Source organism: Actinopolymorpha sp. B9G3, from assembly GCF_040120725.1.
GTDB lineage: Bacteria > Actinomycetota > Actinomycetes > Propionibacteriales > Actinopolymorphaceae > Thermasporomyces.
Genome location: NZ_JBEEAB010000010.1, coordinates 1 through 55,432, shown reverse-complemented (window position 1 = coordinate 55,432; position 55,432 = coordinate 1). Strand labels below are relative to the sequence as shown.

The 55,432-nt window shown below is 66.1% G+C and carries 48 protein-coding genes, 31 tRNA genes and 2 pseudogenes (1 of these 81 cut by a window edge); 21 read left to right on the top strand and 60 right to left on the bottom strand.

Going from position 1 to position 55,432, the window contains the following annotated elements:
• Nucleotides 1-186, bottom strand: partial view of a polysaccharide pyruvyl transferase family protein gene (locus ABNF93_RS18520; protein WP_349329322.1) — the 5' end (the start) only. 1,290 nt of this gene lie to the left of the window's left edge; the window shows 186 of its 1,476 coding nt (coding positions 1-186); its start codon is at nt 184-186; its stop codon lies beyond the left edge, outside the window.
• Between the two features lie 1,287 nt (nt 187-1,473).
• Between ABNF93_RS18520 and ABNF93_RS18515 the strand changes: the two genes are divergently transcribed.
• Complete coding sequence (locus ABNF93_RS18515; RefSeq protein WP_349329321.1) at nt 1,474-1,797, top strand: hypothetical protein; 324 nt, start codon at nt 1,474-1,476, stop codon at nt 1,795-1,797.
• A gap of 112 nt (nt 1,798-1,909) precedes the next feature.
• Here ABNF93_RS18515 and ABNF93_RS18510 read toward each other — a convergent pair whose 3' ends face one another.
• The gene (locus ABNF93_RS18510; RefSeq protein WP_349329498.1) at nt 1,910-2,287 is read right to left on the bottom strand and encodes an NUDIX hydrolase; all 378 of its coding nucleotides are present in this window, start codon (nt 2,285-2,287) and stop codon (nt 1,910-1,912) included.
• Nucleotides 2,288-2,467: 180 nt separating this feature from the next.
• Here ABNF93_RS18510 and ABNF93_RS18505 point away from each other — a divergent pair, with 180 nt between their 5' ends.
• Nucleotides 2,468-2,971, top strand: coding sequence for an NUDIX hydrolase (locus tag ABNF93_RS18505; RefSeq protein ID WP_349329320.1), 504 nt, complete (start codon nt 2,468-2,470; stop codon nt 2,969-2,971).
• 193 nt (nt 2,972-3,164) lie between these two features.
• Here ABNF93_RS18505 and ABNF93_RS18500 read toward each other — a convergent pair whose 3' ends face one another.
• Entirely contained in the window at nt 3,165-4,052 is an 888-nt protein-coding gene (locus ABNF93_RS18500) for a phosphotransferase (RefSeq protein WP_349329319.1), read from the bottom strand.
• Here ABNF93_RS18500 and istA point away from each other — a divergent pair.
• The 3 genes and pseudogenes from istA (at nt 3,952) to ABNF93_RS18485 (ending at nt 7,369) form a co-directional block, all read left to right on the top strand.
• A pseudogene (gene istA / locus ABNF93_RS18495) lies at nt 3,952-5,211 on the top strand (IS21 family transposase). The gene ABNF93_RS18500 and the pseudogene istA overlap by 101 nt on opposite strands.
• Entirely contained in the window at nt 5,208-6,038 is an 831-nt protein-coding gene (gene istB, locus ABNF93_RS18490) for an IS21-like element helper ATPase IstB (protein WP_349329318.1), read from the top strand. Before istA ends, istB begins: the two are co-directional and overlap by 4 nt.
• Before the next feature lie 440 nt (nt 6,039-6,478).
• Nucleotides 6,479-7,369, top strand: coding sequence for a class I SAM-dependent methyltransferase (locus ABNF93_RS18485; protein ID WP_349329317.1), 891 nt, complete (start codon nt 6,479-6,481; stop codon nt 7,367-7,369).
• A 92-nt stretch (nt 7,370-7,461) separates the two neighbouring features.
• Here the strand turns inward: ABNF93_RS18485 and ABNF93_RS18480 are convergent, their stop codons facing one another.
• From ABNF93_RS18480 to ABNF93_RS18470, 3 genes are all read right to left on the bottom strand, one after another.
• A complete protein-coding gene (locus tag ABNF93_RS18480; protein ID WP_349329316.1) occupies nt 7,462-8,655 on the bottom strand; it encodes a hypothetical protein in 1,194 nt (397 codons plus the stop codon).
• A 466-nt stretch (nt 8,656-9,121) separates the two neighbouring features.
• Nucleotides 9,122-9,496 (bottom strand): hypothetical protein, encoded by a 375-nt coding sequence (locus tag ABNF93_RS18475; RefSeq protein WP_349329315.1) that lies wholly within the window; start codon nt 9,494-9,496, stop codon nt 9,122-9,124.
• 515 nt (nt 9,497-10,011) lie between these two features.
• Nucleotides 10,012-10,779, bottom strand: a complete 768-nt coding sequence (locus ABNF93_RS18470) for a phytanoyl-CoA dioxygenase family protein (protein WP_349329314.1) — start codon at nt 10,777-10,779, stop codon at nt 10,012-10,014.
• Between the two features lie 607 nt (nt 10,780-11,386).
• Here ABNF93_RS18470 and ABNF93_RS18465 point away from each other — a divergent pair.
• The gene (locus tag ABNF93_RS18465; RefSeq protein ID WP_349329313.1) at nt 11,387-12,643 is read left to right on the top strand and encodes an MFS transporter; all 1,257 of its coding nucleotides are present in this window, start codon (nt 11,387-11,389) and stop codon (nt 12,641-12,643) included.
• A gap of 351 nt (nt 12,644-12,994) precedes the next feature.
• On the opposite strand, the gene ABNF93_RS18460 is transcribed toward ABNF93_RS18465, so the two are convergent.
• On the bottom strand, nt 12,995-14,488 hold the full coding sequence (locus ABNF93_RS18460) for an MDR family MFS transporter (RefSeq protein ID WP_349329312.1): 1,494 nt from the start codon (nt 14,486-14,488) through the stop codon (nt 12,995-12,997).
• A 430-nt stretch (nt 14,489-14,918) separates the two neighbouring features.
• Here ABNF93_RS18460 and ABNF93_RS18455 point away from each other — a divergent pair, with 430 nt between their 5' ends.
• The 4 genes from ABNF93_RS18455 to ABNF93_RS18440 all read left to right on the top strand — a co-directional run bounded on the left by ABNF93_RS18455 (nt 14,919) and on the right by ABNF93_RS18440 (nt 18,322).
• Nucleotides 14,919-15,464, top strand: a complete 546-nt coding sequence (locus tag ABNF93_RS18455; RefSeq protein WP_349329497.1) for a DinB family protein — start codon at nt 14,919-14,921, stop codon at nt 15,462-15,464.
• 37 nt (nt 15,465-15,501) lie between these two features.
• Nucleotides 15,502-16,044, top strand: a complete 543-nt coding sequence (locus ABNF93_RS18450; protein ID WP_349329311.1) for an NUDIX hydrolase — start codon at nt 15,502-15,504, stop codon at nt 16,042-16,044.
• 700 nt (nt 16,045-16,744) lie between these two features.
• On the top strand, nt 16,745-17,458 hold the full coding sequence (locus tag ABNF93_RS18445; RefSeq protein WP_349329310.1) for a tyrosine-protein phosphatase: 714 nt from the start codon (nt 16,745-16,747) through the stop codon (nt 17,456-17,458).
• A 306-nt stretch (nt 17,459-17,764) separates the two neighbouring features.
• Nucleotides 17,765-18,322: a hypothetical protein gene (locus tag ABNF93_RS18440; protein WP_349329309.1), complete on the top strand. Its 558-nt coding sequence runs from the start codon at nt 17,765-17,767 to the stop codon at nt 18,320-18,322.
• A gap of 272 nt (nt 18,323-18,594) precedes the next feature.
• Here ABNF93_RS18440 and ABNF93_RS18435 read toward each other — a convergent pair whose 3' ends face one another.
• The 35 genes from ABNF93_RS18435 to ABNF93_RS18265 all read right to left on the bottom strand — a co-directional run bounded on the left by ABNF93_RS18435 (nt 18,595) and on the right by ABNF93_RS18265 (nt 24,884).
• Nucleotides 18,595-18,732 carry a hypothetical protein gene (locus tag ABNF93_RS18435; RefSeq protein ID WP_349329308.1) on the bottom strand — a complete coding sequence of 46 codons (138 nt, stop codon included), beginning with the start codon at nt 18,730-18,732 and terminating at the stop codon, nt 18,595-18,597.
• Between the two features lie 51 nt (nt 18,733-18,783).
• Nucleotides 18,784-18,856: transfer RNA gene (locus tag ABNF93_RS18430), tRNA-Cys, on the bottom strand.
• 50 nt (nt 18,857-18,906) lie between these two features.
• Nucleotides 18,907-18,979: transfer RNA gene (locus ABNF93_RS18425), tRNA-Arg, on the bottom strand.
• Between the two features lie 100 nt (nt 18,980-19,079).
• A tRNA-His gene (locus ABNF93_RS18420) sits at nt 19,080-19,155 on the bottom strand.
• Between the two features lie 2 nt (nt 19,156-19,157).
• A tRNA-Val gene (locus ABNF93_RS18415) sits at nt 19,158-19,230 on the bottom strand.
• A 4-nt stretch (nt 19,231-19,234) separates the two neighbouring features.
• Nucleotides 19,235-19,308, bottom strand: a tRNA-Ile gene (locus tag ABNF93_RS18410).
• Between the two features lie 5 nt (nt 19,309-19,313).
• Nucleotides 19,314-19,397: transfer RNA gene (locus tag ABNF93_RS18405), tRNA-OTHER, on the bottom strand.
• A gap of 7 nt (nt 19,398-19,404) precedes the next feature.
• A tRNA-Asn gene (locus tag ABNF93_RS18400) sits at nt 19,405-19,475 on the bottom strand.
• Between the two features lie 5 nt (nt 19,476-19,480).
• Nucleotides 19,481-19,556: transfer RNA gene (locus ABNF93_RS18395), tRNA-Glu, on the bottom strand.
• A gap of 7 nt (nt 19,557-19,563) precedes the next feature.
• Nucleotides 19,564-19,635: transfer RNA gene (locus ABNF93_RS18390), tRNA-Val, on the bottom strand.
• A 1-nt stretch (nt 19,636) separates the two neighbouring features.
• Nucleotides 19,637-19,710, bottom strand: a tRNA-Met gene (locus tag ABNF93_RS18385).
• Between the two features lies 1 nt (nt 19,711).
• A tRNA-Lys gene (locus tag ABNF93_RS18380) sits at nt 19,712-19,783 on the bottom strand.
• A gap of 43 nt (nt 19,784-19,826) precedes the next feature.
• Nucleotides 19,827-19,899, bottom strand: a tRNA-Arg gene (locus ABNF93_RS18375).
• Between the two features lie 10 nt (nt 19,900-19,909).
• Nucleotides 19,910-19,981 (bottom strand) — tRNA-Arg (locus tag ABNF93_RS18370).
• Nucleotides 19,982-19,989: 8 nt separating this feature from the next.
• Nucleotides 19,990-20,060 (bottom strand) — tRNA-Lys (locus ABNF93_RS18365).
• 1 nt (nt 20,061) lies between these two features.
• A tRNA-Ser gene (locus tag ABNF93_RS18360) sits at nt 20,062-20,154 on the bottom strand.
• 23 nt (nt 20,155-20,177) lie between these two features.
• Nucleotides 20,178-20,250, bottom strand: a tRNA-Arg gene (locus tag ABNF93_RS18355).
• Between the two features lie 4 nt (nt 20,251-20,254).
• Nucleotides 20,255-20,329 (bottom strand) — tRNA-Ile (locus ABNF93_RS18350).
• Nucleotides 20,330-20,335: 6 nt separating this feature from the next.
• Nucleotides 20,336-20,421: transfer RNA gene (locus tag ABNF93_RS18345), tRNA-Ser, on the bottom strand.
• Between the two features lie 78 nt (nt 20,422-20,499).
• A tRNA-Asp gene (locus ABNF93_RS18340) sits at nt 20,500-20,573 on the bottom strand.
• A gap of 5 nt (nt 20,574-20,578) precedes the next feature.
• Nucleotides 20,579-20,652: transfer RNA gene (locus ABNF93_RS18335), tRNA-Leu, on the bottom strand.
• A gap of 77 nt (nt 20,653-20,729) precedes the next feature.
• Nucleotides 20,730-20,801, bottom strand: a tRNA-Thr gene (locus ABNF93_RS18330).
• 3 nt (nt 20,802-20,804) lie between these two features.
• Nucleotides 20,805-20,882 (bottom strand) — tRNA-Thr (locus ABNF93_RS18325).
• A gap of 6 nt (nt 20,883-20,888) precedes the next feature.
• Nucleotides 20,889-20,962: transfer RNA gene (locus tag ABNF93_RS18320), tRNA-Leu, on the bottom strand.
• A gap of 17 nt (nt 20,963-20,979) precedes the next feature.
• A tRNA-Gln gene (locus tag ABNF93_RS18315) sits at nt 20,980-21,055 on the bottom strand.
• A gap of 47 nt (nt 21,056-21,102) precedes the next feature.
• Entirely contained in the window at nt 21,103-21,546 is a 444-nt protein-coding gene (locus ABNF93_RS18310; protein WP_349329307.1) for an HNH endonuclease, read from the bottom strand.
• Between the two features lie 61 nt (nt 21,547-21,607).
• A tRNA-Leu gene (locus ABNF93_RS18305) sits at nt 21,608-21,681 on the bottom strand.
• Nucleotides 21,682-21,753: 72 nt separating this feature from the next.
• Nucleotides 21,754-21,825, bottom strand: a tRNA-Gly gene (locus ABNF93_RS18300).
• 11 nt (nt 21,826-21,836) lie between these two features.
• Nucleotides 21,837-21,908 (bottom strand) — tRNA-Glu (locus ABNF93_RS18295).
• Between the two features lie 42 nt (nt 21,909-21,950).
• A tRNA-Phe gene (locus ABNF93_RS18290) sits at nt 21,951-22,023 on the bottom strand.
• 49 nt (nt 22,024-22,072) lie between these two features.
• A tRNA-Pro gene (locus ABNF93_RS18285) sits at nt 22,073-22,145 on the bottom strand.
• A gap of 108 nt (nt 22,146-22,253) precedes the next feature.
• Nucleotides 22,254-22,327, bottom strand: a tRNA-Trp gene (locus ABNF93_RS18280).
• Between the two features lie 79 nt (nt 22,328-22,406).
• On the bottom strand, nt 22,407-22,535 hold the full coding sequence (locus ABNF93_RS18275) for a hypothetical protein (protein ID WP_349329306.1): 129 nt from the start codon (nt 22,533-22,535) through the stop codon (nt 22,407-22,409).
• A 592-nt stretch (nt 22,536-23,127) separates the two neighbouring features.
• Complete coding sequence (locus ABNF93_RS18270) at nt 23,128-24,618, bottom strand: TROVE domain-containing protein (protein WP_349329305.1); 1,491 nt, start codon at nt 24,616-24,618, stop codon at nt 23,128-23,130.
• Between the two features lie 188 nt (nt 24,619-24,806).
• Nucleotides 24,807-24,884 (bottom strand) — tRNA-OTHER (locus tag ABNF93_RS18265).
• Nucleotides 24,885-25,030: 146 nt separating this feature from the next.
• Here ABNF93_RS18265 and ABNF93_RS18260 point away from each other — a divergent pair.
• Complete coding sequence (locus tag ABNF93_RS18260) at nt 25,031-25,258, top strand: hypothetical protein (protein ID WP_349329304.1); 228 nt, start codon at nt 25,031-25,033, stop codon at nt 25,256-25,258.
• Between the two features lie 420 nt (nt 25,259-25,678).
• Nucleotides 25,679-26,470, top strand: a complete 792-nt coding sequence (locus ABNF93_RS18255) for a nucleotidyltransferase domain-containing protein (protein ID WP_349329303.1) — start codon at nt 25,679-25,681, stop codon at nt 26,468-26,470.
• Nucleotides 26,471-27,090: 620 nt separating this feature from the next.
• On the opposite strand, the gene ABNF93_RS18250 is transcribed toward ABNF93_RS18255, so the two are convergent.
• Nucleotides 27,091-31,875: a DUF5724 domain-containing protein gene (locus ABNF93_RS18250; protein WP_349329302.1), complete on the bottom strand. Its 4,785-nt coding sequence runs from the start codon at nt 31,873-31,875 to the stop codon at nt 27,091-27,093.
• Between the two features lie 2 nt (nt 31,876-31,877).
• The gene (locus ABNF93_RS18245) at nt 31,878-32,279 is read right to left on the bottom strand and encodes a hypothetical protein (protein WP_349329301.1); all 402 of its coding nucleotides are present in this window, start codon (nt 32,277-32,279) and stop codon (nt 31,878-31,880) included.
• A gap of 531 nt (nt 32,280-32,810) precedes the next feature.
• Between ABNF93_RS18245 and ABNF93_RS18240 the strand changes: the two genes are divergently transcribed.
• Entirely contained in the window at nt 32,811-34,103 is a 1,293-nt protein-coding gene (locus tag ABNF93_RS18240) for an alkaline phosphatase family protein (protein ID WP_349329300.1), read from the top strand.
• A 604-nt stretch (nt 34,104-34,707) separates the two neighbouring features.
• Nucleotides 34,708-35,508 carry a helix-turn-helix domain-containing protein gene (locus ABNF93_RS18235; protein ID WP_349329299.1) on the top strand — a complete coding sequence of 267 codons (801 nt, stop codon included), beginning with the start codon at nt 34,708-34,710 and terminating at the stop codon, nt 35,506-35,508.
• A 97-nt stretch (nt 35,509-35,605) separates the two neighbouring features.
• On the opposite strand, the gene ABNF93_RS18230 is transcribed toward ABNF93_RS18235, so the two are convergent.
• Entirely contained in the window at nt 35,606-36,304 is a 699-nt protein-coding gene (locus ABNF93_RS18230; RefSeq protein WP_349329298.1) for a sulfotransferase family protein, read from the bottom strand.
• 789 nt (nt 36,305-37,093) lie between these two features.
• On the opposite strand from ABNF93_RS18230, the gene ABNF93_RS34955 reads away from it, so the two are divergent.
• Complete coding sequence (locus tag ABNF93_RS34955) at nt 37,094-37,393, top strand: helix-turn-helix domain-containing protein (RefSeq protein ID WP_502877595.1); 300 nt, start codon at nt 37,094-37,096, stop codon at nt 37,391-37,393.
• Here ABNF93_RS34955 and ABNF93_RS18225 read toward each other — a convergent pair.
• Complete coding sequence (locus ABNF93_RS18225) at nt 37,288-38,055, bottom strand: aminoglycoside adenylyltransferase domain-containing protein (protein WP_349329297.1); 768 nt, start codon at nt 38,053-38,055, stop codon at nt 37,288-37,290. The genes ABNF93_RS34955 and ABNF93_RS18225 overlap by 106 nt on opposite strands.
• An 862-nt stretch (nt 38,056-38,917) precedes the next feature.
• On the opposite strand from ABNF93_RS18225, the gene ABNF93_RS18220 reads away from it, so the two are divergent.
• Nucleotides 38,918-39,079 carry a mycothiol transferase gene (locus ABNF93_RS18220; protein ID WP_349329296.1) on the top strand — a complete coding sequence of 54 codons (162 nt, stop codon included), beginning with the start codon at nt 38,918-38,920 and terminating at the stop codon, nt 39,077-39,079.
• A gap of 234 nt (nt 39,080-39,313) precedes the next feature.
• On the opposite strand, the gene ABNF93_RS18215 is transcribed toward ABNF93_RS18220, so the two are convergent.
• From ABNF93_RS18215 to ABNF93_RS34950, 4 genes are all read right to left on the bottom strand, one after another.
• Nucleotides 39,314-40,132, bottom strand: a complete 819-nt coding sequence (locus tag ABNF93_RS18215) for an LLM class flavin-dependent oxidoreductase (RefSeq protein WP_349329295.1) — start codon at nt 40,130-40,132, stop codon at nt 39,314-39,316.
• Between the two features lie 275 nt (nt 40,133-40,407).
• Nucleotides 40,408-41,010 carry a hypothetical protein gene (locus ABNF93_RS18210; protein WP_349329294.1) on the bottom strand — a complete coding sequence of 201 codons (603 nt, stop codon included), beginning with the start codon at nt 41,008-41,010 and terminating at the stop codon, nt 40,408-40,410.
• Nucleotides 40,991-41,341: a hypothetical protein gene (locus ABNF93_RS18205; RefSeq protein ID WP_349329293.1), complete on the bottom strand. Its 351-nt coding sequence runs from the start codon at nt 41,339-41,341 to the stop codon at nt 40,991-40,993. Before ABNF93_RS18205 ends, ABNF93_RS18210 begins: the two co-directional genes overlap by 20 nt.
• Nucleotides 41,338-41,487, bottom strand: coding sequence for a YciI family protein (locus ABNF93_RS34950; protein WP_502877594.1), 150 nt, complete (start codon nt 41,485-41,487; stop codon nt 41,338-41,340). The genes ABNF93_RS18205 and ABNF93_RS34950 overlap by 4 nt, the downstream gene beginning before the upstream one ends.
• Nucleotides 41,488-42,111: 624 nt before the next feature.
• On the opposite strand from ABNF93_RS34950, the gene ABNF93_RS18195 reads away from it, so the two are divergent.
• The 3 genes from ABNF93_RS18195 to ABNF93_RS18185 all read left to right on the top strand — a co-directional run bounded on the left by ABNF93_RS18195 (nt 42,112) and on the right by ABNF93_RS18185 (nt 44,786).
• Entirely contained in the window at nt 42,112-42,675 is a 564-nt protein-coding gene (locus ABNF93_RS18195; RefSeq protein WP_349329292.1) for a dihydrofolate reductase family protein, read from the top strand.
• A gap of 694 nt (nt 42,676-43,369) precedes the next feature.
• Nucleotides 43,370-43,942, top strand: coding sequence for a P-loop NTPase family protein (locus ABNF93_RS18190; RefSeq protein ID WP_349329291.1), 573 nt, complete (start codon nt 43,370-43,372; stop codon nt 43,940-43,942).
• On the top strand, nt 43,923-44,786 hold the full coding sequence (locus ABNF93_RS18185) for a phosphotransferase family protein (protein ID WP_349329290.1): 864 nt from the start codon (nt 43,923-43,925) through the stop codon (nt 44,784-44,786). The genes ABNF93_RS18190 and ABNF93_RS18185 overlap by 20 nt, the downstream gene beginning before the upstream one ends.
• A 144-nt stretch (nt 44,787-44,930) precedes the next feature.
• Here ABNF93_RS18185 and ABNF93_RS18180 read toward each other — a convergent pair whose 3' ends face one another.
• Both ABNF93_RS18180 and ABNF93_RS18175 read right to left on the bottom strand, forming a co-directional pair.
• On the bottom strand, nt 44,931-45,719 hold the full coding sequence (locus ABNF93_RS18180) for a phosphotransferase (RefSeq protein WP_349329289.1): 789 nt from the start codon (nt 45,717-45,719) through the stop codon (nt 44,931-44,933).
• A 378-nt stretch (nt 45,720-46,097) separates the two neighbouring features.
• Entirely contained in the window at nt 46,098-46,931 is an 834-nt protein-coding gene (locus tag ABNF93_RS18175; RefSeq protein WP_349329288.1) for a dienelactone hydrolase family protein, read from the bottom strand.
• A 495-nt stretch (nt 46,932-47,426) separates the two neighbouring features.
• On the opposite strand from ABNF93_RS18175, the gene ABNF93_RS18170 reads away from it, so the two are divergent.
• A complete protein-coding gene (locus ABNF93_RS18170; RefSeq protein ID WP_349329287.1) occupies nt 47,427-48,194 on the top strand; it encodes a VOC family protein in 768 nt (255 codons plus the stop codon).
• 258 nt (nt 48,195-48,452) lie between these two features.
• On the opposite strand, the gene ABNF93_RS18165 is transcribed toward ABNF93_RS18170, so the two are convergent.
• From ABNF93_RS18165 to ABNF93_RS18155, 3 genes are all read right to left on the bottom strand, one after another.
• Nucleotides 48,453-49,031, bottom strand: a complete 579-nt coding sequence (locus tag ABNF93_RS18165; RefSeq protein WP_349329286.1) for a YdcF family protein — start codon at nt 49,029-49,031, stop codon at nt 48,453-48,455.
• A gap of 272 nt (nt 49,032-49,303) precedes the next feature.
• Nucleotides 49,304-49,876 carry a mycothiol transferase gene (locus tag ABNF93_RS18160; RefSeq protein ID WP_349329285.1) on the bottom strand — a complete coding sequence of 191 codons (573 nt, stop codon included), beginning with the start codon at nt 49,874-49,876 and terminating at the stop codon, nt 49,304-49,306.
• Nucleotides 49,877-50,481: 605 nt separating this feature from the next.
• Nucleotides 50,482-51,108: a helix-turn-helix domain-containing protein gene (locus tag ABNF93_RS18155; RefSeq protein WP_349329284.1), complete on the bottom strand. Its 627-nt coding sequence runs from the start codon at nt 51,106-51,108 to the stop codon at nt 50,482-50,484.
• 671 nt (nt 51,109-51,779) lie between these two features.
• Here ABNF93_RS18155 and ABNF93_RS18150 point away from each other — a divergent pair.
• On the top strand, nt 51,780-52,295 hold the full coding sequence (locus ABNF93_RS18150; RefSeq protein WP_349329283.1) for an isochorismatase family protein: 516 nt from the start codon (nt 51,780-51,782) through the stop codon (nt 52,293-52,295).
• Between the two features lie 44 nt (nt 52,296-52,339).
• On the opposite strand, the gene ABNF93_RS18145 is transcribed toward ABNF93_RS18150, so the two are convergent.
• From ABNF93_RS18145 to ABNF93_RS18125, 5 genes and pseudogenes are all read right to left on the bottom strand, one after another.
• Nucleotides 52,340-52,615, bottom strand: a complete 276-nt coding sequence (locus ABNF93_RS18145; protein ID WP_349329282.1) for a DUF1905 domain-containing protein — start codon at nt 52,613-52,615, stop codon at nt 52,340-52,342.
• On the bottom strand, nt 52,612-52,989 hold the full coding sequence (locus ABNF93_RS18140; protein ID WP_349329281.1) for a VOC family protein: 378 nt from the start codon (nt 52,987-52,989) through the stop codon (nt 52,612-52,614). Before ABNF93_RS18140 ends, ABNF93_RS18145 begins: the two co-directional genes overlap by 4 nt.
• A 24-nt stretch (nt 52,990-53,013) precedes the next feature.
• Entirely contained in the window at nt 53,014-53,790 is a 777-nt protein-coding gene (locus ABNF93_RS18135) for an ArsR/SmtB family transcription factor (protein WP_349329280.1), read from the bottom strand.
• A gap of 381 nt (nt 53,791-54,171) precedes the next feature.
• Entirely contained in the window at nt 54,172-54,765 is a 594-nt protein-coding gene (locus ABNF93_RS18130; RefSeq protein WP_349329279.1) for a class I SAM-dependent methyltransferase, read from the bottom strand.
• A 218-nt stretch (nt 54,766-54,983) separates the two neighbouring features.
• Nucleotides 54,984-55,432, bottom strand: a pseudogene (locus tag ABNF93_RS18125) (hypothetical protein); the annotation flags it as partial.

The following is a 55,432-nucleotide window of genomic DNA, read 5'->3' as shown; positions in this document are numbered from 1 at the left end:
GGCCGAGCAGTTGGTACGGATGCCGTTAGACGTCACCTCGGTGTCCGGAGTCATCAGCAGTCTATGGGCAGCATCACTGAACAGCAGATTGCCCGTGTTCGTCCCGATCAGGTCCTGATGCACGAACTCAGCCGGGCTAGCAATACGAAACGGGCTCTTCCCCGAACGGATGAGAATCTGCTTCACAACATTCCCCAGGTGGGCAAGGCCGACACGGGTCGGACCGGGATCGGACGCGCGAGGAAAAGGGCAAAGAGGGACAACTCGGAAAGACCGGCACGTGCCCCTCAGTCTCTGCTCGCAACCTTAGATAAGCTGTCAAGCCTCGCCTAAGCCCCAAGCCGAGAGCTAGATACAGCGTGCAAACGGAGAGTCGCACGCCGTAAGTGGTGGCCAGGATGGGAGCCCTGGTTGGCGAAGCTGCTATCCGGTCGGACTCTGCGTTTCCGCTGTTCTCGCCGACAATACGCAGAACGATAGCGACTTCCCCTCTTTATGGACCGCGCCGACGATGTGAACCTGAGTACAGTCCGGAGGACCCACGTCACACGGTCCCGTCATGTTCATCAGATACCGCATCGTCATCGGCAGGTAGGCCGCAAAGCACAAGTCCACTGCGCTCGTTCCACAATGACTCTTCCCGGCAAATGCATCCTGCACAGGCCCGCAGCAAACCGGCACGCTGTGGCCACCGGACATCTACTTCCGCGAACTCCACTCACCCTCACGACCCGGCACCACCGAGAACACCAACGGGCTGTTACGCCAGTACTTCGCCCTTGCCGGGAACGCAATGCTGCGTCAGAGCTGATCGCGGACTCCACGAACCGCGCGCTGATTGCTCATGGATGCGAACACCTCGGCCGCACCTGTTGCGAGGCGATGGACAGGCAGCGGACTCCGTCGAGAGACTCGCCAACTCAAGCACAGGCCCAGGGGAGAAGACCGCGCTGTGCCGCCGCCATCCACTTCTCGTGCAGTTGCCCGGCGGGCATCTCGAACGTTCTGACATGGCTCCCGACGGATCGGAGTCCCGAAGCCGGTACTGCAACCGTAAGCTCTCTGAGATCGTCTACGGCCGAACGGGCAGAACGTCCGCGCTCCTCGTATGAACAGCGGCCCGCAGCCGGATACCGCCGGACACAACGGAACAAGAGTACGAGCAGCCATCGGACCGATCCGCTTTGGGCTCCGGACCCCAGTTCCGGCGCCACTAGATCCACCGTCGCCGAGAAGAGTCATCGACCCGGCCGAGCCGGCAACAAGCGACGTCATCCTGCCGGCGGAGAAACCTGCCCGCCGCTGAACGGACGAATCGCAAGGCGAAGTGTCCGCCTGACGGCATTGAACCCGTACACCCCGGGCTCTCCTCTTACTCCGATCGACCCGTCGATGAGCTCGCCACGATATCGGCGTGTCCGGCGTAGCAGAGACGCCTTGCTCGTCGTCATGGTCCCGTGGTACCGTGGGACCATGACGGCGGATGAGGATGTACCCACGGTTGAGCGGGTTCAACTTGGAGTCCGCATGGAGCGGAACCTGGTCAAGGTCCTGAAGGGCCTTGCCGAGTTCGAGAACATGACGCTCGGGCAGTTGCTCGAGAAAATCGTTCTGCACTCGTTCGAGCCGGTGCCCGGCGAGGAGGGCGAGCAGGCGTGGAGCGCGCTCGGTAAGCGCTCCCTTGCCGCCGTCGCCGACCTCAAACGCGTATACGGCCTCGACTACGACATGCATGCCTTCCGCCGCTTCCGCGAGACGGAGCAGGACCTCGTCGAGCACGTGACGAGCGACGGCTAGCCACACTTGGACCCGCGTTCAGTGACGGTCGCCACCCTCCGCGTACGACGAGGTCCATCAGCGCGGCACAACGGCCCCGCGACTTCAACGTTCAGGGGTGACAAGGCGTCCGCTACCGTATGCGGCCGCCGACCGACACCGGGTCGACATGGCCCGTCCTTGGTCGCGCGCGGTCCAGCTCCAGCCCGACGTCGACAAGACCAGCGCGCACCAAGCCAGGCACGTCCGTCACCGACATCCATGCGGCCAGGTCGGTCGATCCGTCTACCTCGTGGCGCAGTTCGCCTCCCACGATCCGGGCGCGGTAGTAGACGCCTACGGTGTGCAGTTCCGCACCGCCGGAGACCCGCGACGCCACCGGCCAAGATCGGGAGTCGACGCCCAGAAGCCGCTCGACTTCAACCTGGTAGCCGGTCTCCTCCTCCACCTCGCGGACGACTGCGTAGTAGGGGTCCTCGGCGTGCTCGACCCGCCGCCCGGCAGCGTCCAGTGCCGGTCGATGCCGTCAGGAGCGACGAACCGAGTCAACAGAACCTGGTCGTCCCGCAGGCAGATCGCGTAGGCGGCGATCCTCCGTCGATGCTCGGTCATCGTCCCGGAATCCTCCGTCCCCGCGCTGGCCTTGGTGTCGACCACGAACCGGCCCGTTTCTGATCGCGATAATCAAAGCATGACCGACACTCGAGAGTCGCTGGTCGTGCCCAACGTGTACGGCTTGGTGCGCCAGCGTGACGCGGCCCCCGCCGTACTCATCCAGAAGCGATGGAAGCCACGCAGCGACCCCGGCAACCTCGGACGTTGGGAGTTGCCCGGGGGCAAGTGGCACGCGTGGGAGCCGGTCATGGACTGCCTACGCCGCGAGGTCGAGGAGGAGACCGGGGTCGGCGACATCACCGTCGGCCAGTCGGTGGCCGAGCATGAGTTGCATGGCCAGCTTGTGCAGGTGTCGCGGCCGGACCTGTGCGTCCAGATGATCGACGGAGGGTATCCCTCGATGCTGATGGTCTTCCTGGCCATCGGGACCGGCGAGCCTCAGTCCCGTGGTGACGACACCCGCGACGCACAGTGGATGCCGACGGACAAGCTCCGGCAGCGGCTGGAGCACGATGCCGAGGCCTTCACACCGCTGACATATGCGGGCCTGCGGGAGGCGTTCGCGCGCGGACTCCTATGACGGAGTGGCGTCCAACAAAATCGTCGTTCCCGGCAGACGGTCATCCGACGATGTGGAGAGAACGCCATCATGTTCGACGTCAGCACCTACACCGACCCTTGCCTCGGACGCTGTACGACGGGTGGTCAATGACATCAACCAAGCCCATTACCTACGGATCGCGCCGCGCGGCCGAAGCAGTGGTGGGCTGACTCTAGGGAGAGTTGGACGATGCGAGGCGCTCCAGGTACCACCTGACCTGCTCTGCAAACCACGGGTCATCGCGCCGGAAGGGTTTGATGGCCCACCAGAGCATTGACGACCACCCGAGAAGAATCGTCTCCAGCCTCTCAAGTGCCGGCGGGTCCCCGGTGGGAAGACCGAGCGACCGTCGCGCCTCGGCAAGGAGCGGAACCAACCGAGGGGTCCCCTCCTTGCCCGAGAGCATCTGCGCGTAGGCGGCATCCCAGGCCCAGTTGGCGATCCGTGGAAGCGGGTCGATGAGCAGGAGTGGGCCTCCTGGAACCTCGGACACCGCGTTGTCGAAGTGCACGTCGCCGTGGCACCGAACGCGAGGAGATTGCTCGTCCACCCACATGAGGTCCTGATGCAGCCTGGCCAGGACGTCCTCGCCCGGGCCCGGACAGTCAGCTTCGATTGCCTCAGGCATGCACCACTCGAAGAACGCGGCATCGATCGGGTAGGTCATTCTGTCGATGTCGAGTGCCACCTGTTGGAAACGCGCTGCCGCCAGCATCAGCTTGCGGCAGTCATCATGAGAACTGGAGTCGATGTGGTGGGGTGCTCTCCGCAAGACGAGCCAACCCACGTCCACCTCGCCCAGACGCCGGCCGCTGGCGTACACATGAGGCACCAGTCCGGGCGCGCGACGCGAGACCACAGACATCCAGTCAAGCTCGATCGCACAGGCGTGTCGCCGATTCCTGAAGACTGACCCCCTGGGGTTCTCCGAAAGTTGACCCCCTCCTGAGTCTTGGAGGGTGTTGAAAGTGGAGGACTGGGCGGAGATTCGCCGGTTGCATCGGGGCGAGGGTGTGCCGATCAAGGAGATCGCTCGTCGGTTGGGGGTGGCGCGGAACACGGTGCGGGCCGCGTTGGCTTCGGATCGGCCGCCGAAGTATGAGCGGGCGGCGCGGGGGTCGGTGGCCGATGCCTACGAGCCGCAGATCAGGGCGCTGTTGGCGGAGTGGCCGCGGATGCCTGCGCCGGTGGTCGCGTCTCGGATCGGGTGGCCGTACTCGTTGTCGCCGTTGAAGAAACGGCTCGCGGCGATCCGGCCGGAGTATGTGGGGATCGACCCGGTGGACCGGGTCACCTATGAGCCGGGGCAGCTGACCCAGTGCGACCTGTGGTTTCCCGAGCCGAGGATCCCGGTCGCGGCCGGGCAGGAGCGGGTGTTGCCGGTGCTGGTGATGACGTTGGCGTTCTCCCGGTTCCTGACCGCGACGATGATCCCCTCGCGCCAGGCTGGCGACATTCTGGCGGGGATGTGGGCGCTGATCGCCGGGATCGGCCGGGTGACCCGGACCCTGTTGTGGGATCGGGAGTCCGCGATCGGCGGGACCGGGCGCCTCAGTTCGCCGGCGGCAGCGTTCGCGGGCACCCTGGCCACCCAGATCCGGCTGGCCCCGCCCCGGGATCCGGAGTTCAAGGGGATGGTCGAACGGAACAACCAGTACCTGGAGACCTCGTTCCTGCCCGGGCGCAGGTTCACCTCACCGGCCGATTTCAACACCCAGCTGGGCGAGTGGCTGCAGCAGGCCAACGCCCGCACGGTCCGCTCGATCGCCGGCCGCCCGGTCGATCTGCTCTAAACCGACTACAGGTCGATGCTGGCGCTGCCGCCGCTGGACCCGCCGACCGGGCTGGCTCAGCGGGTGCGCCTCGGCCGGGACTACTACGTGCGCGTGGACACCTGCGACTACTCCGTTGACCCGCGGGTGATCGGCAGGTTCGTCGACGTCACCGCGTCTGCGCAGCAGGTGACGGTGCGCTGCGACGGGCAGGTCGTTGCCCGCCACGCCCGGTCGTGGGCCAAGCAGGGCGTGGTCACCGACCCGGCTCATGCCGCCACCGCCAAGCAGATGCGCCAAGCCCTCGCACACGACCGGCAACAACGCCTGGCAACGACCCGCCACCACACCGACGGCCACGCCGTCATGCTGCGCGGACTGCCGGACTACGACGCCCTGTTCGGCGTCGATTTCACCAACCCAGCAACGAAAGTGAGAACCGAATGACTACCACCACAGTCACAGCCGGCACCTCGGCTCCGCGTCTGTCTGCCGCACCGGCGGACGGGATGCCGTCGATGATCGCCTACCTGACCCGGGTGCTGAAGACCCCGACGATCGGCGCGTTCTGGGAAGAACTCGCCGCCCAGGCTCGCGATGAGAACTGGTCGCACGAGGAGTACCTGGCCGCCTTGCTGCAGCGTCAGGTCGCCGACCGGGAGTCCAAGGGCTCCATCATGCGGATCCGCACCGCCCACTTCCCGGCCGTAAAGACCCTGGAGGACTTCAACCTCGACCACCTGCCCTCACTGCGCCGTGACCTGCTCGCCCACCTGGCCACCGGCACCTTCGTCGCCAAGGCCGAGAACGTGATCCTGCTCGGCCCACCCGGCATCGGCAAGACCCACCTGGCGATCGGGCTCGGGGTCAAGGCCGCCCACGCCGGCTACTCCGTCCTGTTCGACACCGCCAGCAACTGGATCACCCGCCTCGCCGCGGCCCACCACGCCGGGCGCCTGGAGGCCGAGCTGAAGAAAATCCGCCGCTACAAGCTGATCATCATCGACGAAGTGGGCTACATCCCCTTCGACCAGGACGCAGCGAACCTGTTCTTCCAACTCATCGCCTCACGCTACGAACAAGGCTCGGTCCTGGTCACATCGAACCTGCCATTCGGACGCTGGGGCGAGACGTTCTCCGACGACGTCGTGGCCGCAGCCATGATCGACCGGCTCGTCCACCACGCCGAGGTCCTCACCCTCACCGGCGACTCCTACCGCACCCGCCAACGCCGCGAACTCCTCGCCAAAGACAACCGCACCAACCGCCGCTGAACCAACCGCCAGGGGGTCAATTTTCCCGAACCCGCACGGGGTCAGTTTTCGCGAAGCGTTGACACAGGCGTTCAGCTTCACTACGACAGACTCGCCCGTGGGTGCCCAGACCGCCCGAAAAAACGTGCCCACGTCGCCGGTCGTCCGCTGCTCGAACTGGATCTCCGTCAGCGCCGCGAGCAACGGTTCACGGCCCAGTTGTTCATGAAGGAACCCGATGACCTCAGGTGTGTCAACCAAGACGTCGCCGTCCCAGATATCCAAGACAACTCCCTTCCGCCTTGATCCAAGCAAGCCGACCGCAGAATGCCACCCCGACCCACGATGACGCCATCGGATATGTGGGCAGGAACCTACGGCGCGCCATACACGCGTCCACCCGCAGGCTTCAGAATGTTCTCAACTAGCCTCGTAGCTCAGCGGGCAGTTGAGGAGACGTTATGCGGTTGGTCGAGCATTGGCGCGAGGAGCAGAACGCGCGGATGTACGACGGGTTCGCTCGTAGGTTCCCGATGTATCGGTTGACGAGCACGGACCTGGTGCGCTGCGCGGTGCTGCAACCAGACAGCGAGGTGCTGGACCTCGCCTGCGGAACCGGTGTGACGACCGAAGCGATCCTGGCTGAGCTGGGACCCACCGGGCACGTGACCGCCGTCGACGCCTCGGCCGCGATGCTCCAGATCGCTGCCGAACGAGTCCAGGACCCACGCGTGACCTGGCTCGAAGCACCCGCCGAACACGTCGCCACCGCGGTGAACGCCGGGTTCAGCCATGTCGTGTGCAACTCGGCCATCTGGCAGATGCAGGTGCCGGAAGTCGCCGCCGCCATCTCAGCCTTGTTGGCGCCGAACGGACGGTTCGCCTGCAGTGTCGGGACCAACCGGCAGCCGGACGGTTCGCCGGCACCCCCGCCACGAAAGCCGTCCCTGCACGACCTGATGCGGGCGTACGCGGTGATCGACCATGACTTCATCTCTCAGCCATCCAGCCGAGCGCGCCGGCTCATGGACGACGACGGTATCCGCGCCCAACTGGCGTTAGGCGGCCTGAACGTCGTGCGGACCGAGTATCTCGAGTACGCCTTCGACCCCGACCAGACCTACGCCTGGTCGCAGGTCCCGATCTTCACCGCACATTTCTCCGGACTGTCCTACGAGCAACGGATGGCCGCCCTCGACAAGGCGTGGGCGAAACTCGATCCGCACGCCCAGCCGCCGTCCCGATGGGCGATCCTGGTCGCCATCCAAGGAACGGACAGCGGTGCCTCGCAGATTCCGGGTGGCGTGCTCGAACCCAGAGAGCATCACGACGGCAAACGCCTGCTCGACTGAGCGCTGCCACGACACATCACCTCGTCAAGTCCGACCTTGTTCGTTACCAGACAGAGGTCGACCGAGCCTACTGGCGAAGGGGTACGGCGGATTCAAGTTCGGTTGTGCCACGTCTGCAGGTGGGTGGCGTGCGTGTGTAGGTAGGCCCCGGGTTTGAAGTGGTGGTCGTAGAACTCGAGGTCCAGGTGGTGCGCCTGGACGTAGTTCAGGATGAACACCGTCGGTACGGTTCCGGGGAATTTGCCGAACGTGTCGAAGATGTACTGCGCTTGCAGCGTGATGCACGCCTTGAACCGCTCGTCGTGGACCTGCGCGCTACCTCGTACACCTGGGCTGTCGGTCCAGGCGCCCGGGGTGTCGGGATGGAAGGGGCCACCAGGCCCGAACTTGCGTCGGGCGAACGCCTCGACTGCAGCGGCCATGTCGGAGTAGTGGGGAGGGCAGTAGGCTTCGAAGACTCCTTCGCGGCCGGTGGGATTGGGTGTCGACCAGCGCTCGTCCTGGTCATAGCGGAAACCGAGCCCAGGCACCTTCGGGGTGCCCGAGGCGCCAAGCATGGTGAACCGGTCGATCCCGTCGAACATCCAGCCTCCCAGACCCATCGCCTGCAGCATGAGTGTGCCCGCGTAGCAGGCGGCGGCGAGCTCCGCAGTGGCTTCGGTCAAGGCGTACTGTTCGGCGAAGGTCAGTGGAAACGGCTGTTCGATATCGACCAGGCCACCGAATGTGTCCAGGCCTGGAATCTTGCGGTTGTGGACGTCGTCATAGATCGCGTAGCCGTTCTGGGCGAGGAAACACAAGACGGCGATGAAGTGCTGGGCGATGTCTGCCACCGGTATCACCAGAAGGGAGCCGGGGACGTTCACACACCAGTGGTTATGTCTGTCCAGGTATGGCTCTTCCCTCGGCAGGTACAGTCGCTCGGCCGACAGCCGGCGCGACCGGTCGCGGTGACGTTCGACCATCAACTCCGCCGTGATCTCCTCGGCCGCCGGGTCCACCAGTGCACCAGCGTCGCGCGTCGGAAAGAAGTACAGCCCGGTGTCATCGGTGAAGAACAGTTCGGCGGTGTGCACCCCGGCCGCGGAAGGAAACGTACGCCCGGCCGCAGCGGCCGAGTAGTTCGGAACATGAGGCGCTAAGCGTGGATTATGGGTGATCGAGTAGTGCCAGCCCGTCGTGCCGCCCATCGCACCCAGCACCAGCATCCGCTCCAGTTCAGTGAGCGGAAGAGGATCGCGCCTGGACCGAAAAGCCAGTGGACCGTCCGGGATTTCGTCACCCATAGCGAACCTGCGCGAACGACGCCCGAAGAGCGCGTCCACCAACGGGAAACCCGCGAGCTCGCGCAACGCTACGGCACTCTCGGCTCTCGTGTGTTCAAAACTCATCACGCCGCCCAGCATCAGGATTTCGTGTTGACGGTTACCTCAGGGCCAGCACACGCCCCAAGTTGAGGCCGTGCGACATAAAGTGCGACTCTCTCCAACCTGGACCTGTACCCACCAGTGAAGTCGCGCGTAACACGACGAAGGGCGACGAGCCCGCACGTCAGAGGATCCCCAGCCGTACGTCGGGGGTTTCCCCTACGGACACGCCACACAACCCCTCGACCCGTTCGTGCCGGTGGCCACGTGCGTCGGGGTCTCCCCAGACGCTCGCGAGCGGTTCCGCGTAGTGCTCCTGAATTGACGTGCGTGGGGGCAAGGACGTCGGGTGGACCTCACAGAGGAAAACAACGGGCCCAAGCACTTATGTCAGTGCTGTCATTCCTGACGGGAGGGCGGATGTACCCGCGATCGAGTGGTCAGTTTGTCGAACTGAAGTTTCTGGACGTTTGTTCGCCTGCTGTGCATGACGTGGCCCGGCGATCAACCGTTCTGTCACGCTGACCGAAGCTCGGCGAGCCGTTGCCGACAGTCGACGATCTTGCCGGCGACCGGCTGATCCGAGTCCTCGTAGTTGGGCACCAGTGCCAATGCTGGATGGCAGCGAGGCCCAATCCGCGTGGGTGGCGGCCAGGGTGCGTACTGCCAGTTCGGCGAACTCCGACGTGTTGTGGTTGACGATGCACGCCTCGATCCGCACTTCGTTCAGGTCGTTCGCTTCATCCTCATGCGTCTTCATCTGTTGCCTCCCTTCTCGAGAGCTTTCTGGCTGTGATCAGCGTGTCGGTCATGCGATGCGCGGTGCGGACCGTGGCGACCCCCGGTCCGTGCCTGGCGGAAGCGCACAAGTGGGAAGACTCTCCTCAGCGAACGCGGAAAGGATCGGCCATGCCGGCGTGGAAGTACATGCCGGTCCCTTGGTCGACCAGCCGGACCTGTGTTTGTTCGAACACCAGGAGGGCGTCGAACCCAGCGGCCATCAGCGAAAGCGACCGGCGTCGGCGTTCCACATCGTCTGCGCCCCACTGCTCGGCCCTAGAGCGCGCGTAGGACGACGCCCTGTTTTGCACGCACCGACGGTTCAGGTGGTCGGACGGTCCGAAAACGGCTTCCGCTACTCCTCGACGAGCCGACAGCTGCCCTCGACGCCGACACCGAACACCGCCTCTTCGAACACTGGACATCCGCGGCAGCGCAAGTAACATCGCGCACCGTGCGCCCCGGCTGACCGCTCCGGCCATGGCGTGCTCGACCTCAAGCAGACACCGGAGCGCCCTTGATCAGCATGATCCGCGGCCGGTCGAGCGCGTTCGGTGCGACGGCATGAAAGGTGTCGCCACGCATAAGGAACGTGTCGCCTGCCTGCCCGGTGATCTCGACTACGCGGAGCGGAACGCCATCGACGACCGGTCCTTCCTCGAGGTAGCGGCTCCGTCGCTCGATCCCAGGATCAGGTCGGCGGCTCCAGAGCTCCGCGAGCCACGGGTGGCGGGCGCCCACCAGCTTGCGTTGGGCGCGATTCTTGACGTCGTGCTGGCCGTATCGCCGTACCAGCTGGTGCGAACCGGTGAGGATCAGCGTTCCGCCGCCGCGGGGTCGCAGCTCCGCCAGGACGACGAACACCGTGACCGAGCGCGACCGGCCATGCTCGTCGGGAGCGCGGTCGACGTGCCAGCCATCGGTCGGCAACGCCCATGGCGCGTCAGACACCCGGTAGGTGACTGCTGGATTGCCCCAATGCCGCGGGCGCTTCCAGCCGTCCGGTCCGAACAGCTCATCCAACGCCACCGGTACGGCGCTGTCGAGCACGGCGTCGAACACGCCAGCTCGCTTGAGCGGCTGGTAGCCACCTGGATGCTCGGCGAGGTACTCGTGCTCGCTGTTGTGGCGGATCGCTTCCTCCGACGTGAGGAACTCGCGGACCCGTTCGGCCATCCGCTCGGCGTCGGCCCGCGGAACGGCGCCCTCCAGCCTGAGCAGGCCCTGCTCGTCGAACGCCACCCGTTGCTCGTGCGTCAGCATCTCCTACCTCCTCCTGAGATGCACTCCGAGAAAACGAAAGCACCCGGAGCCACGCGACACGTGAGTCACGTGGCTCCGGGTGCTGGAAGAAGTCAGTGTCCCGGAGCGGGATTTTTGGTTGTCGGCTCCGACGCTAGCCGCCCGCACGTGGAACCGCTACCGAGTTTCCACAGCCCCTGTCCAGCAAAGGCGTATTCGGGTCCCACGCTCGGCTGAGCGTCGATCGGCTCGCCGTACGGACCGCGCGGTCGTGACCGCTGTTGACGCGATGGACCATGATCGGCCGCCTTGTCAGGCACGCATGTGGCGCGCGGATCCTTACGCGGCATCCCCTGATCAAGAGACCGGCGAGGAGATCGCGACCTGCGTCAGCTGCGCTGTTGACCGGTGGGGCGTTCCGCTGTCAGCGGATGTGATGGACATCGCCGGTGCCAACTCCGAGACTTGCAGCGCGTTGATCCGCATGAAGGAACCCGGCCGGAGTGGCGACCACTGGAGCAGATGTGTGGATACCCGAGGAGGGCACGGACAGGTACAGGTTCCACCGACGTCTGATCGTGTCCGTCGCCTTGTTCGAGCTCTCTCGCCACACGGAAGGCCGAAGTCGTTGACGAGCACTCCTGGGTCCGCGTCGACTCCCCTGCGCAAGAACCGCGACTTCATGGTGTTGTGGACCGGACACGCGATCTCATCCCTGGGAACAAGCATCGCCATGATCGCCTATCCCCTGCTGGCGCTGCTGGCGACCGGTTCGGCGCTGACGGCCGGCATGATCGCCTTCGTCGGGATGGCCGCTGGTGCGGTTCTGCGGCTGCCTGCCGGAGTGTTCGTGGACCGGCTCCCACGCAGGGCGCTCCTGGTCACGTGCGACGCGATCAGGGCGGTGGCCACAGCATCGGTTGCCCTGGCTGTCGTGGCCGACCGTCTGAGCATCGCGCACCTCGTCGTCGTAGCCGTCATAGCCGCGGCGTGTGACGCGTTCTTCGATCCTGCTCAGATGGTCGCTGTTCGGCAGGTCGTGCCCACGACACAGCTGCCGAACGCCATGGCGCAGAACGAGGCGCGCGGTCACCTGGCCGCCCTCGGTGGCCCGCCCCTGGGCGGCCTCCTCTTCGGTGTCGCGGCCGCCCTGCCGATCGCAGCACAAGCGGCAAGCTTCATGACCAGCGGTCTCCTCATCCGCTCGGTCAAGCGGAGACTGCACGGCGACGAAGGGCGACAGACGAACCCCCGGCCGCTGCGCCAGGACCTCCTCACTGGCATCCAGCTGGTGTGGGCCAGCGCATTTCTGCGAGTCACGCTGCTGTGCGCGGCGGGATATCAGCTCATCTTCCCCGCTGTCATCCTTGTGGTGATCGCGTCGACCAGTGCACGGGGGGCGCCAGCCGTCGAGATCGGCGCGGCCCTCTCCCTGGCCGGCATCGGCGGGATACTGGGGGCCTGGCTGTCCCCGCAAATCCAGCGACGACTCCCACCTCCCGTGCTGGTGTGTCTCTTCGGCGCGACGGCCACGCTCGCGCTGGGCGCCCTGATGTTCGCGTACAACCCGTTCGTTATTGGCGCCCTTCTGGCACTGACGTACTTCACCTCTGCCCCGGCCAACGGGATGCTCGCCGCGGTCCAGATCAGCATCACTCCACCAGAGATGCAAGGACGGATGCTGAGCGCGGTCATGCTCGTGGCCAGCCTCGCGGCGCCGTTAGGTCCCCTCGCCGGCGGATGGCTTCTCCAGGACTTCGGCGCGCGCGTGACATTCGTTGTGCTCACCTGCATGTCCGCCGCCATCACCGCCACGATCCTCATCAGTCCCGCCATCAGACACATGCGCTCGCCCGCTCTGAACGATCGGGAGAACCACGGCTGACCACCCGGCACGCCGGAGTCCTGAGGGCATGTCCGTTGGCCTGACGGTCATGAGGGTGTGGTGACGCCCTCTGACTTACCGTTGCCGGATTTGCAGCGCACGCCGGAGGTACTTGTGCTGGCCCGATCACGCGGTATTCCGGTGCCCCGCTACGAGTTGATCGTCCCGCTTGCTGACCGCACGTTAGTGGTGCAGGAACGCTTGCAGTGGGTTGGTTGTCGGTGCCCCTCGCAGGGACCAACGCCCGGCTCCTACGCGACTGGATCGACGAAAGCTACCGGAACGTCGCGCCGCGCAGCCTAATCCCCAGACTAAACGCCCGCTGCCTCGTCCCGGGTGACGGTCGTCGGTTCAGCGGGTGGGCTGGAGCTCGTCGTCCAGTTCGTCGTACGGCCCCTCCTGCGAGTCGTACGCCTCCTTGTCCGGGCGGCGCGGCATGCGTAGGGCGGTCGCGACAACGACGATCGAGATGACGGCGCCGACCAGGAAGGCGAGCCGCATCCCGTCGAGTTGGGCGGCGCCGTCGGTGACTCCGTTGGTGATCAGTTGGTCGGCACGAATGGTCATCACCGTGACTGCCAGCGCGGTGCCGAACGCCGCGGCGACCTGTTGCAAGGTGGCGACTATCGAGCTGCCGTGGGAGTAGAGGTGTGGCGGCAGGGCGCCCAGCCCAATCGTGAACACCGGTGTGAAGACCGCGGCCAGGGACAGCATCAGAAGGATGTGCAGCCCGAGCACCTGCCAGTACGGCATCGTCATGGACACCTGGGTGAAACCGGCGAGCGCGGCCACGATCCCGGAGGAGCCAGGGATCACCAGCACCCGCCCACCGAACCGGTCGAACAACCGCCCGACGATCGGGCCGAGCAGACCCATGGCTATGCCGCCGGGCATCACCAGCAGGCCCGTCTGCAGCGGGCTCAGGCCGCGGACGTTCTGCAGGAACAGGGGTAGAAGGATCATCGAACCCAGCATCGCCATGAACGCCACCGACATCAGGACCAGCGCCTTGGCGAATGTCGCGTGCCGCAGCGTACGCAGGTCCATCAGGGGCGAGCCAGCGCGCTGCAGACGCAGCTGGCGCACCACGAAGACCCCGACCGCCGCCAGCCCGCCCACGACGAACATGACCGACCTGCCGGCCCCGCCCTCGGCGAACTGGGTGAGTCCATAGACCAGCGCACCGAAGCCGACGGCAGCCATCATCACGCTGAGCCAGTCGATGGTGCTGAAATGCGGCTCGCCGACGTTCTGAAGGCGACGCAGGCCGAACCAGGTGATCGTGCCCGCGATCGGCAACACCAGCAGAAAGAGCATGCGCCAAGAGCCGTGCTGCAGGACGAGACCCGAGACTGTCGGCCCCAGAGCGGGGGCCACCGAGATCGCCATGGTCACGTTGCCCATCACCCGACCCCGGTCGCTCTCGGGCACCACGGTCATCAGGGTCGTCATCAGCAGCGGCATCATCACCGCCGTGCCGACGGCCTGGGTGATGCGGCCGAGAAGAAGCACCTCGAAGACGGGGGCGGCTGCGGCCAGCGCAGTCCCGGCGAGGAAGACACCCATCGCGGTGGCGTAGGCGCTGCGCGTGGAGACCCGCTGGAGGAACCAGCCGGTGACCGGGATCACCGCGGCCATGGTCAGCATGAACCCGGTGGAGACCCACTGCGCGGCCTGCTCGGTGACGTGCAGGTCGGCCATCAGCCGCGGGATCGCGTTGAGCATGATCGTCTCGTTGAGGATCACCACGAACGTCGACAGCATCAGCAGCCGGATCACCGCGGGGGTGCGGCCCCCCGCGTCTGCGGTGTCCGTCAGGACGCGGGCGGGTCGGTCGGCAGGCATGGGTCCTCGCACGGGGTCGGTGTCGGTATCGCAGCCGGTATCCCGGCTGAGGGCCTCATAGGTCGCAGTCATGCTGGTTCAGACCGGCACACCGCCGACAACTCATCGATGCCGACATACATTCCTGAAACCGACTGATGGATCCGAGTCGGCATCTCCGGTGGAACGACGTTCCGGGCAACCGTCCCGTCAGATTGCCCGAAATGCGCCGATCGTTACGTACGCCATGCAACAGCTGCCCAAGCACTCGCGGGCCCTCACCGGACCGACCTGGGAGAGAAATGGTGGGTGCCAACGTCGATCTGCCCACCACTTCTCTTTGTTGATCATGAAAGTTGATGATCCGGTGGCTTCTGCCCTTCGAAGGCGATCCTCACCTGCACACGGCTGATGAAACCCGGGGTACGAGGACGTCCAGGCCCGTGGCTTCCTGGACCGCGTACTGCCGACCGACGACGCGGAGATTCGCCGCCCGATGACTCGTACCGGCACGAACCTGTTGGGTATCGTCAAGCACGTCCTGGGTGGCGAGTGCAACTACCTGGGCGAGACCTTCGGAAGACCCGCGTCGCAAGCAGGTATCCAGTTGCCGTGGTGGGAGGCGGCCAACGTCCAGGAGACCCTGCACACCGGCGGTGATATGTACGCGGTTCCCGGCGAGTCGACCGAGTACATCGTCGACCTCTACCGCCGAGCGTGCGCCCATGCTGACCAGACCATCACAGAGCTCGACCGTAGCGACATCGGCACGGTTCCCCATAACGGGGAGACACTCACTCTCCGGCAAGCACTCGTACACACCATCTTGGAGACAGGCCATCACGCCGGGCACGCTGACATCGTGCGCGAGCTCATCGACGGATCGGTCGGAGAGAGAGGAGAGCGCGTCCCCGATGAGGCTCGGTTCCAGGAACACTACAAGCGCGTAGCAGCATCGGCGGAAGCTGCTGAGCAGGCATCGAACGAACCTCGATAGTAAGTCGTGCCTGCGGGTGTGAGGGAGTCTGGTCTCTGTGGTCGAGGAAGTCTTGTGGTCGACGACGCAGCCGGCGATGTTCAAGGTTCCCCACCGGATTGAGCTGGTGCGCTCGGCTGTGCTGCCGCCAGTGGACAAGATCACATCCGCGTTCGTGCTCGTTCTCGATCGTTTCGAGCGTGTCCTCATGGCCTACGTCGACCGGCCTGGCCGGGGCTGGGATGTACCTGGTGGCCATCTTGAGCCCGGCGAGACACCACACACGGCCGCTGTCCGCGAACTGAGGGAAGAGACCGGGTTCGTCCTGGCTGAGGAGGACCTATCCGTCGCTGGGTGGACGCGCATCAGTCTTGATGAGCGACCGGCGGGCTACCGGTACCCCTATCCGGTCGGCTACATGGTGTTCTTCCTCGCTCGCGGCGACCACGACGGCCCGGCGACCGAACCCGAGGCTGATTCTGAGTGCACGGCCGCAGACTGGCTGACCACCGCTGAGATCGAACAACGATGTGTTGACCCGGACTGGCTGCCCCTGCTGAATGAGCCACAGCGTGGCGGGAACGAGGCCGACGCTCGGTGAGCCCGAGGACGGCCCCAGGGCGGCCCGCAGGGCGTGGCCGTGCGGCGCGCCGAGGATTGTCGGTTCTTGAGCAAATAGGAGGCAGGCGCAGCAATCAGAAGGTCAGCAGGGCTCAGCCCCCATGCCTCACGTGCTGCGCTCACGCCACTATCGATGCAGTGGGCGTAAATCGCCAGCAGGACCTTGAGACTATGCCCCGCCCACTCGACGACCTGGGCGGCGCCGACGCCAGCGTTGAGCCATGTGCTGACAGCCGTGTGACTCAGGTCATACGGACGCCTCCCGAGCGGAGAACGGACCTGGGCACGGCTGGCCTGACGGACCGGACGATGCTCTGTACGTCTACCGGATGGCCACCATGCGCCGCGCCGCAGGACGCAACCTCGGTGCACGCCTCCTCGACTGGACCGGCCACCAAGCAGCACAGGCCGGCCACAGCTGGCTCCGCCTGACGTCCACCGCCACAACCTCGAACTCCAGCGCTAACCGATACGGCGTGGAGTCATGGGCGAAGCCAGCCCTGCGACTGTTGACGCTGGGATCAAAACGGGCCGACGTGTTTCCTCCATTCCATTTTTCGCAGGTTTGCGTGGCAACTTCAAGACTTATGTTTCGGCGTTAGGTGGCGCAGACTCGTCTCCCGCGGAGCAAGTCTCATCGACTCGGCCAACCGGCGGTCGAAAGGAAGAGGTACAGATCTGTGACAGGACCCATGCGTCTGCAGTGGCCAAACTGTCTCAACGTCCGCGATCTCGGTGGCCTACCCACGACCGACGGTCGCCAGATCACGACAGGGGCGCTGATCCGCTCCGACAATCTCACACGACTGACAGAAGCCGGGGTCGAGGCGGTGCGAGAGGCCTCCGTGAGCCGCATCATCGACGTTCGGACGCCCCCGGAATGCGAAGGCGATCCGTCTCCCTTCGCCAACGACCAGCTCTACCGCAACATGCCGCTCTACCACGCCGACGATCCTTACGACCCGACCCAGACCATCGACCAGCAATATGTGGCGATGCTCGACCTCAACCCCGACCTCATCGCCGCCGCAGTCGGCGCGATCGCGGACGCGCCGACCGGCGGCGTAGTCGTCCACTGCCATGCCGGTAAGGACCGCGCCGGGACCGTGGTCGCGTTGGCCCTGAGCCTCGCGGGAGTACCGCCCGAAGCGGTAGCCGCGGACTACGCGGCCTTGGACGACCGGATGCGCGTGCATTTCGACGAACAGCTCGCCCTCATCAGCGACCCGACCGAACGGAGCCAACTGGCCGAGTCGTTCACCGCGAGACCGGAAACGATGATCGCAGCACTCAAGCACCTCGAAGACAAGTACGGCGGCACCGAGCAGTACCTCCGTCAGGGAGGCCTACACGACCATCAGCTCAACGCGCTGAGAGCGCGGCTTGTGGCCTAGCGATGGCCTGGACGGCGAGGCGCGAAGGTGCCTTCGCGCGCTCGACCGTTCGAGGTGCGCCCTTGTTGTGTCTGTGGTGATCCAACCTTCGTGGAGGTAGGGCTCATGGAATTGTCGAACGTCCTGTGGATTGGTGGACCGGCTGGAGCTGGCAAGACGACGGCCGCCCGGCATCTGGCGCGACGTCACGGCCTGCGCCGGTACAGCTCCGACACCCAGACATGGGTGCATCGCGATCGCGCACTCGCAGCCGGCGTCGAGCTGCCGGCCCGTGGCCCGGGCGCCGAGTACTACGACCGCAAGCCGATGATCATCGACGACCTGCGCTCTTTGCCGGCAGCTCCGCTGATCGTGGCAGAGGGAGGACCGATCACGCCGGCGATGGTGAAGCCGGAAAGCCAGGCCGTCTGGCTGATCCCGTCGAGGGATGTCCAAGTCGCCAGACTGCAGGTGCGGCACCGGGGGGACGTGCCCTGGTCGTACCTGCAGAGCTTGGAACCAATACTGGAACAGCTCGCGGAAACCGCCATCACGACGATCTTCGTTGATCCGCTCACCGTCGAGGAGACGATCGCCGAAGTCGAGCGTGTCTTCGCCCATCGCATCAGCGAAGGCCCTACAGCCGTCACATCCGAGGAGAACCGGAGGCTGCTCCGGGACGCGAACCAGGCGCTCGTGAACCAGTACGCCAGCCGGTCGACGCGCCCACTTGCCCCCATCGAATCGGACAAGGTGGTCCGCACCTTCGACTGCGAGTGCGCCATGAGAACATGCGCCGCCTTGGTCGACCTAGCGATCGGCGACGCGGCAGCGGCAGTGACGAGCACTCCCCCTACGATCCTGGCCCCTGGCCACTCCGCGTAGATCGCTCGCGTTCCCCTTGCCCGTGGGTGCGACGTAGGTGATCCATCCGCTGGTTGAGTCGGCGCCCCGCGCTAGCACCAGGAGTGCATCCAGGTCATCACTTGGATCACTGCCCACCTGCACGAATTCACTGCCGTCGCCTGCACCTCGTCGATGTTCAGCACCCAACGGGGCGTGGGTGACCGCTCACGGAGGTTGGCGCCGATCCATCCCTAGGCGGACACCAGCTCCGGCCAGTTCTGGATGACGGGAACGTAGCCCTCGAGTGCGTTCTAACCGGCATGGACGTCGGCCGCCTGGCCGTGCGGGCCGGAGAACAGCTGGGCGTATCTGTAGATCTCTATCAGGCGCCACTCGGCCCGGAACAGCTCGTCGCGCCGCATTGATCGCATCTCATCGCGACTCGTCACCGTGGACGGCTGAAGTCTGCGGGCGAGATCCCCACAGTGGATGGCGTGCCGAGGCCGAACCGGGATTCGAACCCGGGTACACGATGTTGCAGACCGCTCCCTCACCAGACTCGGGCATTCGGCCATGCCGGCGTACAACAACGGCTTCGATCAACCCTGCCATATGTTCATGAGCGCCCCCGGCTGGACTCGAACCAGCGCAACCCGCCGTCGGAGGACGGTGCTCTCTCCGCTGAGCTACGAGGGCATAGGCAGTGCGTCGTGCGCGCCCCTGGTGCCGACCCAGGTCTGCAACGAGTTGCGGCGGCTTTACAGGCCGCTGGACGTGCCGCCGTCCACGACGCGCATGGGGTGAGTGTCGGGACTCGAACCCGAACCTTCAGGACCACAACCTGACGTGCACCACCGGTACACCACACCCACCATGCCCGCACCAGGGATCGAACCTGGGCCCTCCTCGGTGTAAGCGAGGCGCTGCTACCGCTGAGCTACACGGGCGAGGTACGCCGTGTCGGAATCGAACCGACCACGGCCTGCATATAAGGAAAGCCTCACCGACCAGGTGAACTACGGCGCCCGGGCGGAGGAGGTGGGATTCGAACCCACGACGGGACTCAACCCGTACACCGCTTCCAACGGCGCTTCCGTAACCAGCCGGCTCCTCCCCTACTGCTCCGGCGCCTGGACTCGAACCAGGACAGGCGGCTTAACAGGCCGCTGGGCTGCCATTACCCGACACCGGAATGAGTAGCGCGGACGGGACTCGAACCCGCAACGTGTCCTGCTTGAAAGGCAGGCGACTCTCCCCATTCGTCCACCGCGCCATACGTGTGCCCCGAGCTGGGATCGAACCAGCGGCCCCCGCCATGTCGAGGCGGTGCTCTCCCGCTGAGCTACCGGGACGAAGCGGGTGTGGGAGTCGAACCCACCTGTCACGGCTTATGAGACCGTCGAGCACAACCGGTACTCCTACCCGCCGTGCCGCCCCGAGGAATCGAACCCCGTCAGTCCGAATTAAAAGTCCGGTGCCCAGCCATCAGGCGCGAGCGGCATCATCACACAGAACGGCCGGCGCCGGATCAGCAGCGCTCGGGTCTCCCGCCCGGGAGTCGAACCCGGACAACCCGCCTTAGGAGGACGTTGCTTTCTCCATTGAGCTAGCAGGAGTTTTGGACGGCGCGGCATCCAGGGATCGAACCTGGCGCACAAGGCTTAGAAGGCCGAGCAGCGCATCCAGCGCACATGCCGCGAGTTTCGTACGCCGTGAAGGAATCGAACCTTCGTCTACCGATTAAGAGTCGGCAGCTAAACCACTCAGCTAACGGCGCATGGCGGAGAGGAGGAGGGTCGAACTCCTACGGGGATCACTCCCCCAACGGTTTTCGAAACCGCGGCCGGCGCCATCTCTCGGCTGGCCTCTCCACAATCGATACTGGCTCACTGCGTACCCCTGGAACGATTCGAACGTCCAACCCCCGGATTCGTAGTCCGGTGCTCTCTCCGTTGAGCTACAGGGGCAAGGTGTCGCTGGGTGGGCTCGAACCACCGCATCGCCTCGTTATCAGCGAGGTGCCTTCACCAGCTCGGCCACAGCGACGCAGGGCGGAAGCGGCAGGATTCGAACCTGCGCGGGGAGAACCCCTCCTCATTAGCAGTGAGGTGCCTTAGACCAGACTCGGCCACGCTTCCAAGAATTGAGGCGACCACTGAGCCCGCGACCGAGCGACCCTCGACTGCGGCCCGCGGTCGGCCCGTGATCGATCGGGGCGGTGCCGACGGGGCTCGAACCCGCGACCTCTGCCTTGACAGGGCAGTGCTCTCACCTTCTGAGCTACGACACCATGCGTACCCGGGACAGGAGTCGAACCTGCAACCCACCGGGTCTAAGCCGGCGGCCTCTTCCAGTTGGGCTACCCGGGCAGGGTGGACAACCTCGGTATCGAACCGAGCAGGCGCCGCTTGCAAGGCGGCGCTGCACACCTGTGCGTCGCCCGTAGAGCCAGCGGCGAGGATCGAACTCGCTCCCCCGCGTTACGAATGCGGTGCACCACCAATCGTGCTGCGCTGGCCGGTGGAGCCGGCGGTGGGACTCGAACCCACACACCTCCGGGGTACAGGCCCGGTGCGCCTACCTGTGGCGCCTCGCCGGCGTTCCGTGCCCTCGGCGCGATTCGAACGCGCACTGACCAGCACCTCGGGCTGGCGCCTCTCCCTGTTGGGCTACGAGGGCGGGATCGGCGGATGCGTTGGCTCCCGGACGAGGATTCGAACCTCGATCGCCTGATCCAGAGTCAGGTGTCGCTACCGATTGGACGACCCGGGACCGGACCAGGGTGACCGGCGGGGCTGCGCTCCCCGCCGGCCACCCGGTCAGCGCCTGGCCATTGCCGCCCACGACGGGACGACCGGCTCCCGCCGCAGCCTCATACCCGCCTCGGCGGGGGTGCGGTCTCCTTTGGCGCCGTTGCAGCCGCTGCAGGCAGCCACCGTGTTGGCCCACGTGTTGCGGCCACCGCGGCAGCGGGGAACCACGTGGTCGACCGTGTCCGCGACCCGGCCGCAGTAGCCACATGTCTGCCGGTCGCGAGCCAGGACGCCGCGCCGAGACCAGACCGGCCCGGTGGTGTACCGCCACCGCGTGAACACGTACCGGACGAGACGCACCACCGTCGGCACTGGCCACGCCCCGATCAGCCGGTCGGGCACCGCCTCATGCACCTCAGCGACCCGGCGGACCAGCATCCCCACGGCATGTCGCAGGCTGACCCGGTGAAGCGGGCCGAGATCGGCGTTGATAACGAGTACGGTCTCCACCAGGTTCTCCTCTCCGGTTGTCGTACCAAGACAGTGCTCTGCCCGATGAGCTACAACGGCGTACCGCAGGCGGGAGTCCAACCCGCAATGAACCGATCTTGAATCGGCCGCCTCTCCCAGTTGGGCCACCGCGGCAAGGGGAGGAAATGCTGAGGGCCGAGTGCTGGTGGGGGCCGAGTGTCCTTGGTCACGCGGTTCCGGCACCTGAGCGGCCACGGAGAATTGAACTCCGATCCTCTGGGTGGAGGCCAGACGCTCTGTCCATTGAGCTATAGCCGCGAGATACGACGTCGCCGATGCGGGACTCGAACCCGCTGCTCCAGGGTGAGAACCTGACGACCTAACCCATGGTCGAATCGGCGGTGAATCGCGCCGCGGTAGATGTGGCCTTCTCCGCGGCGGCGTGCCCGTCCCGGGCGTCGAACCCGGATCCTCCGGCTCTTCACGCCGGCGCTCTGCCACCTGAGCTTGGCGGGCAACGAGCCCTCACATGCATCTTGACCCCGGTTCTCGCCGGCAGATGCTGTCGGGATGCTCGGACTCGAACCGAGGACCCTCCGCTCCCAAAGCGGATGCGCTCCCTGCTGCGCCACATCCCGTCGTTGCCCGGCCGGCCGTCAGACGTCTGCCGGCCGGGCCCTTCATGCATGCCATCCACTGTGGAGTTCTCAACAATCGACGCCGCCGGCGCGCAGCCGGAGCGGGAGCACGGGTGGTAGGAGTTGAACCCACATGTGGCGGCTTTGGAGACCGCTGCTCTGCCTGGTTGAGCTACACCCGCAAGTGTTCCTTGCCGTACAACAGAGAAACGCCGCCCGATCCCTGTCTGGGTGGGCGGCGTTCGCGCTTCGGAGATGCGCTTACGTTCGCCGCCTGCCCAGGTTCAGCTTCTCGCTGGCGTAGGAGAGGACGGGTCGACCGAAGATCGCGACGACCACCTCGCCGCACGGCATGTGCCACTGCGTATCGCATGAGGTGTGCCACGACATGTCGCTTCTCCTGGTCTGGTTGATGATTGGTTCGGCAACAACAGTAGGGCCACTATGCGGCCATCAACAACTGAATTATAGAAGGTGATAGGCATCAACTCTCTGGGAAACCGGACTGACCTCGTCATCAATGCAGCATCCGGGCGACACTGGGTCGAGTCGTTCGACGGTAGCCGCCTCACTGCCCAGCGGAAGTCACTCGGATGGACCCGGTACGGCTGGCCGAATCGATCTACGACCTACACGCCGCCGACACAGGCAGCCCGACCGACGCTGCTCGGCGATACGCACGCTCGTCGTGCAGGTCTCTTGCTACGAGTCGGACCCACCCCGCGGACGCCCTGCCGGGCATGAGCCGCGGCCTTTACGCCCATGTTGAGCGGAGCCGCCGAACGCTCGTCCAGCCTCAAACGGCAACTCTCGCGAAGGTCTTGCATGTCGATCCACCGACGATCAGGCGACTGGCCCGCCAACGACGAAAGCCACCCCAGCCCGGATAGCCCGTACGAACCCGCCGTACTCAACAGATCCGACACGGCGCGGGCTCTGGCGCCTACCTGCGCACAGGTACGCGCCAGAGCCCACACCACCTTCAGAACGGCCAATCGGCGTTCCTACCCGCCTCGAGCAACGGCACCATCCGGAACGCCTGGTCGGTCAACCCACCGAACGTGTGCCGGTTACCCCCACCGGACGGACCGTGACCGTGCCGATACCCAGCCAGGTTCCACGTATACACAGGAACATCGGCCGGCACCTGCCGGGTCGGCTCCTGTCCGTGATAGCCGCCCCACGTCTGCTCGTCCGTGACGATCACTACCCGGTCGTGGCGCTTGTACCAGGACCGGACGGCCTCGGCGGTGTTCGTACCACCCCGAGGACCCCAGAACCGCTCCACGATCCGCAGGATCGAGTCACGGCGCCGGAACCGCACCCGGGCACTGGAGTCGTCGAACTGCACAAGGTCAGCATCAACGCAACGAAGCGCCAGAGCCGCACCGAAGACCGTGGCCGCATCAGCACACGTGAGCTGCGACCGACCGGAAAGTTGTCCAGACATCGACCACGACTGATCCACCAGGATCAACGTCCGCCCCGACAGCTGCGGCACGTTGCCCAAGGAGTGCCCGAGCGCCGTCTCCAACGCGTGTGCCCACCGCAGCGACGGGGCCGCCCGGTACGCGGACAGGAACCGCATCGGCAGTTGCCGTGACCGCGCCACCTGCTCCCGGTCAGCCAACTGTGCAGCGACAGCAGCCGCAACCTCGTCGGAGACGCCGGCGTCGTCGAAGTTCCGCAGGTTCCGAAGCCGCGCCATGTACCCCATGTCAGGAAGGACGGACTCCCACGCGTGGGCGTCCATCGGGCCCTGCAACCATCCCGCCAGCGCCTCCCAGGTCATCCCGGACAGCCGGAACAAGTCACCACCGACCAGGCCACGCCGCAGTTCGACCGGAATGCCCATCAGGTCACGCCGCGCCCGCAGTGTCGGGAGCGAGTCCGGCAGGATGTTCTCCCGGCCGTGTCGCCGATCCAGGGCATGGGCGAACAGGTCGCCCTGCCACGGCTTGTCCGCCGCAGGCGTTGGATGAACGAGGTCGATGACGTCTCCGAACCGGAATCCCTTCGCGTCGGTGTCATACTTCAGCAGCGACCGCTCGGTGTAGAGCCGGCGCACCGCATCGGCGATCCCCCGCTTCACCGGCTTCGGGATCGCCCGGCCATAGCGAGACATCCAGTACGCCAACGCCTCCCCCGGCTCGTCAGCGCGCTGCAGCACCGACGACACGATCTGACGAGACCCAGGGACTCCAGAGGGCGCCATGGTGCGGGCAGCCTCCAGCGCGGCAACAATCGGCGCAGTGCGCATGTGGGCCTCTCGCCGCAACCACGGCAGGAACCGCCCTAGCCAGTCCGGGTCCGCACCAGCCACATCGCCGACGAGAGCACGGAACCGGGCGTCACGATCCGACGCCACCTCGTAGAACGTGTCTTCGCCGACCATGTTCACCACCGAGAGCAGAAACAGCTCGCCCCTAGCATCGCGCCCGTAGCCGGGCGCACCCTCAACGGTCGCACCCATAGGTACGGCCTCGGATCGGACCGGGCTCGACACGGCTGCTGCACGCGTGGTCTTGGTGTTGAACTTGGCCATTGGTCTCAACCACTCTCTACCGCGAGGAGAGACGCACAACTTCAAGAAGATGCCCGAGATCAAAGCCGACTGCGGTGACGAAAGTGCTCTGCCATTGAGCTACAAGCCAGTTCCCCTGGCCAGGCAGGACTCGAACCTGCAACCTCTCCATTAACAGTGGAAGTAACCGCCGTCTTCGCACCGGGCATCTTCTGTGAAGTTGTAGGCCCCCCGAGATCAAAGTCGGTGCCGGCACAGTTTCTTTCCGAGAGAAGTAGCCGGAACCTTCGCACCGGGAGTGCGGGAAGACCATACCGGCAGCCCGCACGGCAGCGCAACACAGTTGCGCTACTCTGTTTCGGTGCCCGAACCGAGACAACGCATCACCGCGACCACTCGCCGATACGTCGCAAGCGCCGAAGCGCACGCAGCCGACCGGCGAGCCGTGATCGAAGCATGCCTCGCCGCACTCCGCGCCGGCGTCCCACCCACCGAGGTCGCCGCACTCTCCCCCTTCACCGCCGCCTACATCCGCCGCCTCGCCCGCGAAAACGGCATCCCGCCCCCTAGCCACCGCGCGATGCGCTAACGCATCTCAGGTGCCCCTGTGGCTGGTGATGCACGGGTCGTGGCTGATATGTAGATGCCTTTTCTCAAGGGAGCAGGCGAATTGTGGTTCTGGCGTGGAGTCCAACCCTGTGGGGGTTTCCGTTCCCCCGACAGCTGGGCTTGGCCCTGAGGCCTCGATCGAGCACGTCCGCCAGTACTGCCGGTCGGTGTGCCAGCCGACACGCGTCCGACCGGCACCAGAGGTCGGATGCGCTCCAAGAGCCAGCCAGTCAACGAGCTGTATGCGGTTCCTATTGGGTCCAAGATCAACTACCAGTCGACCAGCGGCTTGGCGGTGCATCCGGGCTAAGTCTGGAGGGTCAACAGTGTTCGACCCAGGTCGAAGTATGCCCGTGCGCCCGGACGAAACCGACACCTGCGCGTCGATAGCATGGCCACCATGTCCGAACAGCCGAACGTCGATTACGGCGACCGCGGCGTGGCGCTCCCCAATGAGATCCTGCGCTCCGTCGTCGGTAGCGGCGTGCACGGCATCGCGATCGAGGGCACCGACGACCACGACGAGATGGGTGTCTACATCGAGCCGCCCGAATGGGTCCTCGGTGTCGAGCGGCATCGCGAGGACTACATCTGGCGCACGCAGCCCGAAGGTGTGCGCAGCGGGCACGGCGACACCGACCTGGTCCTCTACTCGCTTCGGAAGTACTTGCGCCTGGCGATCAAGGGCAACCCCACCGTGATGTTGCCGCTGTTCGCTCCCGAGGAGTCGCTGGTCGTCGTCACACCTCTGGGCGAAGAACTCCGCAGCCTGCGCACGGCCTTCATGTCGCGACTCGCTGTCGAACGCTTCCTCGGCTACATGCGCTCCCAGCACGAACGGATGCTCGGCCAGTCCAAGCGCAACGTGCCCAACCGGCCGGAGCTGATCGAGAAGTACGGCTGGGACGTGAAGTACGGCAGCCACGCCCTACGGCTCGCCTACCAAGGCTTCGAGATCGCCAGCACCGGAAGCCTCAGCCTGCCGCTGCCGGATCGCGAGCGCGCCCGCGTACTCGCGGTCAAACGAGGTGAGGTCGACCGTGATGAGGTCTCAGCCGAGATCTCCCGCATGGAGGACGCGGTGCGGACGCTGCTCGACCAGGACCGTTCGCCCCTTCCCCACACCGCCGACCTCGACCGGATCAGCGCATGGGCCATCGACACGCAACGGCGGCACTGGCAGTGGACGTGAGACCTCGCCGACCAGTGAGACCTGAGGGTCCGCGCAAACTCGGTTCGCGCCCGGGTCCGTGCTGCGCGATCCCCGCCGGGTTCCGATCGCCCGCTGCGAATGCGGCGAGTACGGCAGCGCGTCGACGGACGTGAACATCGTGCGCGAGGGCGAATTCGTCCACTGGGACTGGCTGATCAACGTTCCCATGCGGCACGGCGTCACCTTCAATGCGCAGCAGTACGACGCAGAAGTCGCCCGCATTGGCTCGGACCACGGTGGGGAGCGACCGCAGGACACGACTGCGCGGCTGATCCTCGCACGCGCAGATCGCGACTTTGCTCGGTCAGCGTGGGTTGCGGATTCTGTGGGCAGCAGCCGACTGCCGCGACGCGTCCAAGTTCGTCGTGTCGTTCACGACCGTGGACAACAAGTTCCAGGTATTCGTCCGTGTGGAAAGCAGAGGGAAGTCACCCGACGAAGGTTGCGGCCGAAATGTTGGCTCTCCTGGGGAAGCCACCCTCGAAGTGGACGGCAAGCTTCCACACCATCCAACCGCAGGTCACGACGCGCCCGGCGATGGCCGGATGGCAGTGGAAGAGGGAACAGGTCGGCTTGCGCTAGGCAACGTTTCCGCGGCGCTAACCCACCAACTGCTGGAGGATCGTCGGGTCCTTGATCTTGTCGTCGCATGCCAGAAGAACAACCTTCGCTACGATCTCGGCGGTCCGGGGGTCGTCGTCCGCGAACGGAAGGAAGACGCGGCTGCGGTGCTGGGCGGAGACCGGCACGATGCACACCGCGTTGCCGGGGACCCGGTGCACGACGCCGGAGCCAAGGTGGATCGAGTAGGTGCCGAGGGTGCCCTTGACGCGCACGTGGTGGCCGCCGACCTCAACGTTGGCAATACCGAGCATCGAGGCTGTCTCGTCGACCAGGCGACCGCGCATGGCGATCGAGGACTCCGACGCCTCGGGGTCAACGCCGCTCGCGTGTGCCACGGAGACGACCAGGTCGAGGTCGCGCATGGTTTCCGAGAACACCCGGGCAGGGACGTCAGCGAGCGGCAGCGGCTGCCACTTCCCAGCTGGGTGGAAGGTGACGTCGTCGATGGTGGCGTCCTCGACCTCGGTCGGGGAGCCCCAGCCGTTGACGAGGTGGCACCACGCGGTGATCTTCTGCTGGTGGAACGTTCGGGAGAAGCCTTGCTCGAAGTCCGCGACCCAGCCGCGAGAGGTGAAGATCCCGCCGGCCTGTCGAGCCTCGACCTGGTGTCCTCCGTACCTGCGGGAGCTCACGCCGGCTTCGTCGCGTTCGTTCGCGTTGAGCGTGTAGAGCTCGCGGAAGAGCTGTTTGAAGGGTTGCCGTCGTTCGCCAACCATCAGCGCGTGCTGGAAGTCCGGCCACTCTCCCGAGGACAGGAGGTCGATCGGGTGCGCGACCCGCAGAGCGCCGACAGCGACGCGTTCGGCACCGTCCGGGGCGGACAACGTGGTGCCGTCAAGCGGGAACCCAACGATCCCCTCGATGTCGACGAGGACGAGGTCGCGGAGCATCGGGCCGAGGATCGGGTGTCGCAGGAGGTCCGCCAACTCGTCCGGGACGAAGGCATCCCCGAGAACGCACCCCGATTCCAGTGACGTTCGCATGCGACGGATCTGTTTGCGTAAGGTCGTCGCCCGGTCTCGGAGTGCGGCGATCTCCGGCACCTTGGCGCTCTTGGCCGGGACGGACTTGAGTGGCTTGCCGGCCCGCTGGACTGTGAGCTCGGGGGATCCGGAGGCGTCGATGGCGAGGGCCACGACCAGATCGCCGTCTGCGGCAGTGACGGGGCCGTCGGCCAGGTCTCGGACCGGCTGCGCTTCCATGGCCCACACCAGTCGCTGGGGGTCCCGGAATCCGGCGGTGCGGGCGAGGTTCTCCAGCCCAACCTCGACGGCAGTGGATTCGGAGGCCCGCCGCTGAGAGCCCGAGGTGCGGTCGGAGGCAACGAAGCCGCGGAGAAGTTCGTATCGGTCGAGCAGCGCCTCCTGATTCGGGAGCGGGAGCAGGCCGAGGGCGCGCACCGAGTCCTGACGGCGCTTCTCGCGGATACGTTGCACGACCTCCCCTTCGTCGATCGTCCCCAACAGGGCTGTGGCGAACAGCTGTGCACGCTTGTGGCCGCCCGAGGACGAGGCGTACTTCGCGGCCTTGAGCACTTGGTTGAACCGGTCTTCTCCGAGCGTGCCGATCACGTCGTGGAACCATGCGACATCCGCGGCACCGTTGACGAGGTCAGTCGCGTCCAGTGGAGTGCGCTGGCTGACTTCAGTGGCCCACTGGGCGCGGATCTCGGCGTCGACGGACCAGCTGTCGTCCTTGGTGTGCGCGTGCACCCACCACACGGCCGACTCGAGTCCGGTCCATCCGAGGTGTTGCTCGAGCAGACGGGACCACTGAGGTGCGTAGACAGCGGTCTCGATGAGCCGCTGGTCGGAGATCTCGGCTTCCTTGGCAAGCCGGCCGAGCGCGGCGGCGGAGTCGTCCGCTAGCGGTTGGTTGACGCGAATGAGGTGAGAGAGGCTGCTCTCGCGCGACTGGGTCCAGGCGTAGGCACGGGCGAACGGCCTCTTTCCGAGTGCGGCGAGGCATTGCACGAGCTGCTGCGCGCCGTAAGTGGTGCGCAGGCCATGGGAGGTCTCGGAGAGCTCGGTCGGCAGGTCTCCGCGAGCGACCTCCGCGGCGATGACGGCGGCCCGTACTTCGGAGACGACGCCTTGAACTCTGGCGCCCGCGGCCCAGGGCTCGGGTCGGAGTCCGGTGAGCACGCGCAGGGCGTCTTGCCGTGGCCCATGGGAGAACCAGTGGTGGACGCGGGGTGCGACCACGAGGGCGTCGATGAGGTCTGCTCTCGTCGCGGCACCCCGGTTGAAGGCCTCGACGAGGATCCGGGCGGGGGTTGGCCAACGATCGGGCTGGTTGGGAACCTGCACGGTCCCACCGGCGCGGCCATAGGCGTCGCGGACGTCGACCTCGACCTTCGGGCCGTCCCAGCGGTCAATGGTCCCCTCCGGCTCGTCGATGAACCTGAGCGCGCGCCAGAGCCGAGCCAGCTGGTCGTCGGTCAGCCCGGTGGGGTCGATGAAGCCTGGGCTGCCGCTGAACAGGTCCTCGAAGGTGGTGCGATCGTCCGCGCCGATCGGGTTGCCCCAGCGATCCCGTTCGAGGCGCCGGCCGCGGCGCTCCAGGACTTCCGCTGGAGCGCGGAGCCCGTCGACCGGCAGCGCAGCGGCGGCCGTCTCCAGGAAGCGGACAAGGGGCTCGGCCCAGGAATCGCGGCTGGCGTGCTGGCCGATCGCTCGGAATGCCTGCCACTGCAGGGCGTTGACGTCGGCCTTCGGAAACTCCGCTGCCACCGGCCCTACGAGGGTTCGGGTGACATCGACCGCCCATCGTCGGTTCACCCGTGGAATATGCGACAGAAGAGCAAGCTCGAGTCCGCCGTCGGTGAGCTGCGGCTGGATGCGTTCCCACCACGGGCCGAGGATCTCCGGAATGGGAAGGGCACCGTCCTTGCCGACGTGGATCCATCGGATGTTCGCCAGGAGTTCGACGCCTTGGTAGGTCTGGACCTCGACGTCCGCGTGTTCGGCGAGCCAGCCGCTCAGCGAGGTCCACGCGAGCCGACACCGGTCGTGGTGTCGCTCCCAAGCTGCGGGCGCTGGGGCGATGGGGCGCTGAGCAGGCGTGCGGTCGGCGGCGTTGAAACGGATCGCCGAGGTGGCCTCGTTCGTCTGGCCGGCGGTTGCTTCGCTGCGGCCGACGAGTTCGTCGGCGGCTCGCTGCTGGTCGGCAGTCCCGGATGCGAGTCGCTCGATCGAAGCGGCAAGCGCGCGCGGATCTCGCTTCCGGAGAATGGACAGCGCGGTCGTGCGCAGGTCGGCCGCCTTGCGGCTGAGCGCGTCCTCCAGAAGCCGGGCCTCGCCCTCGGAGATCGCGGGAAGCGACTGCAGCGCGCCGCCGACGGTGTCACGCACCATGGTCGAGCGATCAGCGACAAGCGAGAACAGCGCCGCCCTGTTGCTGGCCGGATCCTTGGCGTACTCGCGGGCCGCGACCCAGCGGCCGTTTGCGGACGCCGCGCCCACGAGCGCCAGGTCGAGTTGCCGGTCGCCGGAGTGACAGATGAGCACGTCCGCGGCGAGGGTGCTGCCGACCTTGCGCGGCAGGGTGCCGATCAGTCCGGTGTCGACGTCCTGGATCTTGCCGAGCGTGCGGACCCGCTCATGGAGGTTGGCCCGGACCGGTTCTGGCATCGGCACCGGAGATTGCTCGAACCCGTACGCGTGGGCCGGCCACGCGGTCACGGCGGCTGCGTACACCGGAAGGGACAGGTCGGAGATCGCGCGGGTCAGAGCGGCACCGGTAGCGGGGATTGCGAAGTCGGTGAGCAGCCGGGCGGCCGCCAGCCGGGTGCGCTCGTTCGGGTTGCTCTGCAGGGATTCGGCGGCGGCGATGGCCGCGTGCACGTCGCGGACCGCCAGGGACCAGACGCCGAGGAACGCGGACACGGGGTCAGCTTCGGCCAGGGCTGCGGGTTGTGGGGGCTGCCGGAGATGGTCGCGGATGATGGCCACGGCGTCGGCGACCTGCTTCTCCTGCCGAACCGTGAGGTCTTCACCGATCCAGACGCCCAGCGCACGCACGGTCCCGGCGAACCTGGCGAGCCGATGCTCGACGACGAGGTCAAGAATCCGGGCGAATGCATCGGGATGGGCGAGATCAGCGGCCTCGAGGATCGTCTGGCGCAGTCCCTCGGAGCGTTGTGCGGCGACGAGGCGCCGCTCGACTTCCGCCCAGGCGGCGGGGTCGGGCGATGAGAGGAGTGCGACGTACGCGTGCTGCGACGGGCCGCTGATGTCGTGCTCGCCGCGAATGCACGCGGTGAGGATCTGGGCGACGTCCGTGTTGCCGTGGGCGACGGCGGAGGCGAAGAGCGAGCCCAACGGGACGTGCTGGCCCAAGTGCAGCGCCCATGCGGCCTGCCATTCCAGCGGCTGGGGGTACTGCAGGGCGTGTTGCAGGTACTGGCGCAGCTCCATCCAGCGGGTGTCGAGGGAGTCAGCCCGGTCCGTGGACCGGTAGGCGCGCCGCTGCCAACCCCGCTGATAGGGCTGCTGCGCTGACCACTCCCACCAGCGCGCGAGATCCTTCCCGAGTTCCGGGGTGATGGCGCTGAGCACCTTCTCACGCTTGGGGAGGCTGAGTTCGTCGAGCCGCCGGGAGATGGGTCGGCAGGGGCGCCGGGTGTCGGCCAGGACGGCGACGATGTCGGTGGCGAGCTTGGGCGCCAAGAGCTTGTGGACGCGTACGCCCTTGGTCCGGTCGCCCTCGGACGCGACGTACTTCTGCAGCGCTGCCCGTGCGGCATCACCCGACAGCATGCTCAGCCCCCTGCCAGGGCGACCAGGCGGATCAGTCGCAGTGTCGAGTCTGGACGGACCACGACCGGCGCCTCGAGCTCCTCGACCTGGACGTCGTCGATGAACACAAAGAAGAGGCCGTCCGTGAAGGCCTCGACGGTTCGCTCAATTGCCTCAGCCTCGGGTGGCGGGGCCGCGACCGCACGGTTCTCGCGGCCGTAGACGCCGGTGTCGACGCCGCGAGCGAGGTCCGCAGGAGTCAGCACCTGCAGGGTCTTGCTGGCCGTTCGCCGTTGTTCGTAGGAGGCCAACTCATGACGCACGAGCGCCGAGAGGAGATCTCGCAGCGATCCGATATCGGCGGGCACCGCGACGTGCAGGGACTCGGTGTCCTTGCTGCCGACGACCTTGGTCTCAACGATCACGGCCCCACCCTGGCATCCGTTGGCCGCTGTTGGGACGATCTCGGGAGGAAGCGTGGGTGAGTTGCTGCCACGGCGAAGTGCCCACCGGCCAGCTCAAGCCCGACGGTCCCGCGGTCACAGGTTCCCCAGGTCGAGCGGGCGCGCCGCGGCCGCGGCCCGTTCGGCCGCCGTGGGTTGGCGCGGCGGCTGCCTTGCCGAGGCTGTCGTACCCGGATCTGGTCCCTCAGGTACCCAGCCAGAGGTTGGGGTCGTCGGCTGCGGGGTGCTGCTGTCACAGATCGAGGTAGTCGCGGATTACCTGGACGGTTGCGGGGCCGACCGGGATGGTCCGGCTTCGGCCGCCCTTGCCGGAGCGGATCGTGAACCGAGCGGCCGGCAGGTCGAGGTCGGCTGCGCGCGCAGCGCCGAGGATCTGGCCGAACGTCTGCTGTCAGCCATCTATGGCCGCCGGATTCTCGACGGCCTTGACCGTTTGCGGACCGTTCATCCAATCGGCGCCGGCTGGGAGCGTGCGGCTTCTACGGTCGCGCCATGTCCACTACTTCGCTGTCCCGGCGCGGCGTCCTCGCCGGCGCGGGCGCCGTGGCTGCGGCGCTCGCATCGCCGCTCGACGCCGTGCCTGCGTACGCCGCCGCCAAGCGCGGCCTGCTGATCTTCGTCGCCCTCGACGGCTTCGACATCGACTACCTCGACGGTCGGGCGCCGATGCCGAACCTGATGTCGCTGGCGCGGCTCGGCTCCGTGACCACCAACACCGGCGTGATGGCCAGCATCACCAACCAGTCATGGACGGCGATCTCGTGCGGCGCCAACCCCGACCGCACCCGCAACGCCGCCTACTACTACGACGAGACGGCCGGTGTCGCCCGTGGCCAGAGCCGCGACAGTGCGGTCGAGGGACTCGCCCAGGCGTGGCGACCGCAGGGCATCCAGATCGGGTCCGCGCAGTGGTTCATCCTGCAGGACAAAGGCATCGCGTACGGCGACCCTGACGGCCTCTACACCCAGCCCGGCGGACGGATCAGCGCGCGCGTCGACGACGCGATCGCCATGCTCACCGGGCAACCCGTCAACAGCGGCGGCACGATGGTGACCATCACCCGGCGACCGGACTTCCTCGCGGTCTACTCCAGCGACCTCGACGGCGACGGGCACTCGTTCGGGCCCGACGACCCGCGGATGCTCGACACCATGCGCGAGACCGACGTCGAGCTCGGACGGCTGATCCGAACGGTCAAGGACCTCGACCTCTTCGGCCGGACGACCTGGGTGGTCACCGGCGACCACGGCATGACCGGCTGGAACACGCCGATGGCCGCTCAGGCGGTCGCCGCCCTCGCCACCGCGGGCTTTACGCCCGAGGTGATCGGGTCCGGTGGTCGGCCATCGCCGGAGACCGATGTCGTCCTGGTCTCCGGCGGCAGCATCGCGTCCGTGCATCTCCTCGGCGCGCTGGCCACCGACGCCGCCGCGATCGACCGTGCCCATGCGGCGCTTGCCGACGTCGAAGGTGTCGCGACTGTGCTGACCAAGACCGACCAGGCAGCGCTGCGGATGGCGCCCCAATACGGCCAGCTGGTGCTCGAACTGGCAGCACCGTACGCGCTGTCCTTCAACCCGCCAGCCGAGGGCTTCGACGGACGCCACGGCAGTCGCGCGGAGACCAAGGTGCCACTCATCTTGTCCGGCCACCGGATCCGGCCCGGGAGGCCGCCGCAGAACCCACGCCACGTCGACCTGGCCGCGACGATGTCGGCGATCCTCGGGATCGACCCACCCGCGCAGTCCGAGGGCCGGGTGCTACGGGAGTCGCTGTTGCTCTGATCCGCGGAAGTCCGGCAACTGGGCCCCCACGCAGCAGGGTCTGATGATCGTCTTTGTCTGAGCCTGCTGGTTTCATGGACACACGCCTGATCGGGAGGGCGTCCACGGCTCGATGCTCCGCGAAGATTTCATGGCGCGGCAAGGGCTTCAGCACCGCCATGGCGCCCCCCACCGTTGTGACGAGGTAAGCGCCCCACTCGCCACCTGTCAGCCGCCGCACCACAGACACACCCGCGGCCCGAGCAACGGCGTCAACATTCACCTCGGCATGACATCAGTGTCCACCGAACCGATCAGTCGACTTTCGAGCAGCAGCCGTGTGACCGCTGGCCTACTGCGCCGCCCGGGCAGACGACATCGCGAGGAGAAGGATCCCGGGGGGCAGCCATCTACGACGAACGGCTGCCGAGCCGCCTGCGACGAGGTCACATAGGCCGCAGACGACGGCCCACAGCCGGTTACGAACTTCGCCGCGTATGCGCCACAGGGGACTGCACCCTGACCGGATTCGCCGTGGCTGTCGAGATCGGTGTCGGCGTACCACCTGACGGCGCAGAACGAGGGCGATGCCGGTGGGTTCGTGGGGTTCCGTAGCCTCGTGGTCATGTCGGAGGAGGCGGTATCCCGCGGCAGGGAGCGGGCGGGCGTCGAGTATGGGCTTTCGCCGAGCATCGTGTTGTCGGCGGATGCTCGCCTGCTGCCGTGGGTCACCCGTGACCACGAAGGATTCGACGAGGCGGCATTTCCACACGGCGACTTCGTGGACCCCGCTACGTTGGTCACAGTGCTGGCCGTGAAGGTGACGGACCAGCCGTGGCATCCCCCGCTGCTCGTCAACGCCCCACGCACCTCCCACACCCGCATCCAGGGACCGTGGGCACCCGCCATCGTGGCGCGCCTGGCCCCTCTCGGCGCCTACAAACTGCTCGGGCCTGCCCTCTCGGAGATCGGCGGATCGTTGTACGTCGCTCTCGAGGACGTCGTCGGCGCGGAGGCCCGCCGGCTCGGCGAGCACGTCCAGTCCGCCCGCACGTGGGAGGAGCGCGGCCGGCTGCTCGACGCCTTCCTGCTCGACCGCGCCACCAGAGGACCGCAGCCGTCGCCCGAGGTGACCCACGCCTGGCGCCTGCTCGCGCACTCCGACGGGAGGGACCCCATCAGGGAGATCGCACGCCAGGTGGGCTGGAGCCACAAGCACCTCATCACCAAATTCAAGCAGCAGGTCGGCGTGGCGCCCCACATGGCAGCCCGGCTCCTGCGGCTCTCGACCGTGTGGCGGCACCTCGACCACGGCCAGAGCTGGGCCCGCATCGCCGCCGAGTCCGGCTACGCCGACCAGGCCCACCTCATCCGCGAGTTCCGCCACTTCACCGGCACCACCCCGGCCGCGCTCATCACCGCCTGATCACAACACGACCGCGGAACCCACGTCCGCGAGCTGCTGCGCTCACCCGTTCTGTGCACTGGATATGGCCCTGAACAGGTATCCAGTTCACAGAGCGTCAGCGCCAGACCGCTTCCCCCGTCTGCGCTCTGGCCAGCCGCATCGCCGTCCGGATGTTGTGCCGAAGGTCGTCGCCGACGTTCACACGTGGGAACGGCTCGTCCGGAACGTCGACACCGAGGAACCGGCACAGCGGCTCCCAGCCCTCCTGCACGCGATAGACGAGCAGCCGCTCGGCCGGCAGGCTACGCCGTACCCGTTCGTAGTGGTCCTCGAATACCTGCAGGCAGTGCGCCTTGTCGAACACCTGCCCGTCGAAGGTCGCCGTCACGACCGTGAACAGCGCCTCCTCCACCTGCGCGTAGCCGGACTCCTCGGCCCCCTGCCGCTCCTCGTCGGTGCGCTCATGGTCGAGCTCGGCGCTGACCTGGAACATCCGGACGTGGCTGTCCCACCAGAGTTCCGGATCGCGTTCTGTGAGCAGGATCTTCGCGTCTGGATACGCAGCGGACAACTGCTCCCAGAAGTAGATGGTCGGCCAGTCCAAAGTGGCACGATAACCCTCGAAGATCACCGACCAGTCGAACTCACCGCCGGCTTCGTACGCTGCCAGCCAATGGTCGCCGTCCGTCGATCGACGCAGCGCCTCCATGCCGTGATAGCACGGCCCGAACCCCAACCGTTCCAGCGCCGCCTTCACCGACATCGACCCGGTCCGATGCAGCCCGACCCCTATGACCTGCAGTCCGTCGCTCATGCAGACCACGATGGGGCAACGGGCCGTCGGGGTCTTGAACGAAATTCACCTGAGCCGGGGTGCTGTGGACCTTCATCGGCGCTACGCAGAACGAGGAATGGGAGCGTATCCGGGCGTTCTACGGAGGCGACGCCCTCTACAGGGATCCAAGACGACGATCCCACTTTGGCTGTGGCGCCTAGGAGGACGAGCATTGGCGCGAACTGTGACTGCGGGAAGCGTCCGGATAGGCCACCCCCAGGTTCTATCGGTCGACGCAACGCCTTCTTTGAAAGTAGTTCGTCGATGTACTTGTGGTCCGACTCTGGCGCTGGCGTACGTTTCCTGGCCTCGATTCGTGAGGGCGTGGTCTCAACCCGTCCACCCGGGCAGCCGGGGTCGACAAGCAGACCGGGTATGGGTTGGCTCCGAGAGGCGTTTGTCGCTCTGCGCGAGCAGGGTGTGTCCGTGCGCTCCGTGGCGCGCAAGCTGCGGATTCCGCGGTAGCGGTCGGTGGGGTGGGAGGCCGAACGCCGCAGGGCTCACGACCGGGCGCGGCGTGAGCGTGCAGCTGGCGAGCAGCGTTTGGTGCGGGAGTCAGCACGCCACGTCGAACTGCTGCACACGCGGCGGCCGTCGAAGTCCGACCTGCGCGACACGCGGTACTGGGATTGATGCGTTCCGGGCTGACGAACACAGCTGCATGCAAGCTGCTCGGGGTGACCCGACGCACCGGCGTACTGATTCGCACCCGACACCGCCACCAGAGCGTGGCACCTACCCAGCACAGTCGACCCTCCGGACGGGTACCTGTCGCTACACGAGCGGCCGCAGATCGCTGATCTGTTGTGGCTGGGCTGTTCGAAGCGGCAGATCGCAGCCGAACTGGCCCGCAGCCCGTCGATGATCAAACGAGAGCTGGACCGCCACCGCGACGAACAAGGACGCTACCCGCCCCAGACCGCCGACCACGCCGCACGAGTACAGCGTCGCCGAGTTGAAGCTCAACGCCCGGGCAGACTCTCGACCAGTGAGCAGATCTCCCGACAGAAAGCTGACACCCGTTCGGCAATGAGGGACCGATCACCGGGCGCCGGGACGCGGCGGTAGACCCGTACGGCCGCAGCGACATGGGCCTGCGATTCGGGCGAGAGCTTGTCGAGTGCCCAGGCAGCGGCGTCGAGCTTGAAGTGAACAACGTTCCGGGTGGTGAGGCTGAGGAGAACCCGGCAGAGCCGCAACGTCAGCCCGGCCGGATGGCGATGGTCATCAATGGCGATGGCGTCAGTGAGTTGGGCGAGCAGCTCCGCCTCGATCTCAGCCCGGTCCGGGCGAGGAACAACCTGCTCCGGTGGCAGACCATGAACCAGGACGTAGGCTCCGGCGAACCATTGCGCACGTTTGATCGCCCAGTTCTCATCGCGCTCCTCGACTGGCCAGTTCAGGTCCCGAGGTCGCCGGGTGGAGCGGGCCTCGTCAAGCAGGACGTACCAGGCGTCGAGCTGCGGAATGGCGAGGTCAGAGCAGATGGTGCTGTGCAATTTCTTGACTCGCTCGAGCTCGTGACTGTCCGGGGCACGCCGGACGACGACATGCAGGTCGACGTCGCCCGGCGACCCGCCAGGAGCCAGCTGGCCCCCGTAGAGCCACATCGCAACGAGGTTGTCGCCGAGGAGGTCACCGATACCGCGGGCCAGCCGCGCCGATGCCGACTTGGCCGGTTCACCAACCTCGGCAAGCCGGCGTTCGAGTTCAGCGTTGTTGATTATCACAGGCCGGGCAGCAGAGGAAGCGCGGTGAGGTCCATGTCGACCGCGGACGTTGCACGGGGCCCGCATGCGCCAAATGGCAGACGCGGGAGAAGCGCTACCCCGCGTGGGCACGCAGGATTTCCTCGAGGCGACGACTTGAGCTCTGGCATGCCATGCACGGTCGACCAGATGTCCGCCAGACGTTCGGGATCGCGGGTCACGAACGTGACGTCTCCGAGCCTCAGCATGCCCACTTGATAGCACCAAGCGATGGCCGGTGGCACCTGACTTCCGCGTCGCGCGTTCGAGCTTGGCGGTTGGGTGGTCTCACGGCAGGGCGTCGCGCCCCATTCGACGGCCAACCCGGAGCGCTCGACCGGAGAAACCCGCGCTCCAGATCGCGCAGCGCAAGTAGCTGGTGCTGGCAGGACCAACCGCCGGCTCAGGGCCCTATCGAAGAACACGGTAGCCACCAGGTGCCCTGACCAACCCTGACGCCCGAGCACAGCGCAGGAGCAGCCGCCGCACAGTAAGCTCAGCACCCAACAGGCAAACACAAGCGTTGCTTCGACCGCTGGAATCCGCCCTACCCTCATTGAGAATCCTTGCGGACGGGGCGTGTGAGACTCTGCCGATCACGGCGCCGGCGATCGGCTTGACCTCACGAGCGTGTCCGGCCGGTTTCCCCGAACGGACACCCCGCACCCCAGTGGCGGTCCGGGTGGCGACTGGTCGCAGCTTGGACTAACCGCGAACCGGGACGTCAACGCCCAGGTGTAGATGGTCGTGGTGAATGGAGTTCGCATGCTTATCGTTGCGGAACCCGCGCCGATTACGCGGGCTGAGGGCGTCGCTTTTGCTCTGGTGACCGCGCGGGAGCGTTATGGCTGGATTCCGTGACGGCAGTGTGGACGGCTGGTCAGCCGAGCTTGCCGGTGAGGGTCTTGACCACCTCGGGTTGGAGCCGGTCCTGGAGGAGTACGCGCAGCACACCGGCCACGCCGATCTCATCCGTGAGCGCATCGACGGCACCACGGGCGCGTAACTCCTACTCGGCTCGTCCGTAAAACGAACCCCTTGCGGGCGGCGCCCGCTGTAGCCCCGAATGTCAGTAGGGTGCGCTGATTCTGCGTAGCGACGACTTGGGGGCCGGGTGTCGGCTTTGTTGATCTTCAGCCACCAGTTGTGGCTGTCTTGCAGGTCGGTGGTGAGCAGGTCGGCCCCAGCGTCGCCAGCAGAGGGAGTGCGGCGATTGCCTCGAGGCTGCGACGCGGCGCGCCTACTGTCCGGCGAGCTTGGCCACGACCGGTGCGAGCGTGTCGGCGAAGTCGGCGCCGATGACGAAATAGGAGAAGCCGATCTCCTCGCGTCGTCGTTGGATTTCTTCGGCGGCTGCCGCGGGGTCACTCGGAAGTATGACGAGCGAGTCTGCCGCGCGAAGTGCCGCAGTGTCGAGGTTGGGCGGTGCCATGAACGCAGCGACACCGTCACCGACGGCGGCGATGTGCTGGGCGAGTTCGATGTCGCGGCCGACAGCGAAGTCGCGTACCCGGCGCGTGGTTTCGACCCGATCATCTTCCGGTGGGAGTACGAACGTGACTGCGTCGGCGACGTCGAGCGCCAGCGCCTGCGACTTCGGTCCGCTCACCGCCATGACGACCGGCGTGTGCAGATCCGGGCCGTCAAAGGTACGCAGGGTGGTCACGGTCTCGCGCATTCTGGCGCGACGCTCAGCTGGGGAGACGGCCGGCAGCCCCAGCTCGACTTCGATCCCGGGTCGGCCGGCGCCGATGCCCATTTCGAAGCGGCCTTCGGTGAGTACTGAGAGTGAGTGGGCTTCCCATGCTGTGCTCCATGGTTGGCGCAGCGCGGAGGCATAGACCCACGAGCCGATCCGCAGGTCAGCGAGCGCGGCCGCGGTTGCCAGCGTGGGGCCAAGTGCTGGTTGCCACGTAGGAACGTCGGGCATCAGCAACGTTGAGTAGCCGCTGCCGGCGATGCGGCGCACGCGGTCTCGCCACGTCGGCAGGTCAGAAGTGAGCGGGGCAACGACGCCGAATCGGAATGGTCTGGTTACTCGCATGGCCTTCTCCTGCATCGTGGTTCTCCTTGATTCTGGGGACCTTGTTCGGTCCGGTTGCCCTATCCACGAACCGGCCACCAAGAATTCGACAACGCCGCCCAAGAATGTCGACATTTCGATCGGAGATGGATCGCCCTGGTCGTTGATCACACTGCGCAGATTGCGCGATCGTCGGGCACCTTCCGTCCCGCAAACCTGCCCGGTGAACGATCCACTTACGGACACGGCCGCGTCGGCGTACGAGTGCCTTCCGAGTTGCGTCCTTCGCGCTCGGGTCCCGGTCCGCACGCTCAACCCGCGAGCGCGGCCGCGCACTGAGCCCAGGTCATCGGGTGCCCCCAGAAACCTGCGAGTGTGTCGAGGAACTCGTGCTTACGTGGCTGGTCGCCGTCGGAGGTGTCGACACCTTCGATCAACACCACGGCCGGGTAGCCGCGCAGCCTGATCTCGATCAGGCTCGCCAGGACGCACACCTCCAACACCAACCCCATGATCACGACCGGTTCACTCGGGTCCGGCGGACCGATCGCCGAGTCCAGCCACGCCGCGAACCCGGCCGGATCGGGCCGCGCAGGACCGGGCACGGCGGCCGCTCGTCCACCGCCGTCGCGCACCCAGGTTGGCGCGATGGAACCCTTCACCCACGGTGCGGCCGGCTTGACGTCCGCAGGGATCACAGACTCATATCCCCACTGACCGGGCACGCAGGTGGCATCGGCGTCGTCGCCGCCCGGACTGCGATAGTCGGAGACGATCTCGGCTACTGCGACGCCGTGCGTACGGGCGAATGGCACCACCGTGTCCGTGACGAACTCGACGCAAGATTGCCCGCCATAATGCACCCCGCCAGGGGAGGCGAAGTCGTGCTGGAAATCAACGCTGATCAGCCGCATCCACCCAGTCCACCAGGGACCACCGACATCGCCGGATCCGATGCCCCAGGCAGCGTCCGCGAGGGGATCCCTTGCGGACGCCCGCATGGTCGTCGTCGTGGTCGCCCCAGGCGTCGACGGCTGACGTTCCCTTAACGGACGGCGCGTGGGTGACCAGGGAAGGGCTGTCGGGCGCGTCATGCCACCGCTCGACGACGGTCGCGAACGCCTCGGCCGCCGCCTCCTCAGCGATATCGTGGTCACCGAAACGCTTGGCCGTGGGGGCGAGCACCGGCGCCCAGTCCTTGCGGTGGGCGTCGGTGATCGCCTCCCGGACGGCGACCACGCTCACAGGAACGGCCGCACCTCGACCTTCCGATTGCATGCCCTCGACCCCTCGGTCGCGAGCTTCAGCGCGACGTCGAGGTCAGGGGCCTCCATGGCCCAGAAGCCGGCGAGGAACTCCTTCGACTCCAGGAAGGGCCCGTCCGTGACCATCGCCTCCCCACCCCCGGTTGTCGATGACGGTCGCCGTGCCGGGCGCCCCGCGGCTGGCCGCGAAGACCCAGTGACCCTCCGCCTTGAGCCGGTCGACGAACACGTTGATGGCAGCCATCTCGTCCGGAGTGGCGAGACCGGGCTTGTCGTGGATCACGGAACCAGGTACTTCATCTGAAGATCATCTCCTGTCCTTTGGGTACGCCCCTCATGGGCTCTGATCGATCCGACTGGTCGAAGCGCTCGCTTGACCTGCGCTGGTCGTTGACGACCTCGCCCGAAGTGTCCAGCGCGCACACGGGGAGGCTGTCGCCGGGGTCGGCGCGGGCCTCGGGCAATCCAATCCCTGACCGGAACGCGCCCCTGGCCCGAGACCGTCTCGCTGTCGGATCGGTCACAAGCGGCGTACTAGAAAGACCTCGAAAGAAGTCCGGGCGGTGGTGTCGGATCGGGCCAGGGGCATTCGTAGCAGGGGTGAAGGCTGCCCACGAGGGGCGCAGCCCAAACAAGCCGGCAGCCTATGAGAGGGACAACCATGAACGACTACATGATCTACGAACTCGCCAAGCAGCGCCACGCTGAGCTCGTCGACGAGGTGCGCCCGACTCACGGGAGGCTGACGCCATGCGCAAACTGACTTTCGGCATGAACATGAGCCTGGACGGCTACATCGCCGCGCCCGGCGACGACCTCGGCTGGAGCGTGCCGAGCGACGAGCTGTTCCAGTGGTGGTCCGACCGGGTGGGGGCGACGGGCCTGGCGCTGTACGGGCGCAAACTGTGGGAGACGATGAGCTCCCACTGGCCGACCGCCGACAAGCAGCCGGGCGCCACACCGGCGGAGATCGAGTTCGCGCGCCGCTGGCGGGACATGCCGAAGGTGGTGTTCTCCTCGACGACCAGCACGGTCGACTGGAACACCCGTCTGGTCACCGGCGACGCGGTCACCGAGATCACCCGGCTCAAGACCCAAGGCGGTGGCCCCATGGACATCTGCGGTGCCACACTCGCCGCGGCGGCCATGCGGGCCGGGCTGATCGACGAGTACGCGATCGTCACCCACCCGGTCCTGGTGGGCGGCGGCACGCCCTTCTTCACAGCCCTGGACAACTGGGTGAACCTGAACCTGGTGGAGACCCGGACGTTTCCCGACGGCGTGCTCCTGACCAGGTACGAGACCAGGCGCTGAATACCGAACCTCAGATCAGCGCGGGCTTCGGGCCACCCAAGGATCTCGTGGCGCTGTGTTCCAAGGCGATCGTGACGTCCCTGCCGGATCCTGTTCTTCACCGCAGACGATCCGTCCGGATAGGGATTGCTTTCCGAACGTTGAGGTGCTCTCGGCGCCGCCCGTCGTGGCTCGTGCCAGATCTGCCGCCCGATTTGGCGACGTGCCATGATGACGTGCCATGACTTTGCGTGTGGCCGAGTTGATCGTTGAGACCGGACCGTCCGGTGCAGCGGCCAACGCGACTGGCGGATGCCGCGCGACCGGTTAGAATCGCTCTGAATGGACGGCTGGCGTTTGCGGGCCGGTTCCTTGAACTTTCGTTGGAGAGGCTGCTCATGGCGGATGGCGTCTGGGGTCGGGTGCATCGCGACCTACCCGGCCGGCGGGGCACGCGCTGACACGGTAGGTACGGACGTGTCGTCGCGTGCTGCGCGGGTATGCAGCAATGCGATGCTGCCGGGAGCTTCCTGATCGCGGGGAGCCTTGCCCGGTGGCCCATTGGCGGGCATGGCAGTCGTGAGAACGCTGCCAGCTCCGTCGGGCATCCTTGATCCTGCCGTGTCGCAGAAGGTCATTTGCCAGCTTCGACACCACGGCGCAGACAGCCTTCACGTAGTCGAACCTGGCACCGCTGCGACCCTGCGAAGGTGTCATGTACCCCCACGAAGCTCAACGCCGCATCGTCGTCACCGGGATGGCTGGATCCGGGAAATCCACGTTCTCCCGGGCACTTGCCGTCAAGTCCGGCCTGCCGCTCATTCATCTGGACCTCCAGTTCTGGAAGCCCGGCTGGGTTGAACCATCGGAGGCCGAGTGGCGCGAGAAACAACGTCGCGTCCTTGCCGGTGACGCGTGGATCGCCGATGGCAACTACACCGAGACGCTCGATCTCCGGCTCGAACGCGCCGACACCGTGGTGGTCCTCGCCACGCCGTGGTGGCGGTGCGCGGGACGCGCGTTGCTGCGCGGCTGCCGAATGCCGGACACGCTGCCTGAAGGATGTGAGTACTCGGCCTGGCAACGGTTGCGCGATGAATGGCGCCTCATCCCGGTCATCTGGCGGAACCGGCGCACGGACCCCGAAACCGAGCAAGCGATCATTGCCCGACACGGGAAACACGCGACCCGGCACGTGCTCAAGTCCAAACGGGCGATCAGGGAATTCCTCGACGGGTCAGTCGACGTCGCGGGGAGGGGAGGTGGAGATGGAGATGGAAGCAGCTGAGGCGCGGCGTGCGGTGGCTGCGGCGATGTCGACCGCGTCAGAACTCGACTTGGACGTCGACGACGCGATCGTTCTCAGCGACTCCAACCGACTCGTCATCCGCCTGACGCCATGCGACATCGTCGCCCGAGTCACGCCCATGACACATTTCGCAAGCACAGAGCAAGAAGTCGAACTCGCCAGACGGCTCGCGCTGACGGGCAGCCCGGTCGCCCCGCTCGAGGCTCGGGTCGAACCACGCGTCTTCGCCCATGACGGCTTCAAGATCGCCATGTGGGCCTACTTCGAGCCTGTGCAGTCTCGAATGCTTCCGCCGGCCGAGTACGCCCACGTGCTCGACCGTCTTCATGCCGGCCTGCGGCGGATCGAGGTCACGACGCCACACTTCATGGATCGAGTGGCTGCAACTGGCCGAGACGTTGCCAGTCGTGACGTCACTCCCGATCTCACCGATACCGACCGGGCGCTGCTCGCCAACACGCTGCACGATCTGGGCCGCTCAATCGTCAACCGGCCCGCCCCCGAACAGCTGCTGCACGGCGAGCCGCATCCGGGGAACATCCTCAACACGAAGAACGGACCGCTCTTCATCGACTTCGAAAACACCGCCCATGGGCCGGTCGAGTACGACCTGGCTTGGGTGCCCAGCGAGGTCAGCCAGCACTATCCCCACGCCGACCAAGACCTGGTCGGCGAGTGCAGAGGGATCGTACTCGCGATCGTCGCAGCGCACCGCTGGAGTCGAGGCGACCAACACCCGAGCGGCAGAGAATCGGGAGTGGCGTTCCTTCACGTTTTGCGGGATGGTCCGCCGTGGCCGGCGCTCGACGATGTCGTCTGGTAGAGCGCCCTGGCGCTGGATCGCGTCCGCTGACGCCAGTCCGAGGCAAGCTGCACCTATCCGGCGAAGTGCCGTTGAAGGCGAGCGTGGGCCGGTGGCCCAGACCGCCGCAGCGGGCGACCGGTCTTCCGGGCAGAGGTTGTGGGGTCAGAGGAGGGCGGCTGCGAACTGGTCGTGGTGGGCGGCCCACCAGCGGCGCCGACGGTCGTACTTCTCGATGCCTCCCGTCCGGTTCAACATCGCGACGGCGTTCGGATCACCCGCATCGATGCTGCGCCGCGCGGCTGCTTCGATGCGGGCGAGGGCATCGTTCATGGCGGCGAGCAGCTCCACCCGACCGTCCCGGTCCAGTCCGTAGGCGTCGGCGACGAGTCGTAACCGTGCCGGTCGGTCGGCGGGCCGCCAGCCGATCCGGTCCTGGTCGAAGTCGTCCTCGATCGGTACACAGAGGCGGGCGAGCTGGGCCAGGTCGTAGACGGGGCGGCCAGGGGCAGCGAATTCGAAGTCGAGCAGTGCAACGGCGATGCCATCACGGAAGACGACGTTTGAGGGCTCTACGTCGTTGTGGCACACGAGCGGCCCGCCTGCGGGGTCAGCCAGACTGTCGTTCCAGGTGAAACCCTCAGGGTCGAACCGGCCGGCGGCGTCGTGCAGCCCGCGCAGCAGCCTGGCGATCGACGCAAGCGCCGTGTCGGACTGGCTCCAGTCCGGATAAGGCGCCACAGGGACCTCGCCATCAATGAACACGAGGCGCTCGCGTCCGTCCGCGTCGATGCCGACTGGCATCGGGGCACCCTCGAATCCGGCGTCCTTCACCGCACGCAGGAAGGCGTGAATCGAACCCGAGTGCGGACTCGAGGGACGAAGCACGTGTGGACCGACGCGGACGACCTGGCCCGCGTTCGCGATCCCGCCATCAAGCTGCTGCTCCGCCACACCGCCACCCTGACAAATGAATGGGTACCGCCGCCAGCGGGCACGCCAACGTCTCGGCCTGTACGCATGTCGGTGAGATCCGACAAAGAGGTCTCAATTCCTCTCTCATCCCCCTCTGGAGGTCAGCGCATGTGTACGATTCCGCAGCTGCTCATCCCGGTCGGGGTGGACTCAGCCGCTCCGAATCGGTGAGAGATTCCGGAGTGCGCCGCATCGGCCAGGGCCAGTGGCGCGGATCCTCAAGTCCGTCCGGTGAGGGATCCACCACCGAACACCGAAGCGGGCCCGGGGGCTGCCGTCTCGCTCTCGTTGGTCCCACCCAGATGTGGCGGCCGGTGACACGTCTCGCGCCGACAACCCGATTGCCGTCCCCAGCCGCTACTTCTGCCATGAAGTCCGTTGGCACCGATCCGACAGGCCGCTCAGGAACTCGTACGCGAGTCGGCGCTGCGGCAACCGGAACTCGTGGCCGCCAGGCACGACGTGGACGCGCACGTTGTCGGCGCCTCTGGAGTTGAGGCGCGCCTCGACTTCTCTAGCACCCCGGCTCCACTTGTCGCCCTCCGCCGCTATGAGGAGGTACTCGCACTGACCCGCGAGTGCCATAAGGTCCTCGACGTCATACCGGGCAGCGAAGCCCGGGACGACGAACTCAGCCTGGAAGCCCGCGTCGCGTGCGAACGAGTCGCGGTAAGGGATGCAACCGCAGTTCGAAACACTCACTGTGATGCGGTCATCCCACGCTGGTGCCCAGATGGCGGCACGCCCGCCGTAGGAGTGGCCGAGGAAGCCGACACGAGTGGAGTCAACCTCCGGGAGGCTGGTCGCGTAGTCGATGGCCAGGGAGATCTCCTGGAGGCAGTCCGCCAGCAGGGTGCGCCCCAGCACAAGGCGGGAAGACAACTCGAACCAGCCGATGTTCTTGCCGTCGTCCCAATTGCGGTCCTCGAACCCGATGGCGTCGGGGGCGATGGTGACGAAGCCGCGCTGCGCGAGCTCGGCCGCGTACGCCTGATCCGGGTCACCGCGCAGCCCACACACCTCACTCTTGCCAAGGTCGAACTGGCCCGCGTGCTGATGGTGGCAGAAAACCACGGGCGCCGGTCCGGCCAGGCCATCGGGGATGCAGACGAACGCGGACCCACGACCTGCGGGGACGGCATACGAGACACGGCGACGGACATAGCCGTCGCACACGACCTCCTCATGCACCTTCGGATCTCGTGGCCCAGGTACCGCAACAGGACCAAGAACTTGCCGGACTCGCTCGCGGTTCAGAAGGGGCGGGGCCATCTGGCCATCCAAGCACTGCTTCGGCTCGCGGGTGCCTGCCACCGGCGGATCTGCGGAACGGTGCGATGACGCCGGCCGCCGCCGTCTCGTAAGACGATCCCCAACCGGACGCGCCTGGCCATGTTGAGCTTCACCTCACGGTTGGCCCGGACGTGGAACCAGAACAACAGGATCAATCCGTGCTGGTCCTCGGCAGTGAGCGCGTCGGCTTGTTCCGGCTCGGCGAGGAGTTGCGAAGGACTGTCACTGACAGGAGATGTCAGTGACGTCTCCTACGGTTGGTGATGACGAGCGGCTCGACCGCGGGTGCGAATCTCTGGAGACAGCTTCGTTTGAGGCAGAGTCCTCGGCGCCGCTCCGAGCGGCGCTGTTGTGCCCGCCGACCCGACCCCAAGATTGCAGGGAGCTTTAAGCATGCGTGCGAACGTGCAGAACATCACCTTTGACTGTCCAGATGCACAGAAGCTGGCGTCTTTTTACGCCGAGCTGGTAATGATGCCGATCCGGCACCTCGACACGCCGGAGAGAGTTGTTATCGGGAATGACAAGAGTCGCACGCGGCTCGCGTTTGCCACCGTAGATGACTATCGGCCGCCGACGTGGCCGGATCCTGCGTATCCGCAGCAGTTACATTTGTGCGGCCCAGTACAGGTACATAGCTATGACAGCGAGAGCCCGACGGAACTGGTGCAGAGACTGGGAGCCACACGGCTCCAGCACCAGGGCGGAGACTGTCCGGTGTACGCGGATCCCGCCGGTCACCCCTTCTGCCTATGCTCCCCATTTCCACGTAGCGAAGAGGAAAGAGCGCTGAGAGGGCTACTCGGCGGTATCAACTTCCATTGCTTTGACTCGCCTCGCGCCCTCGCCGCGTTCTATGCCGACCTTCTGGACACGCAAGAGCTGACGAAAGCTGAGGATGGCGAAATGACGATCAGACTAAAGGACCGGACGCAACCCGACTGTATCGGATTCCACGCGGGGGCGAACGGCAGGCCACCGCAGTGGCTTGACCCCGAGCGCCCACCGCAGATCCACCTCGACATCGAAGTCGACGATCTCGCGGCCGCGGAGAAGCTCGTGACCCGACTCGGTGCCACCAGGCTCCCCGACATGGGTGCGGAATGCGTCGTCTACGCCGACCTGGAGGGGCATCCGTTCTGCCTTTACCCAGCCGGCTGACCGCGCAGGGTTCCCCGACGTAGACGAGCCCGCATAGCGAGGTCGGCTGCTGCCGGACCTCAGTGACAGCCCGGAGACGCTGCCGGTATCGCCGTCTCGTTAGGGGAACGCCAACCGTCGATACCCCGGGCGAGCACGACGCCGACCGTGCGGGTGTCCGTTCGGTGACCCCCAGCGTACAGGTGAGAATCGAATCGGAGTTGTCTCCTGGCGTTTGTCGTGTTGTGGGGGCGCATTGGGCCACGGGAGAGCCCACTATCAAACCGTGCGGATCCACCCAGAGTCAGTGCGCTGCAATAGATCGAGGCCGTTCGATGCCCGTTCTTGCATGTACCGCGTCTCACGCTCGACGCGTTCCTGGTAGGTGTCCTGCCAGTTGCTCCGAGTCGCAGCGACCCGCTTCTGGGCATTGAACGGCTCGTAGTCGGCCGCGTAAATCCGCTCAATCCATGGAGCATGCGCTGCGAGAGTCACCACGGCGCGTCGGTGACACCACTTCACCACGGCGATCACTGACCGAACATTGCTAACGGAATCAGCGATGAGGGGCAGTGCCATTGTCACGTTTTCCGTGGTGGTCGATGATCGACTCTCTACGATGATCGCCTCGGCAGGGACCCCTGCGCTGAGCAGGAGCTGTTGGTGTTGAACCGCCTCACTTGCGCCGCGGGGATGGCGCTTTGGACCCCCGGTGGTGACGATCACCGGCGCGTAGTTCGAGAAGTACAACTCGACAGCGACTTCGGCCGCGGTCCAGTGGCGGGTTCCGAACACGAGGATGACATCTGCTGGGTGAACCTCGCCGGCGTGGGAGTCGATCAGAGTCAGGTCAGTCATGGGTTGGCTGTTGGCAGGGCGGCTTGCCATAGGGTCCTCCGCGCTCCGGACTGGCACACACCATATCGGCGACAGCCCGAACGGCCCCGGTAGACGTCGACGAGACTCGGCGACCACCGCCACGTCGTCTCACACGGGATCCGCATCTGCGACCGCTGATCATCAGCGCGGGCCGTCGGCGTTCGGGCCGTAGGCCGCGTCCGTGGCGGGTCGGCTTGGAGCCTTCAGGTCTCGGCACCGCCGCAGCACGATGGCGGCGCGCCGGCCTGGACTCACGGGACGGCGAACTCCCCGGGGGCTCCTTCTCCGGTGGAGCCGTCGACTGCTTCGCGGAGCAGGTCGGCGTGCCCGGTGTGACGGGCGTACTCCTCGATCATGTCGGCCAGCAACCGCCGGAGGTTCATCCCGTCGTGGGTTGGCTGATCGAGCCCGCCGTTGGACAGCGTCTCGGCCAGGGACTCTCTGGAACGGTGTACGGCATCGGTCCACAGCGAGCGCAGTGCCTGCGGGGTGTCATCGGCTGCAGGACGCCAGGCCCAGTCGTCCCAGTCGGCCTCGAGGTCGAGACCGTCGAACGGCGCCATGGGCGCCCTTCCCGCCAGCCGGTGTTGGAAGTAGAGCTCTTCAACCCAGGCCAGGTGCTTGAGCAGACCGCCCAAGGTCACCGACGACGGGCCGAGCCGCAGGGCCATCCCAGTTGCGTCGACGTCGGCACATTTCCACGCGAACGTGCGCCGGTTCCGTTCGAGGGTTATCAGGGCCGTGTCGACCTCATCGCCGTGCATGAAACGCTCGACGTCCCACTTTGGCGGCTCGCCGGCCGTGAAGCCGGGTGCACTCGTCATGTCCGCCCTCCTAGGTTCAGACGGACAGGTCGCGCACCAGCACCTGGATCGGGACAGCCAAAGCTCACATGTTGGGAACGTGCGATAGCCATGCCGGCATCGTAGGACCTGTTCCGGACGATGTACGTCCGAATTGCATACCCGCGCTCGCGAATCCATAGCCCGATCCCTGTGACCGGACGGCGAACGGAACGGGCTGGGCGTTCCCGGAGGCCACAACGTGCAATGGGATCAACCAGAGATGCTCGCCGACCTCATCACGAACTTTGCGTTGCATACCTCATGACAACCCCGCCTGCTGGCACTGCACCAGACCCGTGCCGGAGCCCGGCGCTTCCTCCCCAAGTCTGGGGTTCGGGGCGAAACCCTGAGGCCTTCGATGGGTGCTCGTCCCCCGCTGCGCCGCGTCAGCGGCGCGCTGAGCCCAACGAGATGAATGGCTGTCCGGCACATCCAGTGCATCATCCGCCCCGGCGCAGGCCGTCCGTTTGGGGAACCCGAAGCGGTCGCCCATAGTGGCACGAGGGTGGCACGTTCCGTTGATCAGGCCGTCTCGTAGTACCCCCATCATCGGGCGTGTTCACGGTCGTCCGGCATGGATTCCCCTACCGGACGTGTTTCGGGTTGGCCACGGAGTGCGTCTCCACCGATCCGGACAGCCCCGGCTGGTCCTGGGGGTCCGGCAGCCGGGGGTACTCGGTCGGATAGAGCGCAACCATGAATGCGTGGGCCTTGCCTGGATTTCGTCTGGGCAACTGCGCGAACTCGTTGACCAGGTCCAGGACGCGGCGGTAGAACTCCTCGGCGTCTGCGTCGTCGATCCAGGCGTAGCGCTTGATCGCGCGGAGATTGTCGTCGATGTGAGCGGGAGCGGCCTCGGCTGCCCACTCGGCCATTCGGTTAGGGATCAGCTCGGTCTGTTCAGGCGTGATCTGGCCGACGTAGAAGACTCGTGCGGTTCTCCCGTAGAAGCGTTCCTCTTGTCCCCGGATGGTGCGCGTTCGTACGACCTTGAGCATCCCGGCGTCGGTCAGGAGATCGACGTGATAGGCGACCGTGCTCTTTGGGCGCTTTACCGCAGAGGCTAGTTCTTGCACCGAGGCCGCCCTCTCGAGCAGTAGTTCGAGCAGGGTGCCGCGGAAGGAGTCGAACATCGCCTTGAGCTCCTGGGTGGACGTGACGATGCGCACGTCGTCGAGCTCGTAGTCCGGCACCTGCTGACTGGTCGACATTTCTCGATTACTCCGCTACCGTCACTGATCGAAAGATTTGGATGAGTCCTCCCGTCAGGTTAGCGTGCTGCGTCCCGAAACGATCAACTACACGCGATAAGTGCCAGGCGAGGGATCTCGTGGTCCGCGAGGGCGGATAGGGAAATCGAGGCCGGACATGGATGTCGTGGTGGGTTTGGAGGGTCCTCCTGGTGGCCTGGGATGAGGTGTCGAATGACTGACCGGACGGCGGCCAAGCCGTACACGGTTCGCGCGCTTGATGCGTCGACATGGGATGCCTTTGCCGAGCTCTGCGACCGTAACGGCGGGGTCATGGGTGGTTGCTGGTGCCAGAACAACCATTGCCAGCCCGGTACCGAGACGCCGGCTGGCGCGCGTATCGAGGCCGTCTCCCAGGTAGGTCGTCGCCGGTCGCACGGTCAGTGGCCACTGGCTGGCCTCGGCGACAGTCGAACTGTTCGAGCAGAACGGATTCGAGCGGGTACGCCAGGTCGGCAAGCACGCATGGATCGTCAGCCGCGTCCTCGACCCCGCCTGACCTCGGTCGATGCCCCAGGAGGTCCCGGCCCGAGCATCCGGATCCGCCCACAGCTGTCCATCTGGCAAGAGCCGTCCAACGAGCACAGGAGATCGTTATGACCACGCTGTCAGATCGACCCAACAGCGCCTTGATGGTGATCGACGTCCAGATCGGCGTCGTGGCCGATGCATTCGAGCGCGACACCGTCGTCGCCAACATCGGCACGCTCGTCGACCGGGCTCGCGAAGAGGGCGTCCCCATCGTGTGGGTTCAGCACTCCTCCGAGCAGATGACAACAGGGAGTGAATCCTGGGCCTACGTCGCAGAACTGAGACGTCAGGAGTCAGAACCGTTGGTGCACAAGACATTCGCCGATTCCTTCGAAGACACCGACCTCGAGGACGTACTGGCCAAGGCTGGTGTCGGACGCCTGGTCGTGACAGGAGCGCAGACGGATGAGTGCATCCGATCAACGATCCACGGCGCTTTTGTACGTGGCTACGACGTGACTCTCGTCGGCGACGCGCACACGACGGAGGATCTGAGCCCTTGGGGTGCTCCACCGCCGGACAAGGTCATCGCGCATACGAACCTCTATTGGCAGAACCACTCAGCACCCGGCCGCACGGCCGGAGTCACGGAAACAAAGGACGTGACGTTCACTTGAACTGGACAGATCTGCCGTAGGGGTTGATGTGTCCCGAGAGCAGATCAACGGCGTTCAGTGAGGTGGATGGTCACGGTGCTGCCGATCTCCTTGCCGAGGCGTTCGCGGAGTTCGGTCTTGATCGGGAGCTTGTGGGTTCCGTCTCCCATCGCCATGAACGACGCCTCGAACGGGTGGCCGTCCATGGTCCCGGCTACCTTGACGAGGCCGCGGGTGCCGAAGAACTCGGCGCTCCAGTTGGTGCGTACGTAGGTCCATCCGCCTTTGGCGTCGCTGCGTTCCACGACGGCGGTGAATGTGTGATCCAGTCGGGTGCTCATCGTGAATCCTCCTCGGCCTGCTCTACGACCACGAACTGGTTTCCGTCGGGGTCGTCGAAGGTGAACATGGGTGGTACGCCGGGCCAGGCCAGCAGCTCGCCGACAGACACGCCGCCGGTACGCAGCGCGGCGTGCTCGGTGGTGGCGTCGGGTACCACGAACCTGATCCCGGTCTCCCGATTCGAGGTGGTCTCGCCGGTGGTCAGCGCCAGCGACACCCTGGCGCCAGGCGGTGCGACCTCGAGCCATCGCATGTCTCCGGCCATCCCGTCGAGGCGGACCTCGAAGCCCAGGGTTTCGCGGTAGAACTTCAGTGCCTGGTCCTGATCGGCGACAGCGATGCCGATCGTGCGTACGTCGGTGATGGTGGTCATGGGCTTTCTCCTTGTTCACATGGGTTATGCGGGGTTCAACGGATCGGTGCCGCCATACATCAACGAACCGGGGGTGGTCAGCGTCCTGCCCGTCTCGAGCCACGTCTTCAGCCCGGAGAGGATCATCGGCCAGCCGCCGTAGAGCTCGGGTGGGGCGTTGCCAGCGAGCTGGTCGTGGGTCACGGTGAGCCTGCACGCGTCGCCGACCGGCTCGATCTCCCACGTCACCCTGGTCGTGCCCTGTCTCTCGGCGTCGTCTGACCACAGCGTCCGCATGGACTGCACGAGTCGCCTCGGCGGATCCACCACGACGTTCTCACCTTCGGCCAGCGGGCGTTCCGCGCCGGGATGGTCGAGGGTGAACGACGAGCCCGTGGTCCAGTCCGAATGGACCGAGGCACCGAAGTGGTACTTGGCCCGACTGGCCGGGTTGGTGATCGCGTGCCACAGCCGTTCGGGTGTGGTGTCGATGTAGATCTCGAACACCTTCTCCATGCCTTGCTCCAGGTCTCTCTTCAGGTCGGACAGGCCCGCCGACCAGTCCTCGGTGTACTTGGTGATCCATCGGTCATGGACTTGGCGGATCGGCACGACGTTCAGGAAGTGGTGCTTCTCGCGGCCTCGGCGGCGGGCCACTACGAGACCGGCCTCCTCGAGGATGCCCAGGTGCTTGGCCACGGCCGGTCGGGTCATCTGGAAGCGCGTCGACAGGGCAAGCAGGGTCTGCCCGTCCTGCTCCAGCAACGCGTCCAACAGAGCCCGGCGGGTCCGGTCGCCCAGCGCCTTGAACACAGGTTCCACCCCACCGACGATAGGAAACCTTTTGGTTTCCTGTCAAGCCGCACGCCCTGCACCGGAGACCTCGTTGCGGACGTGAACCGGTCCCAGGAACAGCGTCAGCAGGGGCGACATAACCGGCGCCGGTAGTCGCGTGCTTTGCGACAGGTACGGCCACGCGCCGTCTAGGGATAGGGCTCGCCTCCTGGAGCACATCGCCGCTACGCCACGCGGTGCTGAGAAGGAGGCGAGAGTGTGACGTGTCTCGATAGGGATATCCGCATACGGACACGGCCCGGTCGGAACGCTGCTCCTCTGATGCGTCATCGCGGCGTTCGGGCGCCGTTCGGCTTGTGAGACCCCACTTTCTGAGGCCCCACACTGCTGACTTGCTCGAGGAGATAGTCAGGCCGGTGCCTGCCAGGCGATCAGGTAGCGTCCCAGGATCTGGCGGGCGACGCGAGCGCCGGGCAGGACTTCGTGGACGGTTTGGCGCATTTGACGGAACGTTTCGGGGGGCGGCCATGCCACCGGAGCGCTATGAACCCAATTGCCTCGTACGCGGATAGTTACCCCGCGTGCCACCCACGAAGCGACCGCCCATGGCCAGTCCCGCCGTTCCATCTGTACGAAGCCCACTACCGCCAGCGTTCCGCCTGGACGTACCAGCTCGCTCAGGCGAGCGAGGGCACCCTTGCTGTTCGGAAAGTGATGCAGCGTCGCGTTGGACACGACGGCATCGAACGACTCCCGAGCGAAGGGATACGTCATCACGTCGCCGTGGCGCCAGGTCACCTTCGCCTCCGGAAACCGCGCTCGCGCCCGCTCCAGCACCGGGGCGTCCACATCGATCGCGACAACGCAGGGAACACGCCTTGCCAGCCTGGCGGCGAGGAAACCATCCCCGCATCCCACGTCGAGCACCGACCTCGCGGAGGCGGGCACGCACGCATCCAACCTCGCGTCGTAGTGGATGTTCACATTCCACGGATCAGACATGCCGCCAAGGTTGCCGCTGTGAACAAGGTCCAGGCCAGTTGCCGCCCTCCCTGTCCCGGATCTGCGGACTGGTGCAGCCACCAACCGCCCACTCACACACGCTGGGCGGCATCGACCCTGACCGTGGGCATTGAACCGCTGCCGAGTAGTGCCCGGCTTCTCCTTGGGTGCCAACGGGACGAGTCGGGTGTCCGGTGAGCGATCCCTCTCTGCGAGGGTCAAGCTGTGTCCGAGCTGATCCTGTCGGCGTGGCGGGTGTTGGCGGTGCACCAGGCCTCGACCATGGAGTTGCCGCCGTGTCCTTCGCCCTCGTCGATGATCAGCTCGCTGCCGGGCCAGGCTTGGTGGAGTCTCCAGGGGATAGCCGCTGGCCCGCTGACATCACGGCGTCCGTGGATCAGCGTGGCGGGTACGCCGGCCAGCCGGTCCATTTGCTCCAAGATCGACGGAGCAAGGAAGCCATCATTGGCCCAGTAGTGGGTGACGAGTGTGGCGAAGACATGCCGGAACTCGTCGTCATCCCAGCGAGGATTCCGGGGGTCTGTCTCAAATTTCGTGAGGTGGTGGGCTCGGTTTGGTGCGCGTGGAGCGACCTCGACGATTTCTTGTAATAACCAAATCTTGACTATGTCGGCGCGTGTCGTTCGGAATAAATGAAGCCCTTCTT

Excerpts from the sequence above, each read along its gene's own strand:
- ABNF93_RS18515 (WP_349329321.1), top strand. The coding sequence starts at position 1,474 with ATGACGGCGGATGAGGATGTACCCACGGTTGAGCGGGTTCAACTTGGA.
- ABNF93_RS18505 (WP_349329320.1), top strand. The coding sequence starts at position 2,468 with ATGACCGACACTCGAGAGTCGCTGGTCGTGCCCAACGTGTACGGCTTG.
- istB (WP_349329318.1), top strand. The coding sequence starts at position 5,208 with ATGACTACCACCACAGTCACAGCCGGCACCTCGGCTCCGCGTCTGTCT.
- ABNF93_RS18485 (WP_349329317.1), top strand. The coding sequence starts at position 6,479 with ATGCGGTTGGTCGAGCATTGGCGCGAGGAGCAGAACGCGCGGATGTAC.
- ABNF93_RS18480 (WP_349329316.1), bottom strand. The coding sequence starts at position 8,655 with ATGGGTGACGAAATCCCGGACGGTCCACTGGCTTTTCGGTCCAGGCGC.
- ABNF93_RS18475 (WP_349329315.1), bottom strand. The coding sequence starts at position 9,496 with ATGAAGACGCATGAGGATGAAGCGAACGACCTGAACGAAGTGCGGATC.
- ABNF93_RS18470 (WP_349329314.1), bottom strand. The coding sequence starts at position 10,779 with ATGCTGACGCACGAGCAACGGGTGGCGTTCGACGAGCAGGGCCTGCTC.
- ABNF93_RS18460 (WP_349329312.1), bottom strand. The coding sequence starts at position 14,488 with ATGCCTGCCGACCGACCCGCCCGCGTCCTGACGGACACCGCAGACGCG.
- ABNF93_RS18440 (WP_349329309.1), top strand. The coding sequence starts at position 17,765 with ATGATCATCGACGACCTGCGCTCTTTGCCGGCAGCTCCGCTGATCGTG.
- ABNF93_RS18275 (WP_349329306.1), bottom strand. The coding sequence starts at position 22,535 with ATGTCGTGGCACACCTCATGCGATACGCAGTGGCACATGCCGTGCGGC.
- ABNF93_RS18270 (WP_349329305.1), bottom strand. The coding sequence starts at position 24,618 with ATGGGTGCGACCGTTGAGGGTGCGCCCGGCTACGGGCGCGATGCTAGG.
- ABNF93_RS18255 (WP_349329303.1), top strand. The coding sequence starts at position 25,679 with ATGTCCGAACAGCCGAACGTCGATTACGGCGACCGCGGCGTGGCGCTC.
- ABNF93_RS18250 (WP_349329302.1), bottom strand. The coding sequence starts at position 31,875 with ATGCTGTCGGGTGATGCCGCACGGGCAGCGCTGCAGAAGTACGTCGCG.
- ABNF93_RS18240 (WP_349329300.1), top strand. The coding sequence starts at position 32,811 with ATGTCCACTACTTCGCTGTCCCGGCGCGGCGTCCTCGCCGGCGCGGGC.
- ABNF93_RS18235 (WP_349329299.1), top strand. The coding sequence starts at position 34,708 with ATGTCGGAGGAGGCGGTATCCCGCGGCAGGGAGCGGGCGGGCGTCGAG.
- ABNF93_RS18230 (WP_349329298.1), bottom strand. The coding sequence starts at position 36,304 with ATGAGCGACGGACTGCAGGTCATAGGGGTCGGGCTGCATCGGACCGGG.
- ABNF93_RS18220 (WP_349329296.1), top strand. The coding sequence starts at position 38,918 with ATGGCTGGATTCCGTGACGGCAGTGTGGACGGCTGGTCAGCCGAGCTT.
- ABNF93_RS18215 (WP_349329295.1), bottom strand. The coding sequence starts at position 40,132 with ATGCAGGAGAAGGCCATGCGAGTAACCAGACCATTCCGATTCGGCGTC.
- ABNF93_RS18210 (WP_349329294.1), bottom strand. The coding sequence starts at position 41,010 with ATGCGGCTGATCAGCGTTGATTTCCAGCACGACTTCGCCTCCCCTGGC.
- ABNF93_RS34950 (WP_502877594.1), bottom strand. The coding sequence starts at position 41,487 with ATGGTCACGGACGGGCCCTTCCTGGAGTCGAAGGAGTTCCTCGCCGGC.
- ABNF93_RS18195 (WP_349329292.1), top strand. The coding sequence starts at position 42,112 with ATGCGCAAACTGACTTTCGGCATGAACATGAGCCTGGACGGCTACATC.
- ABNF93_RS18190 (WP_349329291.1), top strand. The coding sequence starts at position 43,370 with ATGTACCCCCACGAAGCTCAACGCCGCATCGTCGTCACCGGGATGGCT.
- ABNF93_RS18185 (WP_349329290.1), top strand. The coding sequence starts at position 43,923 with ATGGAGATGGAAGCAGCTGAGGCGCGGCGTGCGGTGGCTGCGGCGATG.
- ABNF93_RS18170 (WP_349329287.1), top strand. The coding sequence starts at position 47,427 with ATGCGTGCGAACGTGCAGAACATCACCTTTGACTGTCCAGATGCACAG.
- ABNF93_RS18165 (WP_349329286.1), bottom strand. The coding sequence starts at position 49,031 with ATGACTGACCTGACTCTGATCGACTCCCACGCCGGCGAGGTTCACCCA.
- ABNF93_RS18160 (WP_349329285.1), bottom strand. The coding sequence starts at position 49,876 with ATGACGAGTGCACCCGGCTTCACGGCCGGCGAGCCGCCAAAGTGGGAC.
- ABNF93_RS18155 (WP_349329284.1), bottom strand. The coding sequence starts at position 51,108 with ATGTCGACCAGTCAGCAGGTGCCGGACTACGAGCTCGACGACGTGCGC.
- ABNF93_RS18150 (WP_349329283.1), top strand. The coding sequence starts at position 51,780 with ATGGTGATCGACGTCCAGATCGGCGTCGTGGCCGATGCATTCGAGCGC.
- ABNF93_RS18145 (WP_349329282.1), bottom strand. The coding sequence starts at position 52,615 with ATGAGCACCCGACTGGATCACACATTCACCGCCGTCGTGGAACGCAGC.
- ABNF93_RS18140 (WP_349329281.1), bottom strand. The coding sequence starts at position 52,989 with ATGACCACCATCACCGACGTACGCACGATCGGCATCGCTGTCGCCGAT.
- ABNF93_RS18130 (WP_349329279.1), bottom strand. The coding sequence starts at position 54,765 with ATGTCTGATCCGTGGAATGTGAACATCCACTACGACGCGAGGTTGGAT.